The sequence below is a fragment of the Pseudomonas sp. R3-56 genome (assembly GCF_051132075.1).
Lineage (GTDB): Bacteria > Pseudomonadota > Gammaproteobacteria > Pseudomonadales > Pseudomonadaceae > Aquipseudomonas.
This window is the reverse complement of record NZ_CP071657.1, coordinates 6,005,001-6,060,422: the sequence shown is the minus strand read 5'-3', so window position 1 is coordinate 6,060,422 and position 55,422 is coordinate 6,005,001. Positions and strand designations below refer to the sequence as shown.

55 protein-coding genes (2 of these 55 running past the window's edge) are annotated in these 55,422 nt (G+C 59.2%); 27 read left to right on the top strand and 28 right to left on the bottom strand.

The annotated features are described in order from the left end of the window. A protein-coding gene (locus J3P96_RS27425) for an alanine/glycine:cation symporter family protein (RefSeq protein ID WP_434654391.1) crosses the window boundary here: on the bottom strand, positions 1-118 show its 5' end (the start). 1,334 nt of this gene lie to the left of the window's left edge; the window shows 118 of its 1,452 coding nt (coding positions 1-118); its start codon is at positions 116-118; its stop codon lies off the left edge, out of view. 486 nt (positions 119-604) lie between these two features. Further along, the gene (aspA, locus tag J3P96_RS27420; protein ID WP_434570586.1) at positions 605-2,029 is read right to left on the bottom strand and encodes an aspartate ammonia-lyase; all 1,425 of its coding nucleotides are present in this window, start codon (positions 2,027-2,029) and stop codon (positions 605-607) included. A gap of 182 nt (positions 2,030-2,211) precedes the next feature. Here aspA and J3P96_RS27415 point away from each other — a divergent pair, with 182 nt between their 5' ends. The 5 genes from J3P96_RS27415 to J3P96_RS27395 all read left to right on the top strand — a co-directional run bounded on the left by J3P96_RS27415 (position 2,212) and on the right by J3P96_RS27395 (position 6,021). After that, on the top strand, positions 2,212-3,129 hold the full coding sequence (locus J3P96_RS27415; RefSeq protein ID WP_305497684.1) for a LysR substrate-binding domain-containing protein: 918 nt from the start codon (positions 2,212-2,214) through the stop codon (positions 3,127-3,129). 332 nt (positions 3,130-3,461) lie between these two features. Beyond that, positions 3,462-3,953 carry a 5-(carboxyamino)imidazole ribonucleotide mutase gene (gene purE, locus J3P96_RS27410; RefSeq protein WP_003196369.1) on the top strand — a complete coding sequence of 164 codons (492 nt, stop codon included), beginning with the start codon at positions 3,462-3,464 and terminating at the stop codon, positions 3,951-3,953. A gap of 12 nt (positions 3,954-3,965) precedes the next feature. Further along, the gene (locus tag J3P96_RS27405) at positions 3,966-5,051 is read left to right on the top strand and encodes a 5-(carboxyamino)imidazole ribonucleotide synthase (protein WP_434654387.1); all 1,086 of its coding nucleotides are present in this window, start codon (positions 3,966-3,968) and stop codon (positions 5,049-5,051) included. Between the two features lie 102 nt (positions 5,052-5,153). After that, complete coding sequence (locus tag J3P96_RS27400) at positions 5,154-5,399, top strand: GlsB/YeaQ/YmgE family stress response membrane protein (protein WP_256229514.1); 246 nt, start codon at positions 5,154-5,156, stop codon at positions 5,397-5,399. 85 nt (positions 5,400-5,484) lie between these two features. After that, positions 5,485-6,021, top strand: a complete 537-nt coding sequence (locus J3P96_RS27395; RefSeq protein WP_434654385.1) for a DUF3299 domain-containing protein — start codon at positions 5,485-5,487, stop codon at positions 6,019-6,021. Between the two features lie 64 nt (positions 6,022-6,085). Here the strand turns inward: J3P96_RS27395 and J3P96_RS27390 are convergent, their stop codons facing one another. Together J3P96_RS27390 and J3P96_RS27385 are read right to left on the bottom strand one after the other, a co-directional pair. Then, on the bottom strand, positions 6,086-6,985 hold the full coding sequence (locus J3P96_RS27390; protein WP_434654382.1) for a D-hexose-6-phosphate mutarotase: 900 nt from the start codon (positions 6,983-6,985) through the stop codon (positions 6,086-6,088). Positions 6,986-7,042: 57 nt separating this feature from the next. After that, a complete protein-coding gene (locus J3P96_RS27385; RefSeq protein ID WP_003177184.1) occupies positions 7,043-7,447 on the bottom strand; it encodes an acyl-CoA thioesterase in 405 nt (134 codons plus the stop codon). Between the two features lie 375 nt (positions 7,448-7,822). Between J3P96_RS27385 and J3P96_RS27380 the strand changes: the two genes are divergently transcribed. The 8 genes from J3P96_RS27380 (at position 7,823) to J3P96_RS27345 (ending at position 18,587) form a co-directional block, all read left to right on the top strand. Continuing rightward, a complete protein-coding gene (locus J3P96_RS27380; protein ID WP_434654379.1) occupies positions 7,823-9,121 on the top strand; it encodes an MFS transporter in 1,299 nt (432 codons plus the stop codon). A gap of 238 nt (positions 9,122-9,359) precedes the next feature. After that, a complete protein-coding gene (locus tag J3P96_RS27375) occupies positions 9,360-10,358 on the top strand; it encodes a phosphate ABC transporter substrate-binding protein PstS (RefSeq protein ID WP_250963871.1) in 999 nt (332 codons plus the stop codon). A 396-nt stretch (positions 10,359-10,754) separates the two neighbouring features. Next, positions 10,755-12,788, top strand: a complete 2,034-nt coding sequence (locus J3P96_RS27370; RefSeq protein WP_434631563.1) for an ABC transporter permease subunit — start codon at positions 10,755-10,757, stop codon at positions 12,786-12,788. 15 nt (positions 12,789-12,803) lie between these two features. Beyond that, the gene (gene pstA, locus J3P96_RS27365) at positions 12,804-14,474 is read left to right on the top strand and encodes a phosphate ABC transporter permease PstA (protein ID WP_434602405.1); all 1,671 of its coding nucleotides are present in this window, start codon (positions 12,804-12,806) and stop codon (positions 14,472-14,474) included. A 142-nt stretch (positions 14,475-14,616) separates the two neighbouring features. Continuing rightward, positions 14,617-15,450, top strand: coding sequence for a phosphate ABC transporter ATP-binding protein PstB (gene pstB / locus J3P96_RS27360; RefSeq protein ID WP_434570575.1), 834 nt, complete (start codon positions 14,617-14,619; stop codon positions 15,448-15,450). A 113-nt stretch (positions 15,451-15,563) separates the two neighbouring features. Then, on the top strand, positions 15,564-16,325 hold the full coding sequence (phoU, locus tag J3P96_RS27355; RefSeq protein WP_072397242.1) for a phosphate signaling complex protein PhoU: 762 nt from the start codon (positions 15,564-15,566) through the stop codon (positions 16,323-16,325). Between the two features lie 165 nt (positions 16,326-16,490). Continuing rightward, on the top strand, positions 16,491-17,444 hold the full coding sequence (locus J3P96_RS27350; protein ID WP_305497677.1) for a response regulator: 954 nt from the start codon (positions 16,491-16,493) through the stop codon (positions 17,442-17,444). 246 nt (positions 17,445-17,690) lie between these two features. Beyond that, a complete protein-coding gene (locus tag J3P96_RS27345; RefSeq protein WP_434626772.1) occupies positions 17,691-18,587 on the top strand; it encodes a peptidoglycan DD-metalloendopeptidase family protein in 897 nt (298 codons plus the stop codon). 153 nt (positions 18,588-18,740) lie between these two features. On the opposite strand, the gene J3P96_RS27340 is transcribed toward J3P96_RS27345, so the two are convergent. From J3P96_RS27340 to phoB, 3 genes are all read right to left on the bottom strand, one after another. Further along, on the bottom strand, positions 18,741-20,081 hold the full coding sequence (locus tag J3P96_RS27340; RefSeq protein WP_186611377.1) for a hemolysin family protein: 1,341 nt from the start codon (positions 20,079-20,081) through the stop codon (positions 18,741-18,743). A gap of 122 nt (positions 20,082-20,203) precedes the next feature. After that, positions 20,204-21,490 carry a phosphate regulon sensor histidine kinase PhoR gene (gene phoR, locus J3P96_RS27335; protein WP_434658352.1) on the bottom strand — a complete coding sequence of 429 codons (1,287 nt, stop codon included), beginning with the start codon at positions 21,488-21,490 and terminating at the stop codon, positions 20,204-20,206. A gap of 81 nt (positions 21,491-21,571) precedes the next feature. Next, complete coding sequence (phoB, locus tag J3P96_RS27330) at positions 21,572-22,261, bottom strand: phosphate regulon transcriptional regulator PhoB (RefSeq protein WP_003177195.1); 690 nt, start codon at positions 22,259-22,261, stop codon at positions 21,572-21,574. Positions 22,262-22,413: 152 nt separating this feature from the next. On the opposite strand from phoB, the gene J3P96_RS27325 reads away from it, so the two are divergent. After that, positions 22,414-22,797 (top strand): COG4315 family predicted lipoprotein, encoded by a 384-nt coding sequence (locus J3P96_RS27325; protein WP_434654374.1) that lies wholly within the window; start codon positions 22,414-22,416, stop codon positions 22,795-22,797. Positions 22,798-22,907: 110 nt separating this feature from the next. Here J3P96_RS27325 and ubiA read toward each other — a convergent pair whose 3' ends face one another. Further along, positions 22,908-23,798 carry a 4-hydroxybenzoate octaprenyltransferase gene (gene ubiA, locus J3P96_RS27320; protein ID WP_434654371.1) on the bottom strand — a complete coding sequence of 297 codons (891 nt, stop codon included), beginning with the start codon at positions 23,796-23,798 and terminating at the stop codon, positions 22,908-22,910. Then, the gene (locus J3P96_RS27315) at positions 23,798-24,403 is read right to left on the bottom strand and encodes a chorismate lyase (protein WP_434654369.1); all 606 of its coding nucleotides are present in this window, start codon (positions 24,401-24,403) and stop codon (positions 23,798-23,800) included. The genes ubiA and J3P96_RS27315 overlap by 1 nt, the downstream gene beginning before the upstream one ends. A gap of 134 nt (positions 24,404-24,537) precedes the next feature. On the opposite strand from J3P96_RS27315, the gene J3P96_RS27310 reads away from it, so the two are divergent. The 3 genes from J3P96_RS27310 to J3P96_RS27300 all read left to right on the top strand — a co-directional run bounded on the left by J3P96_RS27310 (position 24,538) and on the right by J3P96_RS27300 (position 26,345). After that, positions 24,538-24,705: a rubredoxin gene (locus J3P96_RS27310; protein ID WP_003177199.1), complete on the top strand. Its 168-nt coding sequence runs from the start codon at positions 24,538-24,540 to the stop codon at positions 24,703-24,705. A gap of 24 nt (positions 24,706-24,729) precedes the next feature. Then, a complete protein-coding gene (locus tag J3P96_RS27305; RefSeq protein WP_434654367.1) occupies positions 24,730-25,878 on the top strand; it encodes an NAD(P)/FAD-dependent oxidoreductase in 1,149 nt (382 codons plus the stop codon). Between the two features lie 191 nt (positions 25,879-26,069). After that, positions 26,070-26,345: an HU family DNA-binding protein gene (locus J3P96_RS27300; RefSeq protein ID WP_065758133.1), complete on the top strand. Its 276-nt coding sequence runs from the start codon at positions 26,070-26,072 to the stop codon at positions 26,343-26,345. Between the two features lie 112 nt (positions 26,346-26,457). Here the strand turns inward: J3P96_RS27300 and J3P96_RS27295 are convergent, their stop codons facing one another. The 3 genes from J3P96_RS27295 to J3P96_RS27285 form a co-directional block, all read right to left on the bottom strand. Then, positions 26,458-27,075 (bottom strand): hypothetical protein, encoded by a 618-nt coding sequence (locus tag J3P96_RS27295; RefSeq protein WP_434654365.1) that lies wholly within the window; start codon positions 27,073-27,075, stop codon positions 26,458-26,460. 5 nt (positions 27,076-27,080) lie between these two features. After that, on the bottom strand, positions 27,081-31,487 hold the full coding sequence (locus tag J3P96_RS27290; protein WP_434654363.1) for an RHS repeat-associated core domain-containing protein: 4,407 nt from the start codon (positions 31,485-31,487) through the stop codon (positions 27,081-27,083). 206 nt (positions 31,488-31,693) lie between these two features. Further along, positions 31,694-31,909, bottom strand: a complete 216-nt coding sequence (locus tag J3P96_RS27285; protein WP_434654361.1) for a hypothetical protein — start codon at positions 31,907-31,909, stop codon at positions 31,694-31,696. Positions 31,910-32,368: 459 nt separating this feature from the next. Here J3P96_RS27285 and J3P96_RS27280 point away from each other — a divergent pair, with 459 nt between their 5' ends. From J3P96_RS27280 to J3P96_RS27270, 3 genes are read left to right on the top strand one after another with little or no spacing between them, the layout of a single operon-like run. After that, positions 32,369-33,943, top strand: a complete 1,575-nt coding sequence (locus J3P96_RS27280; protein WP_434654359.1) for an asparagine synthase-related protein — start codon at positions 32,369-32,371, stop codon at positions 33,941-33,943. Continuing rightward, positions 33,933-34,649, top strand: a complete 717-nt coding sequence (locus J3P96_RS27275; RefSeq protein WP_434654357.1) for a lasso peptide biosynthesis B2 protein — start codon at positions 33,933-33,935, stop codon at positions 34,647-34,649. The genes J3P96_RS27280 and J3P96_RS27275 overlap by 11 nt, the downstream gene beginning before the upstream one ends. Positions 34,650-34,651: 2 nt before the next feature. Beyond that, positions 34,652-36,385 (top strand): ABC transporter ATP-binding protein, encoded by a 1,734-nt coding sequence (locus J3P96_RS27270; RefSeq protein ID WP_434654355.1) that lies wholly within the window; start codon positions 34,652-34,654, stop codon positions 36,383-36,385. 149 nt (positions 36,386-36,534) lie between these two features. Here the strand turns inward: J3P96_RS27270 and J3P96_RS27265 are convergent, their stop codons facing one another. Next, entirely contained in the window at positions 36,535-37,629 is a 1,095-nt protein-coding gene (locus J3P96_RS27265; protein ID WP_434658349.1) for an aminopeptidase, read from the bottom strand. 58 nt (positions 37,630-37,687) lie between these two features. On the opposite strand from J3P96_RS27265, the gene J3P96_RS27260 reads away from it, so the two are divergent. Next, positions 37,688-38,101 carry a hypothetical protein gene (locus J3P96_RS27260; RefSeq protein WP_434654352.1) on the top strand — a complete coding sequence of 138 codons (414 nt, stop codon included), beginning with the start codon at positions 37,688-37,690 and terminating at the stop codon, positions 38,099-38,101. A 39-nt stretch (positions 38,102-38,140) separates the two neighbouring features. Continuing rightward, the gene (locus tag J3P96_RS27255; RefSeq protein WP_434654350.1) at positions 38,141-38,569 is read left to right on the top strand and encodes a hypothetical protein; all 429 of its coding nucleotides are present in this window, start codon (positions 38,141-38,143) and stop codon (positions 38,567-38,569) included. Positions 38,570-38,575: 6 nt separating this feature from the next. Here the strand turns inward: J3P96_RS27255 and J3P96_RS27250 are convergent, their stop codons facing one another. Then, positions 38,576-38,809, bottom strand: coding sequence for a DUF1161 domain-containing protein (locus J3P96_RS27250; RefSeq protein WP_434626720.1), 234 nt, complete (start codon positions 38,807-38,809; stop codon positions 38,576-38,578). A gap of 139 nt (positions 38,810-38,948) precedes the next feature. Continuing rightward, on the bottom strand, positions 38,949-39,380 hold the full coding sequence (locus tag J3P96_RS27245) for an OsmC family protein (RefSeq protein WP_434570548.1): 432 nt from the start codon (positions 39,378-39,380) through the stop codon (positions 38,949-38,951). 235 nt (positions 39,381-39,615) lie between these two features. Between J3P96_RS27245 and J3P96_RS27240 the strand changes: the two genes are divergently transcribed. Next, positions 39,616-40,617, top strand: coding sequence for an LLM class flavin-dependent oxidoreductase (locus tag J3P96_RS27240; RefSeq protein ID WP_434654347.1), 1,002 nt, complete (start codon positions 39,616-39,618; stop codon positions 40,615-40,617). A gap of 54 nt (positions 40,618-40,671) precedes the next feature. Here J3P96_RS27240 and J3P96_RS27235 read toward each other — a convergent pair whose 3' ends face one another. Both J3P96_RS27235 and J3P96_RS27230 read right to left on the bottom strand, forming a co-directional pair. Continuing rightward, complete coding sequence (locus J3P96_RS27235) at positions 40,672-40,896, bottom strand: DUF1161 domain-containing protein (protein WP_434654344.1); 225 nt, start codon at positions 40,894-40,896, stop codon at positions 40,672-40,674. A gap of 114 nt (positions 40,897-41,010) precedes the next feature. Beyond that, positions 41,011-41,226: a dodecin gene (locus J3P96_RS27230; protein ID WP_003177209.1), complete on the bottom strand. Its 216-nt coding sequence runs from the start codon at positions 41,224-41,226 to the stop codon at positions 41,011-41,013. 156 nt (positions 41,227-41,382) lie between these two features. On the opposite strand from J3P96_RS27230, the gene J3P96_RS27225 reads away from it, so the two are divergent. Further along, on the top strand, positions 41,383-41,709 hold the full coding sequence (locus J3P96_RS27225) for a DUF883 family protein (protein WP_186611411.1): 327 nt from the start codon (positions 41,383-41,385) through the stop codon (positions 41,707-41,709). On the opposite strand, the gene J3P96_RS27220 is transcribed toward J3P96_RS27225, so the two are convergent. Then, positions 41,682-42,599, bottom strand: coding sequence for a LysR family transcriptional regulator (locus tag J3P96_RS27220; protein WP_434654341.1), 918 nt, complete (start codon positions 42,597-42,599; stop codon positions 41,682-41,684). The genes J3P96_RS27225 and J3P96_RS27220 overlap by 28 nt on opposite strands. 112 nt (positions 42,600-42,711) lie before the next feature. Here J3P96_RS27220 and trpB point away from each other — a divergent pair, with 112 nt between their 5' ends. Together trpB and trpA are read left to right on the top strand one after the other, a co-directional pair. Then, positions 42,712-43,944 carry a tryptophan synthase subunit beta gene (trpB, locus tag J3P96_RS27215; RefSeq protein WP_434654339.1) on the top strand — a complete coding sequence of 411 codons (1,233 nt, stop codon included), beginning with the start codon at positions 42,712-42,714 and terminating at the stop codon, positions 43,942-43,944. Continuing rightward, complete coding sequence (gene trpA / locus J3P96_RS27210; protein WP_434626712.1) at positions 43,944-44,756, top strand: tryptophan synthase subunit alpha; 813 nt, start codon at positions 43,944-43,946, stop codon at positions 44,754-44,756. The genes trpB and trpA overlap by 1 nt, the downstream gene beginning before the upstream one ends. Positions 44,757-44,838: 82 nt before the next feature. Here trpA and J3P96_RS27205 read toward each other — a convergent pair whose 3' ends face one another. From J3P96_RS27205 to J3P96_RS27160, 10 genes are all read right to left on the bottom strand, one after another. Then, positions 44,839-46,800 carry a DUF4105 domain-containing protein gene (locus J3P96_RS27205; protein WP_434654336.1) on the bottom strand — a complete coding sequence of 654 codons (1,962 nt, stop codon included), beginning with the start codon at positions 46,798-46,800 and terminating at the stop codon, positions 44,839-44,841. Then, the gene (locus tag J3P96_RS27200) at positions 46,797-47,117 is read right to left on the bottom strand and encodes a DUF2388 domain-containing protein (RefSeq protein ID WP_039593376.1); all 321 of its coding nucleotides are present in this window, start codon (positions 47,115-47,117) and stop codon (positions 46,797-46,799) included. The genes J3P96_RS27205 and J3P96_RS27200 overlap by 4 nt, the downstream gene beginning before the upstream one ends. Before the next feature lie 30 nt (positions 47,118-47,147). Next, positions 47,148-47,453, bottom strand: coding sequence for a DUF2388 domain-containing protein (locus J3P96_RS27195; RefSeq protein WP_434654333.1), 306 nt, complete (start codon positions 47,451-47,453; stop codon positions 47,148-47,150). A gap of 106 nt (positions 47,454-47,559) precedes the next feature. Next, entirely contained in the window at positions 47,560-47,877 is a 318-nt protein-coding gene (locus J3P96_RS27190; RefSeq protein ID WP_305497647.1) for a DUF2388 domain-containing protein, read from the bottom strand. 312 nt (positions 47,878-48,189) lie between these two features. Then, positions 48,190-48,405 carry a DUF1127 domain-containing protein gene (locus tag J3P96_RS27185; protein ID WP_003187014.1) on the bottom strand — a complete coding sequence of 72 codons (216 nt, stop codon included), beginning with the start codon at positions 48,403-48,405 and terminating at the stop codon, positions 48,190-48,192. Positions 48,406-48,724: 319 nt separating this feature from the next. Next, positions 48,725-50,218, bottom strand: a complete 1,494-nt coding sequence (locus tag J3P96_RS27180) for an acetyl-CoA hydrolase/transferase family protein (RefSeq protein ID WP_434654330.1) — start codon at positions 50,216-50,218, stop codon at positions 48,725-48,727. 197 nt (positions 50,219-50,415) lie between these two features. Further along, positions 50,416-51,852, bottom strand: coding sequence for an NAD(P)(+) transhydrogenase (Re/Si-specific) subunit beta (locus J3P96_RS27175; RefSeq protein WP_434654327.1), 1,437 nt, complete (start codon positions 51,850-51,852; stop codon positions 50,416-50,418). Beyond that, positions 51,852-52,175, bottom strand: coding sequence for an NAD(P) transhydrogenase subunit alpha (locus tag J3P96_RS27170; protein ID WP_003187010.1), 324 nt, complete (start codon positions 52,173-52,175; stop codon positions 51,852-51,854). The genes J3P96_RS27175 and J3P96_RS27170 overlap by 1 nt, the downstream gene beginning before the upstream one ends. A gap of 15 nt (positions 52,176-52,190) precedes the next feature. Next, positions 52,191-53,312, bottom strand: coding sequence for a Re/Si-specific NAD(P)(+) transhydrogenase subunit alpha (locus tag J3P96_RS27165; protein ID WP_434626696.1), 1,122 nt, complete (start codon positions 53,310-53,312; stop codon positions 52,191-52,193). A 430-nt stretch (positions 53,313-53,742) separates the two neighbouring features. Then, positions 53,743-54,642 carry a LysR family transcriptional regulator gene (locus J3P96_RS27160; protein WP_434654324.1) on the bottom strand — a complete coding sequence of 300 codons (900 nt, stop codon included), beginning with the start codon at positions 54,640-54,642 and terminating at the stop codon, positions 53,743-53,745. A gap of 157 nt (positions 54,643-54,799) precedes the next feature. On the opposite strand from J3P96_RS27160, the gene J3P96_RS27155 reads away from it, so the two are divergent. Continuing rightward, on the top strand, positions 54,800-55,422 hold the 5' portion of the coding sequence (locus J3P96_RS27155; protein ID WP_434654321.1) for an acyl-CoA dehydrogenase. Its footprint extends 559 nt past the window's final position; only the first 623 of its 1,182 coding nucleotides appear in the window; its start codon is at positions 54,800-54,802; the stop codon falls past the right edge of the window.

Sequence of the window (55,422 nt, the reverse complement as noted above, 5' to 3'; positions counted from 1 at the left end):
TATGAAAGAAGTGACGGAACTGGACGAAACGCGAGCGGATCGTGAAGTAGCCACCGAGCCCGACTATGAGCACGATCAGCACTTTCCCTGAGAGGAAGTCGTTGATGACTTCAAGCATGAGTATTCCTCGCTGTTTTTTGTTTAAGCAAATGCTGGCCATTTGGAAACATCGTGTTACATCGGCCGGCGCGCGGCACGACAGTTGAGGCGATGTTCGTCCCGGTCCACTTCGCGGGTTTGTTATTAGTTCGGTTTTCGCATGTTGTGAGGTCTCGCTACCGACGACCACTCATGCGAAGAGGGGCGGCACTATACCTATCAGTGCGGCGCCCGTCTGCACAGTTGTGGTGCGTACGACGAAACGGACCCTTGTATCTCCTGGCCTATCGGTCAGGTTCTTGTGGAAGTGAGCCGGCTCTGGATAGCTGGCGACGCGGGGTACAACGGCAGCGCGTCGCTGTTTATCGCGAGTAGGCTTGCTCCTACAAATTTGCTCCCGCTTTCAGTTGTCGGTTAAAAAAAAGGGCCTGGGGAACGAGTCCCCAAGCCCTCAAAAGGTGAGAGGTGTCTAGTCCCTCGACCTGGTGAGCAATGGTCGCGTCGATCAAGCCTTCAGTGGGACCAGACGCGGGGCAATCATGTTTTCCGGGCGCAGGATGTCGTCGAGCATGGCGTCGTCGAGCAAGCCTTCCTCGCGCACCAGTTCCAGCACGCCGCGGCCGCTTTCCAGGGCAACGCGGGCGATGCGGGTGGCGTTTTCATAGCCGATGTACGGGTTCAGGGCGGTGACCAGGCCGATCGAGTGCTCGACCAGTTCGCGGCAGCGCGCTTCGTTGGCGGTGATGCCGACGATGCAGTGCTCGCGCAGCATGTCCATGGCCCGTTGCAGCAGGCGGATCGAGTCGAAGATCTTGAAGGCGATCAGCGGCTCCATCACGTTCAGTTGCAGTTGGCCGCCTTCGGCCGCCATGGTCAGCGCCAGGTCGTTGCCGATGATCTGGAACGCGACCTGGTTCACCGCTTCAGGGATCACCGGGTTGACCTTGCCAGGCATGATCGAACTGCCTGGCTGGCGGGCCGGCAGGTTGATTTCGTTGATGCCGGTGCGTGGGCCGCTGGACAGCAGGCGCAAGTCGTTGCAGATCTTCGACAGCTTGACCGCGGTGCGCTTGAGCATGCCGGAGAACAGCACGAAGGCGCCCATGTCGGAGGTCGCTTCGATCAGGTCGGCGGCCGGAACCAGCGGTTGGCCGCTGATGGTCGCCAGGCGTTGTACGGCCAGGGCCTGGTAACGCGGATCGGCGTTGATGCCGGTACCGATGGCGGTGCCGCCCAGGTTCACTTCGGTGAGCAATTCAGGCGCCAGGGTTTTCAGGCGCGCCAGGTCTTCGCTCAAGGTGGTGGCGAAAGCGCGGAATTCCTGGCCCAGCGTCATCGGCACGGCGTCTTGCAGTTGGGTACGGCCCATTTTCAGTACGTGGCTGAATTCCTCGCCCTTGGCGGCGAACGCCTGGATCAGGCTGTCGAGGCTGGCCAGCAACGCGTCGTGGCCCAGCAGCAGACCCAGGCGGATCGCAGTCGGGTAGGCGTCGTTGGTCGACTGCGCCATGTTCACGTCGTTGTTCGGATGCAGATACTGGTATTCGCCCTTCTGGTGACCCATGGCCTCCAGCGCGATGTTGGCGATGACTTCGTTGGCATTCATGTTGGTCGACGTGCCGGCGCCGCCCTGGATCATGTCCACCACGAATTCGTCGTGGAAATCGCCGCGGATCAATCGTGCACAGGCTTCGCTGATGGCGGCGTGCTTGGCTTCGCTGAGCTGGCCCAACTCACGGTTGGCGTCAGCGGCGGCTTGCTTGACCATTGCCAGACCGACTACCAGTTTCGGGTAATGCGAGATCGGGACGCCGGAGAGACGAAAGTTGTTGATCGCTCGCAGGGTCTGGATGCCGTAATACGCTTGCGCCGGTACTTCGAGTACGCCAAGCAGGTCTTTTTCTGTGCGGAATGATGCAGCGGAGGACATGATGTCAATCATCTCAATAAGGACCCGGTCTGAGCCGGAACGCTGTGAATCCTAGGCTTTCAGAAAATTTAGGGCCAATGCTGTTAAGCACTGGCCTATGCACATTCGGCATAATGCGCGTGTGACGCCGATGATGCGGCGAACGTGTGACCTGTTTTGGTGCGTCCTACGGGAGGACGGAGATGAATCTTGAAAGCAAATGGCTAGAGGACTTCAGTGCCTTGGCCGCGACGCGCAGTTTTTCCCAGGCGGCCGAGCGCCGCTTTGTGACGCAACCAGCGTTCAGCCGGCGGATCCGCAGCCTGGAGGCGGCGCTGGGGCTGACCCTGGTCAACCGCTCCCGCACGCCGATCGAACTGACTGCGGCGGGACAGTTGTTCTTGGTAACGGCGCGTACGGTGGTCGAGCAGTTGGGCGAAGTGCTGCGGCACTTGCACCACCTGGAGGGCGGGCAGGGCGAAGTTATCCAGGTAGCGGCGGCACATTCCCTGGCGCTGGGTTTCTTTCCGCGCTGGATCGCCCAGTTGCGCAACGAAGGCATGAACATCGCCACGCGGCTGGTGGCGACCAATGTCGGTGATGCGGTGCATGCCCTGCGTGAAGGGGGCTGCGACTTGATGCTGGCCTTCTACGACCCGGATTCGGCGATGCAGATGGACCCGGAGATATTCCCATCGTTGCACCTGGGCCAGACCGAAATGCTCCCCGTCTGCGCGGCCGATGCCGACCGCAAGCCGTTGTTCGACCTGGAGGGCGAGACCAGCGTGCCCCTGCTGGCCTACAGTGCCGGCGCTTTTCTGGGCCGTTCGGTGAACCAGTTGTTGCGCCAGCGCGCCCTGCGTTTCACCACGGTCTACGAGACGGCCATGGCTGACAGCCTGAAAAGCATGGCCCTGGAAGGCCTGGGCATCGCCTGGGTGCCGCACTTGAGTGTGCGCAACGAACTGGCCCGGGGCGAGTTGGTGATCTGCGGGGGCGCGCAATGGCACGTGCCGCTGGAAATCCGCCTGTACCGCTGCGCCCTGGTGCGCAAGGCCAATGTGCGGTTGTTGTGGCGCAAGCTGGAGGGTGGCGCGGCGCAGGGTGCCATCGGATCTTGAAAACAACGCATCTCCCCTGTGGGAGCGAGCTTGCTCGCGATGAGGCCCTGGCATTCACAGCTGCGGTGACTGACCTGACGCTATCGCGAGCAAGCTCGCTCCCACAGGGATCTGTGTTGTTATTCAGCTGACCTTCGAGTCAATAAAACCGCCGCTTTAGCGCAAACGACAGATGGTCGGCGAAAGTGCGTTTAATCCGCCATTTTCGGTATACTGCCCGGCCTTCGGTCGGTCCACCCGGCCATAATTCGTACAACAAGCCACGCCGGTTTCCTGCGTGGCTTGTTGTTTTTTGACGCGCCCCAGGGCGCCCAGAGAGAAGAGGCACGACGATGAGTGCACTGGTTGGCGTGATCATGGGCTCCAAGTCCGATTGGTCCACCCTTAGCCACACCGCCGATATGCTGGAAAAGCTCGGCATCCCCTACGAGGTGAAAGTGGTGTCCGCCCACCGCACCCCGGACCTGCTGTTCCAGTACGCCGAAGAAGCCGAGGCGCGTGGCATCGAAGTGATCATCGCCGGCGCTGGCGGCGCGGCTCACCTGCCAGGCATGTGCGCGGCCAAGACGCACTTGCCGGTACTGGGCGTGCCGGTACAGTCATCGATGCTCTCGGGCGTCGATTCGTTGCTGTCGATCGTGCAGATGCCCGCCGGCATCCCGGTTGCCACCCTGGCCATCGGCAAGGCCGGCGCGATCAACGCAGCCCTGTTGTCGGCGAGTATCCTGGGCGCCAAGCATCCGCAGTTTCATACCGTGCTGAAAAAATTCCGCGCTGAGCAGACAGACAGCGTCCTGGACAATCCAGACCCACGCATTGCCTGAGGTTGTTGACGAATGAAGATCGGTGTAATCGGTGGCGGCCAGTTGGGTCGCATGTTGGCCCTGGCGGGTACGCCGTTGGGGATGAACTTCGCTTTCCTGGATCCGGCGCCGGACGCCTGTGCCGCGGCACTGGGTGAACACCTGCGTGCCGATTACGGCGATCAGGACCATCTGCGCCAGCTGGCCGATGAAGTCGACCTGGTGACCTTCGAGTTCGAAAGCGTCCCGGCCGAGACCGTTGCCTTCCTGTCCCAGTTCGTCCCGGTCTTTCCGAGCGCCGAAGCCTTGCGCATCGCCCGCGATCGTTGGTTCGAAAAGAACATGTTCAAGGACCTGGGCATTCCGACCCCGGCCTTCGCCGACATTCAGTCCCAGGCCGACCTGGAAGCCGCCGTTGCGTCCATCGGCCTGCCGGCCGTGCTCAAGACCCGCACCCTGGGTTACGACGGCAAGGGCCAGAAGGTCCTGCGCAACCCGGAAGACGTCGCCGGCACATTCGCCGAGCTGGGCAGCGTCGGTTGCCTGCTGGAAGGCTTCGTGCCTTTCACCGGCGAAGTCTCGCTGATCGCCGTGCGTGCCCGTGACGGTGAAATCCGTTTCTACCCGCTGGTGCACAACACCCATAAGAACGGCATCCTCAAGCTGTCCGTCGCCAGCACCGACCACCCGCTGCAAGCCCTGGCTGAAGACTACTCCAGCCGGGTACTCAAGCAGCTCGATTATGTCGGCGTCATGGCGTTCGAGTTCTTTGAAGTGGACGGCGGCCTCAAGGCCAATGAAATCGCCCCGCGCGTGCACAACTCCGGGCACTGGACCACCGAAGGCGCCGAGTGCAGCCAGTTCGAAAACCACCTGCGGGCGGTCGCCGGGCTGCCGCTGGGGTCGACGGCCAAGGTCGGCGAAAGCGCGATGCTGAACTTCATCGGCAAGGTGCCGGACACCGAGAAGGTCCTGGCGATCGCCGACTGCCACCTGCATCACTACGGCAAGGCGTTCAAGGTCGGGCGCAAGGTTGGTCACGCCAACCTGCGTTGCGCCGACCGGGCCACGCTGGCCCAGCAGATCATCAAGGTCGAGACGCTGATCGCCGAGCAATAATCTGAAACATCGGTGGAACCATTCGTCGGCCGTCTTCTCTCATGGCAAGGTGCCAAAGTCTGACTAGGCTTTGGCATAGCTACTCAATCAGAGGGGAATACCATGGGAATCATCGGAACCATTTTTATCGGCCTGATCGTTGGCCTGCTCGCGCGTTTCCTGAAGCCTGGCGATGACAGCATGGGCTGGATCATGACTATCCTGCTGGGTATCGGCGGTTCGCTGGCAGCCACTTACGGCGGCCAGGCCCTGGGTATCTATCAGGCAGGCGAAGGCGCTGGTTTCCTCGGTGCCCTGGTGGGCGCGGTGGTGCTGCTGGTGATCTACGGCCTGATCAAAAGGAACTGATCAAAGCGCGAAAGTCCTCTGCGCGTGGCGCGCGCGGAGGGCTAGAATGCCCGGCGTCGTATTTTCCCTTATGCCGAGCCCTTTCATGCGCCGTCTACTGCTGACCTTCCTTCTGCTGGGCACTGGCCTGGCCCACGCCGCCGAGCTGCCCGAAACCGACTGGCTCGAACTGATGCCCAAGTCGGACCAGAAGGCCCTCGAGGCTATGCCCGAGATCGATCACAACTCCCCCGAAGCCAACGGCACCTTCACCGAAAAGGGTGGCCTGAAGCAGAGCAAAGGCTTGCCGGCGGTGATGTATTCGACCAAGACCGTGGCATCAATGAACGACAAGCACATCCGCATCGGCGGATACCCGGTGCCGCTGGAAACCGACGCCAAGGGCCGCAGCACGCTGTTTTTCCTGGTGCCTTACCCGGGGGCCTGCATCCACGTCCCGCCACCGCCACCCAATCAATTGGTGCTGGTGCGTTATCCCAAGGGCCTGAAGCTGGATGATATCTACACGCCGCTGTGGGTCACCGGCACGCTGAAGATCGAAAAGGTCGACAATGACCTGGCGAGCGCGGCGTATGCGATGGAGGCGCAGAAGGTGCGGGCGGTGCAGGAGGCGGATTTGTAGGTTTGGCATCAACCCATTGTGGGAGCGAGCCTGCTCGCTCCCACAGGGGAATTGTCAGTGTGGTTTAGAGCGGTTTGCTGCGAATGCTCACGCCCAGCGTATGGCTGGCATCCGGCAACAGCGTCACCACATCATCCATCACATTGGCCGTCTCGATGCAGAGCATGCGTTGCCAGCCATCATCGGCCATGTCGCTGAAGGCCTTGGCCCGTTCGGTCCAGGGGTTCCAGATCACCGCCGAGCGTGAACCGGTAGCGGTCAATTCGATGCGTCGCTGCCAATGCGCGTCGACGATGCTCAGCGTCGGCGGCGTATCGAGATAGATCCGGTCGGTTTCGCCGGCAAAATGCAGCTCGCCGGCCTGGGTATGGACGTTCCAGTCATCCAGGGTCTCGACGTAGCGCAAGCCATCCACTCCGTCGACATGCACGTTGCGCACGTCGCTGACCGCGAAATAGCTGTGCAGCGCCTGGCTCAGGCTGACGGTTTCGCTGCCACGGTTATGGCTGGTCAGATGGATATGCAGTTGCTCGTCCATGACGATGGTCAAGGTCAGGTCGACCTGATGGGGCCAGCCGGACAAACCGTTTTCGGGGTAGGGCAGCACGAATTCGATCTTCAGGCTCTCGCCCTCGGCTTCGATGCCCTTGAGTTCCCAATCCATTGCCCGTACCAGGCCGTGGGCGGTGGCCGGTTCGTTGCTGACGCGCATGGCCTGGACGCTGTCGGGGTTGCGCGTCAGGTTGCCGAACCACGGCCAGCACACCGGTACGCCGGCACGGATGCTCTTGCCGGTCTTGAACGTCGCCTGGTCGTTGAGCCAGATCAGCGGCGGCTGGCCGTCCACCTGATAGCTGAGAACGTGCGCGCCTTGCTGGGCCACGAGCAACTCGGCCTGACCGTGGCGGATGCGCCAACCGTTCAGTTCATCCAGTTTGACGGCTTCGACGTTAGGCGTTGGCATGCTGCAAATCTCGTTCAGGAACATGGACTGCAATGGACCGCAAAACGGCCGCCGTGTTTAACGCGCCCGAGGTGGAACCGAGCGGGTACGACCACTGCCATCGATGGCGACGAACACGAACACCGCTTCGGTGACCTTGCGCCATTCGCTGGACAATGGGTCGTCACTCCAGACCTCGACCATCATCTGGATCGAGCTCCGGCCGATTTCCAGGGCCTGGGTGTAGAACGACAATTGCGCACCCACTGCCACCGGCACCAGGAACGCCATGCGATCGATCGCCACGGTGGCCACGCGGCCGCCGGCAACCTTGCTGGCCATCGCGGTGCCGGCCAGGTCCATCTGGGACACCAGCCAACCGCCGAAAATATCCCCGAAGCCGTTGGTCTCTCGGGGAAGCGCGGTGATTTGCAGGGCCAGATCGCCCTGCGGGATTGGATCTTCTTGTTCGAGCTCTATCATGCCGGGGGTGCCTCTGACCCGTAACGCTGTCTTGTACTTCAGGTGAGTAGCCGTCCTTAAAAAAACGATTCAGCCCGAACATGCTGCGTTCGTCACGTTTTTCGTCAAGGCGTGCCAAAGGGAAACTCTGCGAAACCGGCTGATCTCGTACTGCGTCACCAACGACGTTTTCGCACAGCAACCCCTTACAGAGTGTTGCAAGGTTGCGAGTATATCGGGCGATAGTCGTCGAGACGACCACTCGGTTCTGATTTCGACTGTCAATTACGCGCCTCTATGTGCTTTTTCGAACAATTTGCTATCGTGCCGAACCTGCCCGGGCGCCCATTCAGCGTTGTCGGGGCCGCAGAATCGACTATAAGAGAAGCCCTTGCCATGACCACTGCGCCTTCGAGCACGGCGACACCCGCACAACCCGCCCGTCCGCTGACCCGTAACGACTACAAGACCCTGTCGCTTTCTGCCTTGGGCGGTGCGCTGGAGTTCTACGATTTCATCATTTTCGTATTCTTTGCCACCGTGGTCGGCAAATTGTTCTTCCCCGCCGAGATGCCCGAGTGGCTGCGCCTGATGCAGACGTTCGGCATCTTTGCCGCCGGTTATCTGGCCCGGCCGCTGGGCGGGATCATCATGGCCCACTTCGGCGACCTGCTGGGACGCAAGAAGATGTTCACCCTGAGCATCTTCATGATGGCCGTGCCAACCCTGATCATGGGTCTGCTGCCTACTTACGCGCAGATTGGCATGTGGGCGCCGATTCTGTTGCTGTTGATGCGGGTAATCCAGGGCGCCGCGATTGGCGGCGAAGTGCCAGGCGCCTGGGTATTCGTTTCCGAACACGTGCCGGCGCGCCACATCGGCTATGCCTGCGGCACGCTGACCTGCGGCCTGACGGCGGGGATTTTGCTGGGTTCGCTGGTCGCCACGGCCATCAACAGCATCTATACGTCGGTGGAAGTGGCGGATTACGCCTGGCGGATTCCGTTCCTGCTGGGCGGCGTGTTCGGACTGTTTTCGGTGTACCTGCGCCGCTGGCTTCACGAAACCCCGGTATTCGCCGAGCTGCAATTGCGCAAGGCCCTGGCCGAAGAAGTGCCGTTGCGCGCGGTGCTGCGTGATCATCGCGGCGCCATCGCCATTTCGATGCTGCTGACCTGGCTGCTGTCGGCGGGCGTCATCGTGGTGATCCTGATGACACCCACCGTGCTGCAGACCGTGTATCACTTCAGCCCGACCACCGCGTTGCAGGCCAATAGCCTGGCGATCGTATTCCTCAGTTTCGGCTGTATCGGCGCGGGTGTGCTGGCTGACCGCTTCGGCGCCGGCCGGGTGTTCGTCTTTGGTAGTGGCTTGCTGCTGGTCACCTTCTGGACCTTCTACCACAGCCTGTTCGAGCACCCCGAGTGGTTGTTCCCGCTCTACGCCTTGAGCGGATTGCTGGTGGGTACCATCGGCGCGGTGCCCTACGTCATGGTCAATGCCTTCCCGGCCGTGGTGCGCTTCAGCGGACTGTCGTTCTCCTACAACCTGGCCTACGCGATCTTCGGCGGGCTGACCCCGATGATCGTGACCCTGCTGTTGAAAGAGAGCCCGATGGGGCCGGCGTACTACGTGGCGATCATCTGCGGGATCGGGATGGTGATCGGTGGGTACCTCTGGAAGAAGGGCCGCTAGGCCCTGGTCTTTCACTGCCTGTACTGGCCTCATCGCGAGCAAGCTCGCTCCCACAGGGTTCGGTGTTTATCGCATATCCTCTGTGGGAGCGAGCTTGCTCGCGATGGGCGCACCATGAATCATCCTGCAAAAGCTGATGCTGGCCTTTCATCCAATTGTCATATTTCAGCCATAGAGTGTTCATACGGCTTATCGATACTTGGCCGACTTAACACACCCTATCTGCTAGGAGTAAGGCATGAAACTGAAGCGTTTGATGGCGGCAATGACGTTTGTCGCTGCTGGCGTCGCGACTGCCAACGCGGTTGCCGCTGTTGACCCTGCGATCCCGAGCTACACCAAGACCACTGGTGTGTCGGGCAACCTGTCCAGCGTCGGCTCCGATACCCTGGCTAACCTGATGACCTTGTGGGCAGAGAACTACAAGAAGGAATACCCGAACGTCAACATCCAGATCCAGGCCGCCGGTTCTTCCACCGCGCCGCCCGCACTCACCGAAGGCACCGCCAACCTCGGCCCGATGAGCCGCAAGATGAAGGACAACGAGCTGCAGGCCTTCGAAACCAAGTACGGCTACAAGCCAACCGCTATCCCGGTTGCCGTGGATGCCTTGGCGGTATTCGTGCACAAGGACAACCCGATCAAGCACCTGACCATGGCTCAGGTCGATGCGATCTTCTCCTCGACTCGCCTGTGCGGCGCCAAGGCTGACGTCAAGACCTGGGGCGACCTGGGCGTGACCGGCGACCTGGCCAACAAGCCAGTCCAGCTGTTTGGCCGCAACTCGGTGTCCGGCACCTACGGCTACTTCAAGGAAGAAGCCCTGTGCAAAGGCGACTACAAGCCAAACGTCAACGAACAACCAGGTTCGGCTTCGGTTGTGCAGTCGATCAGCAGCTCGCTTAACGGCATCGGCTACTCGGGTATCGGCTACAAGACCGCCAGCGTGAAAACCGTTGCCCTGGCCAAGAAGGAAGGCGGCGAGTTCGTCGAGGACACCGAAGAAAACGCCCTGAACGGCAAGTATCCGCTGTCGCGTTTCCTCTACGTCTACGTCAACAAGGCACCGAACAAGCCTCTGGCCCCGCTGGAAGCCGAGTTCGTCAAGCTGATCCTGTCCAAGCAGGGCCAGGAAGTCGTGGTCAAGGACGGCTACATCCCGGTTCCAGCCAAAGTCGCCGCCAAGGCACTGGCTGACCTGGGTCTGCAGGAAGGCGGCAACGTCGCCAAGCAGTAACGCCTGAGCCCAGGCCCCTGTGGGAGCGAGCTTGCTCGCTGCCACAGACCAAATTTCCATCCGCTGCCGGTTCCCACCGGCGGCGGATTTGTTGCGTCACTTCACTGTCATCTTTCTGTCATACAGGATCGCTAGGGTGTGCGCATGAATGATCTGGCCAACTCCACAATGACTACGACTTCCCCTCCCAAGCGCATTGACTTCAATACGCCTGAGCTGCAACGCAAGCGCCGCATCCGCGCGCTCAAGGATCGCCTCACCCGTTGGTACGTGCTGGTTGGCGGCCTCGCCGTCCTCGCCGCCATTACTTTGATTTTTTTCTTCCTGGCCTACGTGGTACTGCCGCTGTTCCAGGGCGCGGACCTGACCGCCAAGGACTCGATTACCCCTGCCTGGATGCAAGACGCCGGCAAGCCGCTGATGATCGCCATCGAAGAACAGAACCAGGTGGCGATGCGGGTTTCCGACAAGGGCGTGGCGCTGTTCTACAACCTCGACAGCGGTGCCGAACTGCGGCGTGTCGACCTGCCGATCCCGGCCGGCGCCACTGTGACGTCCATCGGTGAAGATCAGCCCGGCAGCCCGCTGGTGGCGATCGGCTTGTCCAATGGCCAGGCCCTGGTGTTCCGCCACACTTATAAAGTCAGCTACCCCGACGGCAAGAAAACCATCTCTCCGGCCATCGAATACCCTTACGGTGAAGCGCCGATCGCGTTGAACGAGCAGGGCGCGGCCCTGGAGCATGTCAGCCTCAACGCTACCGATTCGACGTTGCTGCTGGCTGGCTCCAGCGGCGCGCAGCTCTATGTGTTGTCGCTCACCAGCGAAGAAAACATGATGACCGGTGAAATCACCAGCGAGCAGACGCGTATCGATCTGCCGCAGATGACCGAGCCGGTAAAAAACATTTTCGTCGACCCGCGCCAGCAGTGGCTGTATGTGGTCAACGGGCGCGCCCAGGCCGATGTGTTCAGCCTGCGGGACAAGAGCCTCAACGGTCGCTACAAGCTGCTCGAGAACGCTGACGCCCAGGTCACCGCCGTTGCCCAGTTGGTCGGTGGCATATCGCTGATCATCGGTGATTCCAAGGGCGGCCTGGCCCAGTGGTTCATGGCTCGCGATCCGGACGGCGAGCTGCGTTTCAAACAGATTCGTACCTTCCAGATGGGCAGCGCGCCCATCGTCGAGATCAGTGCCGAAGAGCGTCGCAAGGGTTTCGTTGCGCTCGACGCCGCCGGCAAGCTCGGCGTGTTCCACAGTACTGCCCACCGCACCTTGCTGGTTGATCAGGTAGTCGATGGCCAAGGCCTGTTCGGCATGTCGCCACGGGCCAACCGCCTGATCGTGGAGCAGGGCGGCAAGCTGCAACCGCTGGTCCTGGAGAACCCACACCCGGAAGTCTCGTGGAGCGCCTTGTGGAGCAAGGTCTGGTACGAAAACTACGATGAGCCCAAGTACGTCTGGCAATCGACTGCCGCCAACACCGACTTCGAACCCAAGCTGAGCCTGTCGCCGCTGACCTTCGGCACCCTGAAAGCGGCGTTCTACGCGATGCTTCTGGCCGCGCCGCTGGCGGTTGCCGCAGCGATCTACACCGCCTACTTCATGGCCCCGGGCATGCGCCGCAAGGTCAAGCCGGTGATCGAGCTGATGGAGGCGATGCCGACGGTGATCCTCGGTTTCTTCGCCGGTCTGTTCCTGGCGCCGTACGTCGAAGGGCATCTGCCGGGCATCTTCAGCCTGCTGATGTTGCTGCCGATCGGCATCCTGGTCGCCGGTTTCGCTTTCAGCCGCCTGCCGGAATCCATTCGCCTGCGCGTGCCGGACGGCTGGGAAAGTGCCTTGCTGATCCCGGTGATCCTGTTCGTCGGCTGGCTCTCGCTGTACATGAGCCCGTACATGGAAGCCTGGTTCTTCGGCGGCGACATGCGCATGTGGATCTCCCATGACCTGGGCATCACCTACGACCAGCGCAACGCCCTGGTGGTCGGCCTGGCGATGGGCTTCGCGGTCATCCCGAACATTTACTCGATTGCCGAAGACGCCGTGTTCAGTGTGCCTCGCGGCCTGACCCTGGGCTCGCTGGCCCTGGGCGCTACCCCATGGCAGACCATGACCCGCGTGGTCATCCTCACCGCCAGCCCGGGCATCTTCTCGGCGCTGATGATCGGCATGGGCCGGGCGGTGGGCGAGACGATGATCGTGCTGATGGCCACCGGCAACACCCCAGTCATGGAAATGAACCTGTTCGAAGGCCTGCGCACCCTGGCGGCCAACGTCGCGGTGGAGATGCCCGAGTCGGAAGTCGGCGGCAGCCATTACCGCGTGCTGTTCCTGTCGGCCTTGGTGCTGCTGTTGTTCACCTTCGTCATGAACACCCTCGCCGAGCTGATCCGTCAGCGTCTGCGCAAGAAATATTCGTCGCTTTAAGAAAGGTAGAAGTCTGTGAAACAGAACTCCCTGAAAGGATGGTTCAAGAGCGGCGCCCCGGGCGTCTGGATCAGCGGTGGCGCGGTGTCCATCGCGGTCATCATGACCATTGGCCTGTTGGCGGTGATTGCCGTGCGCGGCCTGGGCCACTTCTGGCCGGCCGACCTGATCCACGCCAGCTACAACGTACCGGGCATGCCGGCGCACCTGGTGGTCGGCGAAGTCGTACAAAAAGAAGAAGTGCCTCGCGAGCGCCTGAAAAGCGCTGGCCTGCCGGTGCCGGACGAAGGCCCGGAGTTCATGACCCGCGAACTGGTCAAGGTCGGTAACCGGGATCTCAACGGCACCGATTTCACCTGGATCGTCGGCGACTGGCTGAGCAACCAGACGACCCCGCCGGAGCTGATGGCTCTGGAGCGACGTGAGTGGGGCAACTTCTACGGCTACCTGGTCAACGTCAAGGAACAAGGCAAGGTCATCGCCGAGGGCGAAGCCGCCTGGCCGCAGTTGCAGGCGCGTATCGAGCGGGTCAACCAGTTGGCCGACGAACTCAAGACCCTGGAAAAAGTCGACATCGGCGCGATCAACGCCGGCCTCGAGCGCATCCGCCTGCACGGTCGCAAGCTGGAGCTGGACGGCAAGCTCGACGCCGCCGCCCAGGCTGACCTGGAAAGCGAACGCGCCGAACTGAACGCCCGCTACAAGGACATCGAAGCCCGCCTGACCGACCTGCATGCGCAGTTCAACCGCGACAGCCTGACGGCCCGCGATGCCAACGGCAAGGAAGTGGAGATCGAGATCGGCAAGGTGGTGCACGCCTACCAGCCAAACGGCATGGGCACGTTCACCAAGATGGGTTTCTACTTCAGCAAGGTCTGGGAGTTCCTCAGCGACGACCCGCGTGAAGCCAACACTGAAGGCGGGATCTTCCCGGCGATTTTCGGCACCGTGATGATGACCTTGATCATGGCGATGATCGTCACGCCGTTCGGCGTGCTGGCAGCGGTCTACCTGCGTGAATACGCACGCCAGGGGCCGATGACCCGCCTGATCCGCATCGCGGTGAACAACCTTGCAGGCGTTCCGGCCATCGTCTACGGCGTGTTCGGGCTGGGTTTTTTCGTCTATGTGCTGGGCGGCTCGGTTGACCGGCTATTCTTCCCCGAGGCTTTGCCGGCACCGACCTTCGGCACGCCGGGCCTGCTCTGGGCTTCCTTGACGCTGGCGCTGCTGGCCGTACCGGTGGTGATCGTGGCCACCGAGGAAGGCCTGGCGCGGATTCCGCGGACCGTGCGTGAAGGTTCCCTGGCACTCGGTGCAACCAAGGCCGAGACGCTGTGGAAAATAGTCCTGCCGATGGCGAGCCCGGCGATGATGACCGGCATGATCCTCGCCGTGGCCCGTGCCGCCGGCGAGGTAGCGCCGCTGATGCTGGTGGGCGTGGTGAAACTGGCGCCATCGCTGCCGCTGGATGGCAACTACCCGTACCTACACCTGGACCAGAAAATCATGCACCTGGGCTTCCACATCTATGACGTCGGCTTCCAGAGCCCGAACGTCGAAGCAGCCCGGCCATTGGTCTACGCCACGGCGTTGCTGCTGGTGCTGGTGATCGCGACCCTGAACCTGTCGGCGGTGTGGATCCGTAACCACCTGCGAGAGAAGTACAAGGCACTGGATAGTTGAGGGTCTGTGGGAGCGAGCCTGCTCGCGAAGCTTTTGGCGGCCTCAAGGCCCCCTTCGCGAGCAGGCTCGCTCCTACATTGGAATTTCATGGGGCCGCCACACAGGCGTTCCGAACCGAATTTGTTAGCACAGGGAGCCTCCCATGCAACACGACGCACCTACACACGGCATCAACATGTCGGCCCTGGGCCGCGACAAGCAGAGCCTGAACCTGGCTCAGGAAACCGTCGCCATCGAAGTGCCCGGCCTGAACCTGTTCTACGGTCAGAAACAGGCGCTGTACGATGTCAGCCTGAACATCCCGAAACAGCGCGTCACCGCGTTCATCGGTCCGTCGGGCTGCGGCAAGTCGACCTTGCTGCGCACCTTCAACCGCATGAACGATCTGGTGGACGGCTGCCGCGTCGAAGGCGAAATCAACCTCTACGGCAACAACATCTACCGCAAGGGCGAAGACGTTGCCGAACTGCGTCGTCGCGTGGGCATGGTGTTCCAGAAGCCCAACCCGTTCCCCAAGACCATCTACGAGAACGTCGTCTACGGCCTGCGGATCCAGGGCATCAACAAGAAGCGCGTACTCGATGAAGCCGTGGAGTGGGCACTCAAGGGCGCGGCGCTGTGGGATGAGGTCAAGGACCGCCTGCACGAATCGGCGCTGGGCCTGTCCGGTGGGCAGCAGCAGCGTCTGGTGATCGCCCGCACCATCGCCGTGGAGCCGGAAGTGCTGCTGCTCGACGAACCTTGCTCGGCACTCGACCCGATCTCGACGCTGAAAGTCGAGGAACTGATCTACGAGCTCAAGTCCAAGTTCACCATCGTCATCGTGACCCACAACATGCAGCAGGCGGCGCGGGTGTCCGACTACACCGCGTTCATGTACATGGGCAAGCTGGTGGAGTTTGGCGACACCGATACCCTGTTTACCAATCCGGCCATGAAGCAGACCGAGGACTACATCACGGGTCGCTACGGCTAGCCGTAAAGCCGCAAGCTTCAAGCTACAAGCGGCAAGTAAAGGCGGTTTGAGTAACGACATATATCAGCTTGCAGCTTGAAGCTTGCAGCTCACAGCTTTTGCGGAGCAAAACCATGATTTCGAAGGAAGGCCTTACTCACCACATTTCCGCGCAGTTCAACGCCGAGCTGGAAGAGGTGCGCAGCCACCTGCTGGCCATGGGCGGGCTGGTGGAAAAGCAGGTCAACGACGCGGTGACCGCGCTGATCGAGGCTGACTCCGGCCTGGCCCAGCAAGTGCGCGAGATTGATGACCAGATCAACCAGATGGAACGCAACATCGACGAAGAATGCCTGCGCATCCTGGCCCGTCGTCAGCCGGCGGCTTCCGACCTGCGCCTGATCATCAGTATCTCCAAGTCGGTGATCGACCTTGAGCGGATCGGCGACGAAGCCACCAAGATCGCTCGTCGTGCCATCCAGTTGTGCGAAGAAGGCGAAGCGCCGCGCGGCTACGTCGAGGTTCGCCACATCGGTGACCAGGTGCGCAACATGGTCCGCGATGCACTGGACGCCTTCGCCCGTTTCGACGCCGACCTGGCGCTGTCGGTGGCCCAGTACGACAAGATCATTGATCGCGAGTACAAGACCGCCCTGCGCGAGCTGGCGACCTACATGATGGAAGACCCGCGTTCGATTTCCCGGGTGTTGAGCATCATCTGGGTGCTGCGTTCGTTGGAGCGTATCGGCGATCATGCACGCAACATCTCGGAACTGGTGATCTACCTCGTACGTGGCACCGATGTCCGGCACATGGGGCTCAAGCGGATGAAGGAAGAAGTTGAGGGCACCCCGTCCGAAACCGCTAATGTTCCCGGTCAAACTGACGATAAGTAAGATTGCCAAGAAAAGCGCCCGGCCTTCTGGTCGGGCTTTTTTTTGCGGTTTTTTTAATCAAAAGCAGCACCCGCGAACGAAAAGTCCCGGCGTGACTGAAGGTTTTTGGCGATGTGCCATCAGTAAGGCGGTATGCTTGCCGGGATTTTTTAGAGGTGTATCTGGATGAGTAAGGTCAGTGTGTTGGTCGTGGACGATGCTTCGTTCATTCGTGACTTGGTGAAGAAGTGCCTGCGCAACTACTTCCCAGGCATCCGCATCGAAGACGCGGTGAACGGCAAGAAAGCCCAGGCCCTGCTGGCCCGTGAAGCGTTCGACCTGGTGCTGTGCGACTGGGAAATGCCAGAAATGTCCGGCCTGGAATTGCTGACCTGGTGCCGCCAGCAGGACAATCTCAAAGGCATGCCTTTTGTGATGGTGACCAGCCGTGGCGACAAGGAGAACGTGGTCCAGGCGATCCAGGCCGGCGTTTCCGGCTACGTCAGCAAACCCTTCACCAACGAACAGTTGCTGACCAAGGTCAAGCAGGCCTTGAACAAGGTCGGCAAGCTCGACACGTTGATGAACAGCGCCCCGACCAAGATGAATTCGGCGTTCGGCAATGATTCGCTCAGTGCCCTGACCGGCGGCAAGGCCGCTCCGGTTGCCGCGGCTGCGCCAGCGGCGAACCCGTTTGCCAAGCCCGCTGCCGCGCCTGCACCCGCTGCGGCTGCCGCTCCGGCGGCACGTGGCTTGCTCAACAGCCCGCCCGTCAAGGCACCTGCCGCGTCCGCACCCACTGCCAATCGCGGCCAAGGCCAGTTGCGCCTGTCCAGCGGCACCCAGCAATGCGTGATCAAGGCCTTGAGCCTCAAGGAAGCGTTGCTGGTGGTCAAGCGCACCGACATCCTGCCGCAAGTGCTGGAGAGCTCGGTGCTGGACATGGAGCAGGGCGACAACGCCGAAACCGCTCGTCTGAACGGCTACCTGCACGCCATCGTCGCCCATGAGCAAACCCCTGACAGCGAATGGCTGCAACTGACTTTCCGCTTCGTCGACAAAGACCCGCAGAAACTCGACTACATCTCCCGCCTGATCGCCCGCGGCACGGCGCAGAAGCACTTCGTACCGGGCGCCTGATCTGGCGGCGCCCCTCAGTCCGCTTTCGCGAGCAGGCTCGCTCCCACAGGTTTTTTGTAGGGCACAGATTTGTGTGGCCTGCACAAATCACTGTGGGAGCGAGCTTGCTCCGGGCGGCGATCCGACGATGAGGCCATCAGCTTCAACCCGACCGCCGATCCAATTTTGAAACATCCGTCGACTACGCTGGTCCATCCCAGCTGCTAGGCTGCTTTGCAGGCCTTCATTTCGACAGAATTCTTGCCCATGCTCGTGCCGTTGCTGTTCGCCTGTGGTCTTGTCCTGGCCGCCACCCCGGCCTTGGCCATGACCATCTACAAATCCACCGACGCCAATGGCGTGGTCTCCTACAGTGACCGCCCCAGCAAAGGCTCCCAGGTGTTCGTATTTCGTGATCGCATGGTCGAGCGCCTGGAGCGCCAGGTGTTTCTCGACATCAGGAAGCAGAAGGGCGCGGACGCGGTGTACGTGCGCAACGACCTCTACGCGCCGGTGGAAATCGAGCTGAGCTTCGCCGGGTTGCGCAACGTGAGCGGAGCGCCGAGCCGGCCGATCCGCCGCGTGCTGCCGGCGCGCAGCAATCTGCGCCTGGCGCTACTGACGGCCACCCGGCCCGGCAGGCCACTGGCTTATACCCCAAGGTTCGAATACTCCCTGGGCGACCCCGCAGGCACGGCGCAAGCTTATCGCTATCCGTTGCCCTGGCGTGGCGGGCCGTTCCGGTTGAGCCAGGGCGCCAACGGCCAATACAGCCATTACGGCCCGAAGAACCGCTACGCCATGGACATCGCGATGCCCGAAGGCACGCCTATCATCGCGGCGCGTGGCGGGGTCGTGGTCAAGACCGAGAACGAGCAGACCGGGCGCGGCACCGATCCTGCCGGCAACTTTGTGCGCGTGTTGCACGATGACGGGACCATGGGAGTCTACCTGCACCTGCAGAAGGGCTCGGTGAGCGTCCAGGAGGGGCAACGGGTCGTGGTGGGCACGCCGCTGGCGCTATCAGGCAACACCGGTAACAGCTCCGGCCCGCACCTGCACTTCGTGGTACAGCGCAACACTGGGCTGGGGTTGGTGTCGATTCCCTATCAGTTCAACCAGCCGGTGGGTGACTTGCCCAACTTTGCGTTGGGCAAGCAATAGCACGGGAGATGACAAGAAGGCTTTTCGTGGCGAGGGAGCTTGCTCCCGCTCGGCTGCGAAGCAGTCGTCGCTTTTGGGGTCGCTTCGCGACCCAGCGGGAGCAAGCTCCCTCGCCACAGTGGTTATGCCTTCAACTTGCGGGCAGATCGACACTCAATCGAGCATCAACACCTTCGCCAGGATGATCTTCGGCCCTTTCATCTTCTTGATGATGATCCGCAGGCCTTCGACTTCCAGCACTTCTTCCTCTTCCGGCACCCGTTTCAGGGTTTCGTAGACCAACCCTGCCAGGGTTTCCGCTTCGATGTGGTCCAGGTCGATGCCCAGCAGGCGTTCCACCTTGAACAGCGGGGTGTCGCCGCGCACCAGTAGCTTGCCCGGCTGATAGGCGAGGATGCCACGCTCGGCCTTGCGGTGTTCGTCCTGGATATCGCCCACCAGCACTTCCAGAACGTCTTCCATGGTCAGGTAGCCGATGATATTGCCGTCGGCTTCCTCGACCACGGCAAAGTGCGACCCGCCCTTGCGGAACTGCTCCAGCAGCTGCGACAACGGCATGTGCCTCGATACTCGCTCCAGCGGGCGGGTCAGTTCCGCCAGGTTGAACGATTCGGGGATGTGGTCCAGGGCCGCCAGTTCCAGCAGCAGGTCCTTGATGTGCAGCAGGCCGACGAATTCCTGGCGCTCGCTGTCGTACACCGGATACCGGCTGAACTTGTGGCGACGGAACATCGCCAGGATTTCCTTGAGCGGGGCATTGAATTCCAGCGTTACCAGGTCTTCCCGGGAGTTGGCCCAGTCCACCACCTCCAGCTCGCCCATTTCCACGGCGGAGGCCAGCACGCGCATGCCTTGGTCGCTCGGGTCCTGGCCACGGCTGGAGTGCAGGATCAGCTTCAACTCCTCGCGGCTGTAATGGTGTTCATGATGCGGGCCGGGCTCACCCTGGCCGGCGATACGCAGGATCGCATTGGCGCTGGCATTGAGCAGGTAGATCGCCGGGTACATGGCCCAGTAGAACAGGTACAGCGGCACGGCCGTCCACAGCGACAGCAGTTCCGGTTTGCGGATCGCCCAGGATTTGGGCGCCAGCTCGCCGACCACGATGTGCAGGTAGGAAATGATGAAGAACGCGGTGAAGAATGACACACCCTTGATCACTTCCGGCGACTGGACGCCGACCGCGCCCAGTAGCGGCTCGAGAATGTGCGCGAACGCCGGCTCGCCGACCCATCCCAGCCCCAGTGAGGCGAGGGTGATACCCAGCTGGCAGGCCGACAGATAAGCGTCGAGCTGGCTGTGGACGGTGCGCAGGATGTGCCCGCGCCAGCCGTTCTGTTCGGCAATGGCCTCGACCCGGGTCGAGCGCAGCTTGACCATGGCAAATTCGGCCGCAACGAAAAAACCGTTGAGCAAGACCAGGATCAGAGCAAAAAGAATCATGCCGAATTCGGCGAAGAGTGTAGCGAGGGACAAGCCAGGGGAAGGGTCCATGATGGAGTTTTGCAGGTTCCGTATGTTCGTATGATGGGAAATCGGCGCCTGAAAAGGCAGGCACAAGTCAGCCAATGTAGCGGCTGACCGGGCGATTGCCTAGTGGGGAACGCCCGCCGGCGTCATTCGTCGTGGCTGGAGTGCCGTCCGCGGACCACCTGCGCCGGGGTGAAATGGCAGGTAAACGTACTGCCATGGCCGGGCACGCTGCTGATTTCCATTCGTCCACGATGGCGCAGCAGCACGTGCTTGACGATTGCCAGACCGAGCCCGGTTCCGCCGGTGTTGGAGTTGCGACTGGAGTCGACCCGGTAGAATCGTTCGGTCAGGCGCGGCAGGTGCTTGCTGTCGATGCCGATGCCGGAATCGCGCACGCTCAGGTGCGCGCCTTGTTCATCGCCCCACCAGCGCACATGGATCCGCCCTTGTTCGGGTGTGTATTTGACCGCGTTGAACACCAGGTTGGAAAACGCGCTGCGCAGTTCCGCCTCGCTGCCCTTGAGTTGGACGGTCGGGTCGGCTTCAAGCGTGATGGACTGCTGCTTGGGGCCGGACAACTCCTGCGCATCTTCGGCAATGACTTGCAACAGGTCCTCGATGGGCACCGGCTGGTTGTCCGAGGGATAGTCGGTGGCTTCCAGCTTCGCCAGCAACAGCAGATCGTTGAGCAGTGTCTGCATGCGTCCGCCCTGCTGCTGCATCTGCTGCAAGGCACGGGTCCAGCGCGGGTTCACCTCTTCGACATTGTCGAGCAGGGTCTCCAGGTAACCGCAGATCACCGTCAATGGCGTACGCAGTTCATGGGATACGTTGGCGATGAAATCCTTGCGCATCTGTTCCAGTTGATGAATACGCGTCACGTCGCGCACCAGCATCAGGTGCTCGTTGTTGCCATAGCGGGTGATGTACAGCTGGATGCGCAGCCGATCATTGGTGGGCGACGGGATTTCCAGCGGTTCGGCGTAATTGTCTTGCTCGAAATATTCCTTGAAGCGCGGATGGCGCACCAGGTTGGTCACTGGCTGGCCGCTGTCCTGTGGCGTCTTGAGGCCCAGCAGGGTTTCTGCTGCGCGGTTCCACCATTCGAGGTTGCCGTCGCTGTCGAGCATGATCACCGCGTCTTTCAGCGCCGCGGTGGATTCCTGGACGCGGTCGATCACCGCCTGCAGGCGGCCGCGAACGCGCTGGTCGCGCCGTTGCAGGTGGTAGATGCTGTCGAACACCTCGCCCCACAAGCCGTAGCCGTCGGGCGGGGCCTCGTCGGGCTGGTGCAGGCGCAGCCACTCGTGCAGGCGCAGCAATTGCTTGAGGGTCCAGGCCAGGTAAAGCGCCAGGCCCGCGGCCAGGCTCCAGCCGTAGTAGCCGGTGATCAGGCCGATCAACAGGCAACCGGTCACCAGCAACAACATGTGGCGGATCAGGGTGCCATGCCAGTTTTGATTCACTTGAGCGCGCGTCCTTGTCAGCTTGTCGGGCGGTAAGGGCTCGGGTCAGGCCTTTGTCGAAAAACGATAACCGGTGCCGCGCACGGTTTGTACCAGATTCTCATAGGCGTCGCCGAGGGCTTTGCGCAAGCGCCGGATGTGCACATCCACGGTGCGCTCCTCGACATACACGTTGCCGCCCCAGACCTGATCCAGCAGTTGCCCACGGGTGTAGGCGCGCTCCTGGTGAGTCATGAAGAACTGCAACAGGCGATATTCGGTCGGGCCCATCTCGGCGGGCTTGCCGTCGATGGTCACGCGGTGGCTGATCGGGTCCAGCAGCAGGCCGCCAACTTCGATCGGCGCTTCGCCATCGGTCGGCCCGGCACGACGCAGCACGGCCTTGAGGCGCGCCACCAGCTCCCGAGGGGAAAACGGCTTGGTGATGTAATCGTCGGCACCGACTTCCAGGCCCTGGATCTTGTTGTCTTCTTCGCCCTTGGCGGTGAGCATGATGATCGGGATGTCACCCGTCAGCTCATCGCGCTTGAGACGCCGGGCCAGCTCGATGCCGGAGGTGCCTGGCAGCATCCAGTCGAGCAGGATCAGGTCGGGCTTGCGATCGACGATGATGGCGTGGGCCTGTTGAGAGTTTTCTGCTTCCATGCAGTCATAGCCGGCCATCTCCAACGCAACGGCGATCATCTCGCGGATGGGCGCCTCGTCGTCGACGATCAGAATGCTCCTGCCAACCATGGGGTAATCCTCTTGTCATTTAACTGTCTTGCGCCGCATTAGATAACGGAATTATTGCAGTCGTGTGACAGTTATTTCCCCGGACGGCAGCGGAGGCGATCTTGGGCTAGGCTTTTGGGTCCGAATCCTGACAACTGCAAAGGAAGGTTTCCATGACGCAAATGACTATTTCTTTTAAAACCCTGCTGCTGTCTGCCGCCCTGACTCTGCCTGGATTTGCGATGGCTGCCGATCCTGCGATGGAGAAGGACGGCATGTTTACTGACCACAAGGGTATGACCCTTTACACCTTTGCCAAAGACTCGGCCGGCAAGTCCGCGTGCAATGACAAATGCGCGGCGAATTGGCCACCGCTGATGGCCGAGGCGGGTGACAAATCCATGGGTGACTGGACCGTGATCAAGCGTGATGACGGCTCGATGCAGTGGGCCTATCAGGGCATGCCGCTGTACACCTTCGTGATGGACAAGCAGACCGGTGATATGACCGGAGACGGCAAAATGGACGGTGCCTGGAAAGTCGCCAAGGCCAAGTAACAGCTGATCCATGTGGGAGCGAGCCTGCTCGCGAAGGCGTCTGTACAGTCGTCAAGTCGCTGACTGGCTCACCGCTTTCGCGAGCAGGCTCGCTCCCACCGGCCCGGATGTCACCGTAGGGCATAGTCCAGCACAATCCCGACAAAAATCGCCAACCCGGCCCAGTGGTTGTGCAGGAACGCCTTGAAACAGCGCATCCGGTCCTTGCCGCGGGTGTACCAGAACTCCCAGGCAAAGCACGCGGCGGCGGCCACGAGGCCCAGGTGGAACCAGCCCCCCAGCTTGAACTGAGCCCCGGCCAGCAGCAGGCAGCCCAAGGCCAGGCCTTGCAGCGTCAGGATGATCACCCGATCAGCATCGCCAAACAGGATCGCCGTGGATTTCACGCCAATCTTCAGGTCGTCGTCCCGGTCGGTCATCGCGTAGTAAGTGTCGTAGCCCACCGTCCACAGCAGGTTGGCAATGTACAGCAGCCATGCGGCGGCCGGCAGATGGCCGGTTTCGGCGGTGAAAGCCATCGGCATGCCCCAGGAAAACGCCGCGCCCAGCACCACTTGCGGGTAATAGGTGTAGCGCTTCATGAACGGGTAACTGAACGCCAGCGCCAGCCCGCCCAAGGACAACAGAATCGTCGGCGCATTGGTGCACAGCACCAGCAGGAAACTCACGCTCATCAAGACCGCGAAGAACACCAGGGCTTCCTTCGAGCTGATCTTGCCGCTCACCAGCGGGCGCTGCTCGGTGCGTTTGACGTGGCCGTCGACCTTGCGGTCGGCCCAGTCGTTGATCACGCAACCGCCGGCACGGGTCAGCACTACGCCCAGCACAAAAATCACGATATTGGCCAGGGACGGCGAGCCTTCGCCGGCAATCCACAGCGCCCACAATGTCGGCCACAGCAACAGGTAGATGCCGATGGGCTTGTCCATGCGGGTCAGTTGCACGAAGTCCCAGGCCCGCGGATTGAGGCGGTTCAAGGATTTGAGCAGTTGCACGTACATCAGCAATTCTCCGAATAGGCGCGAGCGACGGTCCACAGCGGCGGCAGGAAAATCTCCGCCACCAGCACGCTCAACGCACCGCGATCGAAACGCGAGCGACGGCCCCACAACGCGTTGGCGCGAACCTCGGGCGGCAACCATTCGCTCGGGTAGTGGCACACCTCGATCGCCCGGCGCTGGAATGCCTGGTCGCAAAACAGCAGCTCGCCCAGGGAGCGGCTGCCCAGTGCGTCCATCTGCAAACCGTCACCCTGCAACGCGCTGCGCGCCGCCACGCTGCGGGCGAACACCCAAGGCTGGCCATGACCGCGCAGGTAGACCTCGCGCACCCAGCCTTCGCTGCCCTCGGCCAGGTCCAGCGCGGCACACTCGTCGGCGCGCAACGGCTGCCAGCCTTCCAGCAGCGGTGTCACGCTGAAGTGGTCATCCGACAGGCCTGTAAGGCGCCGGGTCAGGGAGCCCTGGTCGAACAACCAGTCGAGCACGCAGGCATCGGGGCGGGGCGACAGCAGGTGCTGGGGAAGCCATCGAAGTGTAGGAAATATCGAATTTGTAGGCGGCACAAGGGTCTTGAATGGCAGCGAATGAGGTCGCGAGCTTACCATGCCGGTCGGCGATTTTGGCCGAGCCAGGACGCCGCTGCGCCGATCCCGCTTGCATCTGTCGCGACCGATTAGTACAAAACGGCCCTGAGCTGGAAAATACCGGCCAAGGCCTGACATCTTGAGGAAGTATCGGAATGAAAAAGTGGCAATGTATCGTCTGTGGCCTGATCTACAACGAAGCTGACGGCTGGCCCGACGATGGCATCGCGCCCGGCACCCGCTGGGAAGATGTGCCGGCAGACTGGCTGTGCCCGGACTGCGGCGTCGGCAAAATGGATTTCGAAATGATCGAAATCAACTGATCGTTTGATCAAACGGAGAGCAACATGAGCGCACCTGTCGTCATCGTCGGTACCGGCCTGGCTGGCTATAACCTGGCCCGGGAATTTCGCAAGCTCGACAGCGAAACCCCGTTGCTGCTGATTACCGCGGACGACGGCCGCTCCTACTCCAAGCCGATGCTCTCCACGGGGTTCGGCAAGAACAAGGACGCCGATGGCTTGAGCATGTCCGAGCCGGGCGCCATGGCCGAGCAGTTGAAGGCCGAAGTGCGCACCCACACGCGCATCAGCGGCATCGACCCGGGCCACAAACGCCTGTGGATCGGCGAAGAAGCGGTAAGTTATCGCGACCTGGTCCTGGCCTGGGGCGCTGAAACCGTGCGCGTGCCGGTGCAGGGCGATGCGGCGGACCTGATCTTCCCGATCAACGATCTCGAAGACTACGCACGTTTTCGGGCCGCCGCCGCTGGCAAGCGCCGGGTGCTGCTGCTCGGTGCCGGCCTGATCGGCTGCGAATTCGCCAACGACCTGGTCCTCGGCGGCTACGAAGTGGAACTGGTGGCCCCCTGCGAGCAAGTCATGCCGACGCTGCTGCATCCGGCCGCTGCCGCAGCGGTCCAGGCCGGGCTGGAAAGCCTTGGCGCACATTTCCACTTGGGGCCGGTGCTCAACCGTCTGCAACGTGTGGCCGACGGATTGGAGGCGCATTTGTCGGATGGCCAGGTGATTCCCTGCGATCTGGTGGTCTCGGCCATCGGCCTGCGCCCGCGCATCGACCTGGCGGCTGCCGCCGGGCTGGTGGTCAATCGCGGCGTGGTGGTTGATCGTCAGCTGAAAACCTCCCACGCCAATATCTATGCCTTGGGCGATTGTGCCGAAGTCGATGGCTTGAACCTGCTCTACGTCATGCCGCTGATGAGCTGCGCCCGCGCCCTGGCCCAGACCCTGGCTGGCAACCCGACCGCCGTCAGCTACGGCGCCATGCCGATCACTGTGAAAACCCCGGTCTGCCCGCTGGTGGTTTCGCCGCCACCACGGGGCAGCGAAGGCGCGTGGAGCGTCGAGGGGCAGGGCGCCGATATCAAGGCCCTGTGCCGCGACGCCCACGGCAATCTGTTGGGCTACGCCCTGACCGGTACGGCGGTGATGGAGAAACTGGCGCTGAACAAGCAGCTTCCGGCACTGCTGGCGTAAATACCGGTCGCTCTGTCGCATATGCCCTGCTTTTCCGGCCACAAACGCCCGCCGGACACTGGCGCCGGTTGCGGCCCCGTGCCATCCTCACTCCGGTCTGCCGCAGAGTAGAGCCTGCGGCGCCTTAGGGGTTGTTCCGAAGAGAACAGCACGGACATAACAACAAAAAAATCGTCAAAGGGGCTTCATTCATGCGTAAACCAGAACTCGCCGCCGCCATTGCGGAAAAAGCGGACCTCACCAAAGAACAAGCCAACCGCGTCCTCAACGCTGTTCTCGAAGAAATCACCAGCGCCCTGCATCGCAAGGACAGCGTTACTCTGGTCGGCTTCGGCACCTTCCTGCAACGCCACCGCGGCGCCCGCACCGGCAAGAACCCACAAACCGGCGAGCCGGTGAAAATCAAGGCCAGCAACACGGTTGCGTTCAAGCCAGGCAAATTCCTGAAGGACAGCGTTAACCCATAATTGCGCCGACTACTCGGTCGAGGAAAGCAAGCGGCAACAAAAAGGCATACCGATGAAGTCGATATGCCTTTTTTACGTCTGAAACAAACCCCATGGTCAGGAAGCTTTAGCCCTAGCCCAGCAGTTTGTTCGCAAGCGCCAAATCGAACTGCTTGTTTCCGAATATTGATTTGGTCGCCAGAGCTTTCTTGAGCACATCTGAATCCAGACCCAGACCGTTTTTTTGCGCTGCAAAGAGAATCGTCAGGAACGGGAATGCGTAGTTGTCAGGCTCGGCCAATACATCATCAATCAATGCAGGCATGCCGAGAATGCAGTGCTCAGCCTTTGACAGGTAAAACTTTTCGAGCCGTTCGCTTATTTTATTGACGGTTGCGCTGAGGGTCTGGGGAGACGGGGTTCTGATGATGCCTCCCAGTTCGTCACCGAATTGTTTCGTCTCTTCCGACAAGGAACTCTTCGACAAAAATGACGCGTTCAACAACCGACTCTGGTAGGGCGGCGATTGCTCTTTGCAGAAGCTGAAAGCCTCGCATGCATGGATCTCCAACCCAGCGTAATAACCATCGGCTTTGGTCAGGTGCTGAATGTAGATTTCCCCAAGCTTTTCCTTGGCTTTGAACAGACCAATTTTATTTTTGCTGGCCTTCAGATCCAGGTGTGGTGACGTTGTATTTTTCAGCGTCGCCAGTAACTCCACTTCCACATTTTTGCGAATTTCTTGGCTCATGGTAATCACTTGTAAATTAAAACATTGAAGGTGGCATTGTGCTGTGCGCCTTTGCCGCCTAGCGGTACGCCAGGCTTGCCTTTGGTATCAACCTTGAACGATCCCTTCGTGCCGGCGGACGGTTTGATCGTGCCCCCACCCAGATGTTGCGTAGTGTTGGCCGGCTTGGTCATGTCAAAGACTTTTGAATCGGTCTGGTTGGGGGTCAGTTTCCCGGTGCCGTGCTTGACTTCAAATACGTGCAGTTTTCCACGTTGGTCTCTGGCGACAAAGTCGGCGCGAATACGTTTACCGTTGACCTTCATGGTGACCTCCTCCGCGACGATCTTGAACTTGTTGCGCTTGAGATCGTTGATCGCCTTGGTTCGGCCTTTATTGCCACTGACTGCGCTTCGGCAAGCCCATCCCCATGGATCGATCCAGGTCAGGGGGTTTGGTGCATATTGGTAGAGGTTCAATCCTCCCAGCCACCCGATCGGATCCGGCGTGGTAAACCGCCCTATATCCGGATCATAAAACCTGAACGTATTGAAATGCAGCCCGGTTTCCCGGTCCAGGTACTGCCCCTGGAACCGCAGGTTCTGCTCCTCGATGTAATACGGTTCGCGAACCTCCTCAAGCGTGTTGCCCCACACCCGATACGTGGCCTGCCAGACGGAGTGCCCATCGGCTTCGGTAAGTTGTTCCGGCAAGCCGTTGAGGTCGTTGTGGTAGTAGCGGATCTTTTGCAGCGGGCCGCTGCCGTCGACGCGGGCCAGCGGCTCGTAGCCGTCGTCTTCGTAAAGATAGAGGCTGGTTTGCTGGTGGCGATGTTCCTGCAGCAGGCGCAGCCCGTCCCAGGTGAAGCGGGTTTCGCCCAGCGGGTAGCCGTGGCTGTCGTGCTCGGCTTTTTCGATGCGCCGGCCCAGCGGGTCGTAAGTCATCCTGACTACGCTGCCGTTGTCGTTGCGCACTTCGATCAAACGGCTTTCGGCATCGTAGGCGAAGCGTTGCAGGCCGCGGGTGGCGCTGCGTTTCTCGATCAGCCGGCCGAAAGCGTCGTAGCGGTAGCGCTTGTCCTGATAGGTCAGCAGCTTGTTGTGCACCACCAGTCCGGCGCCGGGCGCCGGGCCGTCCAGCAGGTTGGCGGCGGCGTCGTAGGCAAAGGTCTCGCGCTGGCCGTGCAGGCTGTCCTGGCTGGCGATGATGCGACCGGTGGCGTCGTAGTGCAGCAACTGGCGCTGCTGAGTGGCGGGTTGCTGGTCGAGCTTGCCGATCAGGTTGTCGGCGGGGTCGTATTCAAAGTGTTTCTGCACCGCCGCCGGCAGCAGCGCGGGCTGACTGCTGTGGCGACGTTGACGGGCGCGCAGGCGGCCGCTGCGGTCGTATTCGCTGCGGGTGCTGATTTGCCCTTGAGTGCGCAGCACCTCGCGATGCAGGCGATCGCGTTCGAAATCGCTGATGACCTGGCCGTCGAGGTTGATCTGGTGCAGGTGACCGCTGCCGTAGTACAGCCGATTGACCCAGCGGCCATCGGGCAGTTGGCTCTGGATCAGGTTGCCCAGTTCATCGTAGTGGTGCCGGAGGCTGCCGGCGGCGCTGTTTTCGGCGAGCAGCTGGCCGAGGGCATCGTAGGCGAAACTCAGGGACTGCGCGGCGCCTTGCAGGTCAGTGAAGGTAACGGCGGTGAGCTGGTCCAGCGGATCATAGGTATATTCGGTGCGGCCATCGTCGGTGACTTTGACGATCAACCGGCCCGCGGCGTCGCGCTCCAGACGATGGACGACGGGCGCCGGTGATGTTTCGGGAGCCTGCGCCAGGCCGCTGCCATCAGCCGCCGGAACAGCCGTCACCTGCGCAACGTTATCCAGCCGGTCATAAGCGTAGCGCTTGGCGCTGCCATCCAGGTCCTGCTGTTCGACCAGCCGATCCCCGGCATCCCAGGCGAACCGATAGCTTTCGCCGTTCTCGTTGATCAGCGCTTGCAGCCGGCCGAAGCTGTCGTAGGCAAACTGCACCTGCCGGCCCTGGGCGTCGATGCGTTGGCGCACCTGGCCGCGGCGGTTGTGCTGGTAATGCGTGGTGTGCCCGGCCGGGTCGGTGTGGCCGGTGAGCTGACCGGCGCTGTCGCGCTGGTAGTGCTCGGTGCGACCATCCGGCAATTGGCTGCCGAGCAGGCGCCCTTGGGCGTCGTAACTGAATCGGGTGCGCTCGCCGAGGGCGTCGGTGAGGGTCTGCAGATAGCCGCGCGGGTCATAACTGAAACGCGTCGGGTAGCCCGAGCAGTCGATGTGTTCCACCAGTTGCCCGAACGGGTTCCAGCGCAGCTTCTTGCTCTTGCCGGTGGCGTCGATGATTTCCACCACCTGGCCGTGGGTGTCGTAACGGTAGCGGGTGACATGGCCCAGCGGGTCGGTTTCGGCGACACAGTTGCCGCGCTGATCGTAGCGGTATTTCCAGCTGTTGCCGGCGGCATCGGTTTCCACCAGTGGCAGCGCCCAATGCTCGAGCCAGAGGGTAGACTCGCTGCGTCCCAGTGGGTCGGTTTCGCCGATCAGGTTGCCGGCCTCGTCGTAACTGAAATGGTACTGGCCGCCTTGCGGGTCGGTGGCGCTGAGCAACTGGCGTTCGTCGTTCCACTCGAACAACCAGGTCTGGCCGAGATTGTCGGCGAACCGGGTGATCTGGTGCTGGCTGTTCCAATGCCGGATGCTGATGCGTTGCAGGCTGTCGGTGATACGCGTTATGCCGGCCGTGAGGTCGTAGTCGAACTGGTAGGCGTCGCCTTCGTCAGTCCAGTGGCGGACCACGCGCCACTCCTGGTTTTCGATCAAGGCCCATTCGTAGAAGCAGCGCAGGCCGGCAGGCAGTTGATGTTCGACCATCCGCTGCCCGGCGTCGTAGCTGAACCGCCGCTGCACCTGGCCGCCAGCGTCGCGCACTGCGGTGAGGTTGCCCGCCGCATCGTAGGCGTAGCTGACCAGCACTTCGCGCTGCTGGTCGGGGTAGAGGCGTTCGATCCGACTGACGCGTTCGTTTTCGCGAGTCAGCTCGACCTGGAGCAAATCAAACGTATCGCGCAGCCGCACCAGGCGGCCAGCTTCGTCATAGTCGAGATGGATGCGATTGTCGTTGCGGTCACCCAACTGGCTCAAGCGCAGCCGCGATGAGCTTCCAGGCGTCGGTTCGAACAAACGGTACAAGCCGTCGTCGCTTTCGATCAGCAGTTGTCCGCTTACATTGCGCCGCACCGCGAGGCCTTCGCCGGGGCTGAACACCGCGCCGCCCAACGGGATCGAGCCCATGTCGATGGGGCGGGCCTGTTCGTCGGTATACAGCAGGGTCTCGCCGCCGTCGGGGTGGGGCAGGATGTCGACCTGAACCTCGTAGGAAACGCTCCAGCCGGCGCCGAACAATCCGTCGCGGCGTTCGTCACGGCTGTTGTAGAAACGCTGCCAGTCAATCGGCAGGATGCCAGGCAACACGAAGTCCAGTTCTGCATCGCCGCCCAGCACCTTGGCCCCCGTGGCAGCATGCACCGGGTTCGACGAGCCCATGGCGGCGTTAGCCGCGGCATTGGCCGCGCTGCTAGCGGCCATGGACACCGCGCCGCCCACCAGCATGCAGGGCAACTTGCTGAAAAACTTGCCCTTGCCGCCCTTGAGCATCAGCAATGCCGTGACCGCCAGCCCCACGCCCGGCGTCTTGCCGCTGCGGATCTCGCGCACCGCCACCGAGCCACCACCAATGGTGACGTTGGGCGAAATCAGCCCGGACGACACGACCTTGGCATCGCAAGTACTACGGTCGCCGCTGCGCACGGCGGGCTGGCCGTTGATGGTGACCTTGTCCGAGCCCTCGGCCATGAACTGCGGTGGCATTGGCGGGTGCTTGGTACACAGCACCAGGTCTTCCGGCTTGGGCACCGCGCCCGGCGCGGGCGTGGCGACCGTGGGGCGCCACATCTGCGAAAAGAATTCCCCCGCCATGTCCAGGTAGCTGGACTCTTCTTCAGGCTCAGGGGCTTCGAGCTCCGTACCGGTGGCGGCAACGTGAGACTCGATTGCCCCGGCCGCACGGGCCGCGCGAATGTTGTTAGTGAAGGTATCGTCGGAGCCGGTGAGGATGTTGGCCTGCACCGTGGGCGGGAAAAGGGCGTTGCCGATGCCCTCGCATATATTGCTCAGGCCCTTGTCGGCTCCGGTCTTGCTCATCGTCAGGCCAACCACGGTGCCCACCACCAGGCCGAGCACGAAGCAACCCAGCCCGCCGGTAACAACGGTAATGCCCGTGGCCGCGACCACCGCGGCGGTCGCCAGGGCGGTGATCGCAATGTTCGCCGCCACCTCCAGTACGCCGCCAAGTATGTCGGCCATCATTGAGGTGTGGTCCAGCGCGTCGCCCAAGCGGGCGGCCCAGAGCGCATCAGACATGCCGCGGGCTCATGCGCGCGGAGCGTTCGACAGCTGTGGTTTCAAGCGATATGAAGCCTTCCATTGCGCCCCTTCCCTGTGGGTGATGGCTCGCTGACCAAGGCTACGCCAAGGCGTCTGATCAGCTTCGATTTCATGAGGCAATCGGCGGGTCGTATGTTAACCACGGCGGGTAGTTCCTGTCGCTTTCGCCAAGGACTTTTTTGTCAAATGATCGCATCAATATCCAGCGTATACGGCTTACCGATGACGTACCCATGAGCGCCATGGATCAGCTCGATATCGGTGCTGGCCGCAGGCGCCGTGGCCAGTTGTTCAGCCACGCGGTTTTCCGGATGTGCCTGCCAGCGGGCCAGGTGTTGCGCCAGTTGCTCAGGGGGTTCCGATACGCTTCCGTAGACGTCTTTTGTGTTGACCGGCAAGGTACTCAGCGCCCTCACGCGTGCCCAGGTGACATGTACCTTGTCGACTTTGAAAATCGGCCCGATATAGCTTATTGAAATTTTATCGTCACCGTAATCCTCCCTACGGCACTGGCTTTTAATCCAACAGTTGTTTGAAAAAAAGCTTACAGCTTATTCTGATTTTTTCAAAAATGAGCTAATTAGCGAAACGTCCTACTTTTTTATTTCTCTGAATTGGGCACTCTTCGTATGAGCCAGCTGCCGCTGGCTCTAATAGACGTCTCATAAGGAGTAACTGAATATGTTCAAAAACCTCATTAAACTCTCCGCGTCCAAAAATATTCAAGGAGCACCAGGTTTCGTGGACTTGGAAATGCCTAATTGGTCGAGATACTCAATGAATAGCTAATACGCTGTAGCAGTCTAGAAGCAGTCGCTGTCGGAGGGCTGCTTCCTCTTCTCAAGGATTAGAGTACTATGAATTTTATTTTAAGAGCTTCAAGTCGAGGCTCTCTTGAATTTCTATCCGTGCCGCCTGATCAAAACGACGAGTTCCAATTAAGCTGTAATGCGCAGCGCGAAGTAAGTTGTACGCTGGGAATTAAAGGTCGCGACGTATTAGTTTCTTGTGCGAGCAAGCTACAAGTCAGCATTTTTTGTGACTATCAAGTATTTGTATGCAAGGAGTTGGACGGCGATTTTCTTGTCTCCTCCAGCATGGATCTTCTTGTTACTGCATTAGGTAAGATAACTCCAAGTATTGATTACTTCGTTGATTATATTTCTTGTGGTGCAACGCCAAGAGTTTCTACCCCATTTGAAGGTATATTTTTCTTGCCTCCAGGGAGTACATTAGAATATTCAAGTATGCATATAGATGTAGGACAAGAGATTGAGGTTGCAGGTCCAGAGTTTCTAGATGCCTTAGAGGAAAAGTTAATAGGCAAAGTGTCTGGTGTTCAAAACGTTATGTTGGAGTACTCGGGCGGACTTGAGTCTAGCATTCTGCTGCACTCGCTGTTGGGCATAACGCGCGCTGAAAATTTAAGTCTAATTCACTTAACCGACTCAGGTAGCGGGCAGGTAGATGACTTGCAACGGGTGAAAAAATTAGCCGCCAAATATAGTTGTCATCTAACTATATTAAATGCAGAAGAGTTGAAGCCTTTTCAAGTCACTACTTGCTCAAATATAAGACCTAGTTTTCCGCATCCTGGGCTTGTAAATATTGGTTATATAGACTTTTCATCTGATTTGCTTTCCGGCAAAAACACCGCGCTGTTTAATGGAGCAGGGGGAGATTCTATTTTTTCTGCGTCTCCTCAGAAAGGACTGCCAGTTGAGCTATTGAAAAAAGGTAACTTGTTAGGAGCATTTCGAAATGCGCACAGTATTTCGAGTTATTTGCGAGCTCCGATGATATCTATATTTGCGGAGGCCTATAATGAATTTAAAGAGATGAAATTAAAGCTAAGGGATCCCAGTTACTGTTTTGCGAAAATTAATAGCAGCGCCGAAGTCCTAGGCGGTAGTTTTTTTGATCATAAATTTGAGATGAGTATTGCAGGCATGCCTCGATGCAGCGAGGTTAGCGTGAGAGAAAGACATCTGAACGCTGCGATAAATAGGTATGAAATGCAGTCATCGCCGATGGCAGGTTACGCAGGCCACTATGTCTATCCATTTCTAGCACCAGATATCTTAAGTATAGGTTTGGCGACGCCTTCGGTTCAGCTTCTAAAAGGACGGATAGATAGGTATAGCATTCGTAAACGCGCCGCTGATAGATATAATTCTGATGAGTTTTGGTATAGGCGGAAGGGCGGCGTCGCCGGGCTTACGCAACGCTGTTTTTCGCTTTACAAATCAGAAATTAAAAATCTTGTCAGTGAAGGCTATTTAGTTCGCGCTGGCATGGTAAATGTAGATAATGTCAGTCGCTTAATAGATGAAGTGGCTGCTGGAGTCGTGAAGTGTCCGGGTGCACTTATTAATCTATTTACTGCAAATATTTACATCGCTCATTGGAAGGATCATGTTGATGAATTTTGAACTTGAGAAGGGCGGATTTATACAGTGGAGCTCTGGAGTAAAAGCGGTTACTTATAACCAGAAGATTATAGCGCTTAGCGAAGTATTTAATGATTTTGTTTTCTTTGATGATGGGCAAAGCAAGTTTCTCTTGTCAGTGCTTGGCACGCGTTCGTCGAAGCTTTCACAGGAAGACCTAAGGGCGGTTAACGACTTAATTTCACATGGCTTGATTTCTCTTAAAGAAACCTGCCCTAAGCAGATTTTCCAAGATGAAATAAATTCAAAAGGTGCTTTTGAATGTGATTGGGCGTTAGGTGGGAGAAGGGTTGGTTTGTCAAACTTTAACTTAAAATATTTCATAAAAGCCACAAGGCTCTTGTTATTCGCAAAAAAAAACTCTGATAAAGGAAAGCTACACCAAATGCTTGAGGATTTACGAGGGTTTTCTTCTAGCGCTATGGTCGAAAATGAATGCGAACTTATTAAGATTGCGAGTAATGTGAATCTAGCTGTGTTTTTTTTGTGGCGGAAAGTTAAATGCTTGGAGTTTTCCTATGCTGTGGCTCGGATTGCATTTCGTCATAACATTAAATGTAGGTTTGTTGTCGGAGTTCAAACGCACCCTTTTATTTCCCACGCTTGGGTTGAAGGTAGCAACGGTGTCGTTTTTGATAGGAAGGAATTACCTAAAGAATTGGCAAAGATAGTTTTAATTGGAAAGTAAAAATGCTTAATAAGGACTTTTCAAGCGCGGTCAAAATTTGCTGGGATATCCTCCTGCGTTCTAGTTTTAACGTTAAACTGCTATTTTTTTCAGCGTGTATGTTGGACTTGATAACAGTAGCTCTGTCAGTCGCTGCGCCAGCAGTACTGAAGATGCTAATTGATTCATCAAGCACGGAAAAAGCAGTTGCTGACGTCGCTTGGTTAGGTGCTGCTTATGGGATTACTTGGTTGAGCGCTGAATTGCTGCTCCGTCTTAGAGGCGCTCTAGCAACAATTGTAGTAGAGAAGCTCAAATTCGAGGCTACTAAAAGACTTTGTCTCAATTCAGTTTTTAATTTGGACTTGAAAGTTAAAGATACTCCAAGTGGTATTTTTGCGACGAAATTAAGTCAAACCAACGTAGCCCTTCCTATGTTTGTAGATGGTTTAGTGTGGCAGATTATCCCTTTGCTGGTAAGGCTTGTATTCTCAATCTCCTTGCTGTTTCAGTTTGTTTCTGCCATTTATTCAGTGCTATTGGCAGTTACTGTTGTGACATTTATAGTGATTTCTTTTTTTAGTTACAAAGGTGTTGGCGAAAAGCAAAAAATGTCAAATATGTCGGCACAGTCAGCTTATTGGAAGATATTGGATGCTTTAAAAAATAAACCTATAATTATCGCCCATGCAGAAGAGAAGGCAGAGTTTGAGCGCATTGAGGAGGCTCTTTTGGCGTCTACAAGATCAGCGATAGGAGTCGTCAATTTTTCCCAAATTGTAAGTTCGTTGCAAGTTATAGCGCTGGGTATTGGTCTCACAGCAATTACCTTGCTGTCCGCAAGGGATCTATCAGGGGGGGCTATTTCGATAGGGGACTTCGTTCAAATAAACGCATATGTGCTTCAGTTCGTTTTTCCTATTAGCTATGTAGGAATGGTGTTGAGCGCTATTAAAAGGACATCGGTAACTATAGCGGAAAATTCGCAACTTCTACGGCTGCCGTGCTTTTTGCCTGACGTTCCAGAGAAAATTAAGGGATTAGCACCACCAGCGATTACGCTCGACAAGGTTTCTGTAAAATCTTTAGACGGAGAAATGCTTCTAAAAAATATAAGTTTTTATATTAAAAGTGGAAGCAGTCTGGCGGTGGTAGGTAACTCGGGAGCCGGGAAGACAACGTTAGTCAAAGCAATACTGGGTTTGATAGAAGTTAGCGGTGGCCTCATAAAAATTGATGAGCAAGAACTTTGTGGTAACTCAGTAATAAATTTCAGAAAAAATGTCGGTTATGTTCCTCAGGAGCCATTTTTGTTTGATAGACCTGTTAAGGATAACGTATTTGGGAGTGCGTCTTTTGGCCGATTAGAGATAAAGCGCATACTGGAAATAAGCGGAATATATGGTGATCAGGGATTGCTTGAGTTTGGTTTTAGCAATAACCTCTCTGGAGGCGAGAAGCAAAGGATTTCATTCGCTCGTGCCGTCGCCAGATATCCAAGTGTCATAATTTTAGATGAGCCAACCTCTTCGCTTGATCAAGCAACTAAAAAAATACTCTCAACGGCTATTTATAGTGATCTCTGTGCCGCTACACGAATAATAATAACTCACGATTTAGAAGAGGCCAGAAAAGCGGAAAATATCCTCGTTATGGAGAATGGTCAAATAATCGAATTTGGTAGCCATCTCTCGTTATTAAAGGCTGATGGGTGGTACGCCAAGCATTGGAGCATGTTGGCTATGAACCCTACCTGAAGCGTAATTTGGGGGGCGATCTCCTTGATCCTACATGACCGCACAGCCCACCCAAGCGTTGCTGGTCGGTGTTACGTACGATGCTGGCTTTCGATCCCGAACAGCGCAGCCTCAAGGCGGCGCAACTGCGTCAGGTCTGGGCAGGTGGTTCATTGGGATGGTAGGTGGTTGCTTGCACTGAGTGCCTTTAAGGCTGCTTTGCGTTCATCCACCGCCAACTGCCCGAGCTTTTCCACGGCGACATAAAACCTGACCCAATCTTCGCCCTCACGCCTGAACAACGTCGCAAACGCCGGCACCCACTGGTCATACAGGCCGAAGGGCAACAATCGGGCGTTGTTCAGTGGTGCGTAGACCCAGGCGTCGTAGCGCTTGTCGCCGGCCCATTGGGTGTCGCGCATGTGCTCGTAGTCGGCACGCAGGCGTTCGAATTCCGCGGCCTTGCGCTGGCGCATCTGTACGGCCGGCAGGGGGAGGGCGTAAAGGGTTTCGAGCCGCTGGCGGGTGTCGAGGATCAGTTGGATGAACTGCTCGCGTTGGTGCACCTTGTTGCCGTTGTCCGGTGTCAGTCCGCGTTGGGCGCGCCATTGGCGGGTGCCTTCCTGCTCGACGAAGGTGGCAAAGGATTCATTGAATTCGGTGTCGTCCTTCACGTAGAAGCGCTGGTGCGCCAGTTCATGAAAGATCAGCGTCGCCAAGCGCTCGTCGCCCCAATGCAGCATCGAACTGAGGATCGGGTCATTGAACCAGCCCAGTGTCGAATAAGCCTCTACGCCACCAATCGAGACATCCATGCCGCGCAAGCGCTGCATCGCTGCCTCGCCTCGGGCGGCACTGTGGCTGTAGTAGCCGCGATACGCCACACAACCGGCAATGGGGAAGCAGTGGGTTTGCGGGGCCAGGGAAAATTCCGCGGTGGCGAAGACATTCCAGACAACGAATGGGCGGCCAATGTCCGCGTACAGGCGATAGCTTTGGTTGTCGGGCAGGTGCAGGTGGGCGCTGGCGAACGTCCGGGCTTCGCGCGCCTGGGCCAGATGCGCGCGCAATTTTGGATCACGGGCGGGGTCGGCGATGACCCGCTCGATCGGCTCTCGAGCTTGCAGCAGTCGTATCTGCCCACTGGCGAGCTGGCTGTAGTAACCGAGGCTGGAACAACCGTTGAGTAACAAAAGCACGAGGGCTGGAAACAAAATCCTGAAAACACGGTCGAGTAACCGATGGCGTGAACGCTGCCTGATCAATTTGGAATCACCCTGGGAAGTCTGCCTCAAGACTATCTCGCCTGCCCGGAGCTTCGCTATGCGCGTGTTGATGCTGACTTGTGGCCTGTCGCTGCTGACCGGTTGTGCCGGTTTGCCTGATCCCGATCCCTCTCAAGCGTGGATCGACCTGGGAAATCATCGGGACACGGCTTTGCAAGCGCTGGAAGTCGATGACAAAGCCTCCATCGACCGTCGTTATTTCGAAGTGCAGCCCGGCAGCCATGAGCTGACGGTGCGTTATCAATTTGCCGTGGAACCGGGCAACATCGGCCCGGATGCCGAACCGTTGTGGCGTGATTGCCGGTTGAACGTAAAATTCAAGGATTTCAATGCGGGCCGGCGCTACCAGCTGCAGGCCGGCAGTATCGGCTTCCGTCCGTGGGCCAAGCTTTATGACGAGCAACGAAAGGTGGTGGGCCAAGGCACGCCGGCGGGCTGCCAGCAAAGCTGATCGGCGCTATGCTCGGCGCCTGACTTGAGGAAACCGATCATGCGCCTACCTACGCTGTTGTTGGCTCTCGCCACGTTGAGCGGATGTGCAACGAGCCCATTGCCTGAAATGGACCCGAACATGGCCTGGGTCGATTTCGCCACGCCAATGCCGGGCGGCAAGTTGCTGATGGCTGAAAGCCTGGACGGCCAGCGACTGCGGGACGGGCGATTTTTCCAGGTCTCGCCGGGTAGCCATGAATTGAAGGTGCGCTTCGACTTCGAGGTGTTCGGCGCTGGCGGTGGGCTGGGCATGATGAGCGAGCCGAAAGAACGGCTGTGCTACCTCATCGTACGCTACGACCATTTCGAGGCTGGCCAGCGTTATCGCCTGGAGGCTCGCAACCTGGCTTACTCCCCAAGCGCCAGGCTCTATAACGCCAAGCGTGAAATCGTCGCCGAGGATCGGCAGGCCAATTGCCTGATGTAGCGCTGCCTAGCGGTCGTTCTTCTGGTAGATGATTTTTTTGGTGCCGTTCTCGCAGGAGCCCACCACCATGTTCTGGTCATGGGCTTCTTCATTGGTGACGATTTCAAGCGTGTAGGAGGCCACGCCTTGGGCCTGGATCTTGGCTTCGATCTCGTTCTTGAGTTCTTCGCAGGGCTTGGGCGCCGCGAGGGCCGATGTGGCCAATGCGCAACCGATGACTGCCAGGGCGAATCGTTTCATGCTGGAATCCCTCAATACAGCGCGCACTGCCTGTGCGCTGAAACTGCAGACCTGCATTCGATCACAATTGCCTTCGGGCAAATAGATCACCCATCAAAAAGACCGCAGCCTGTGGAGAGGCTGCGATCTTTTCAGTTCATCAATTTACCAGCGAGGCCTCCAGGGTGATCTTGGCATTGAGCACCTTGGAAACCGGGCAACCCTCCTTGGCTTTGTTGCTCAATTCCTCGAATTGCGCTTGGGTGGCGCCCGGAATCTTGGCCTTGAGGATCAGTTTCACCGCGGTAATCGCAAAGCCGCCATCAACCTGGTCCAGCGTCACTTCGGCGTTGGTGTCGATGCTGTCGGCCTTGAGCCCGGCATCGCCGAGAATCATCGAAAACGCCATGGAAAAACAGCCCGCATGGGCCGCGCCGATCAATTCTTCGGGGTTGGTGCCTTTGCCGCCTTCAAAACGGGCCTTGAAACCATAGGGCGCCTCGCGCAACACGCCGGTTTCCGTGGAGATGGAGCCGATTCCGGTCTTCAGGTCACCTTCCCAGTGAGCCGATGCTTTCTTGACGATAGCCATGTGTGCCTCCTCATGATCCGGCGCGAGGGTTCGCGCCTGGTTATTTCTCAGTGCCAGGGTTGTGAGGATAGACCGGCTGATAAAGTTCACCTGGTCGATTAGTCGACTAATTTAGTAGGAAATTTCTCCGCTACTATTGAATCTCGGGTATATGCCCACATTCATAGGACACACCTACAGAAACGGCAGGCTTTCGCCCACAGGAAAGCTGGTACGCCGTTGGAGATGCCAGCCCATGAAACAGCTGTCCGAAGTCAAATTTTCAACCCTCGACCTTGTTCCCGTGCGTGCCGATGGCAACGCCGCCCAGTCCTTGCGCAACTCCCTGGACCTGGCGCAACACGTGGAAAAATGCGGCTATACCCGCTTCTGGGTGGCTGAGCACCACAATATGGACGGCATCGCCAGCTCCGCGACGGCGGTGTTGCTGGGCTATCTGGCGGGCGGCACATCGACCATTCGTGTCGGCTCCGGCGGGGTGATGCTGCCGAATCATGCGCCTCTGGTCATCGCCGAGCAGTTCGGCACGTTGGAGAGCCTGTTTCCGGGCCGGATCGATCTCGGGCTGGGCCGCGCACCCGGCTCCGACCAGATGACCGCCCGGGCCCTGCGCCGTGAACGCTCCGGCAGTGCCGATGATTTCCCTGACGATGTGGCTGAACTGATGCGTTACCTCGGCCCGCGAACCCCGGACCAGCGCATCATTGCCATGCCGGGCACGGGGACCAACGTGCCGGTGTGGCTGCTGGGTTCGAGCCTGTTCAGTGCGCAGCTGGCCGGAGAGCGCGGCTTGCCCTACGCCTTCGCCTCGCATTTCGCACCGCGTTTCATGCATGAAGCGATTCGCGTCTATCGCAATCATTTCAAACCGTCTGCGGTGCTGGACAAACCTTACGTCATGCTCGGCGTACCGCTGGTGGCAGCGGATACCGATGAGCAGGCGGATTACTTGGCGACTTCGGTATACCAGCGCATCCTCGCGTTGATGCGCGGCCAAAGTCTGGTACAGCGCCCGCCAGTGGAAACCATGAATGGCCTGTGGCTGCCCCATGAGAAAGAAGCGGTCGGTGACTTCCTTGGCTTGGCGATGATCGGTGGGCCGCAGAAAATCCGTGCCAGGCTGGAGGTGCTGATCGAGCAAACCCAGGCCGACGAGCTGATTTTTACCAGCGATTTGTACGAGCACACCGACCGGCTGCACTCCTATGAGCTGCTGGCGCAAGTCATGAAAGGCTGAATCACAGCCACAAAAAAGCCGACGCACCGCGTCGGCTTTGATTTGAACGCGCAATCAACCGCGTGTGTAGACGATTTCCTTTGAACCGCCTTCGCAGGTGCCGACGACTTTTGCGTCAGCCGCTGCGCCTTTATCGACAACTTCCAGCGAATAACCCGATACACCTTTGGCATCAAGCTTCGCCGCGATTTCGCTTTTCAGCTCTTCGCAGGGCTTGCCGGCCGCAAACGCGCTACCCGCAAGGCTCAGCAGACCCAGGGCCACCATCAACTTCTTCATCGCTCGCACTCCTTGGACGGATCAAATAGGGAGGTATCAGAGAGGCCTGATGCGCCAACCATAGCGCATGGCCATTCCCTGTGGCACTCCGCCAGCGTGCAAGTTCAAATCAGCTCAGCTATTGGCGATCCGGAACCCGACCTTGATGGTCACCTGGAAGTGCGCGGCACGGCCGTTTTCGATGTGACCGCGGGTTTCGGTGACCTCGAACCATTCCAGGTGCTTGAGGCTTTTGCTGGCCTCCGCCAGGGCATTGTTGATGGCGTCTTCAATGCTGGTGGGAGACGAGCCGACCAGTTCGACCTTTTTGTACGTGTGATGATCACTCATGACGTTCTCCTTGGTTGTCTTTAACAGCCTAGCAGCGATTTTTCGCCTTACGTGTGTCGCCGTTTTCGCTGCGAAAGTTCAGATTTACTGCACTTTCGCAAGCGGTCGCAGTCCCAATCCACACACGCTACTCAACCACTGCAGGAGAGAGCCACCATGGCCAGCACTTCGTTACGTAAAGCCTCGTTGCAAAGCATGGAAGCGGAGATCGAGAGTCTGCTCAAGTCCTTGGAAAGCCTGAAGGACGACGCTTCGGACGAGTCGCGCAAAACCCTCAAGTCGCTCAAGGCCAATGCCGAAAGCGCACTGAAACACTCTCGGCATCTGCTCAGCGATGCGTATGAAGAGGTCAAGGTGAAAACCCGTGAAACCGGGATCGCCACCCGTGATTATGCTCAAGAACATCCCTGGACCACGGCCGGTGTCGCGGTTGGGGCGCTTGGTTTGCTGGCCGCTTACTTGTTGTGCAAGCGCGGTGACTGAATGGGTGGGCTCAGCTCATGCCTGAGCCACTGTGCCAATTGCCGGGCGCGCCCATCCGCGGCGCGCTTGGGCAGCCACAACGCCAGCCGCGCCGGAGTTTCACTGAAGCCCCACGGCGCGACCAGGCGTCCGGCACGAACGTCCTCGGCTACTAGCGGTTCCGGTGCGATTGCCACGCCAAGCCCGGCTACCGCGGCCTCGAGTAAATAATACAGATGCTCAAAACCTTGCCCGAATCTCAGTGACTGGGGTTCCAAGGCATTTTGCCGTGCCCAGGTTGGCCAGGCCTGTGGGCGGGAGGTGGTATGCAATAGCGGCTCGCCCAACAGTCTGCTGGCCGGTGCGTCCCGCAGTTGGGCGAATCCGGCGTAGCGCGGGCTGATCACCGGGCCGATTCGCTCGCTGGCCAGTTCATACACTTGCATGTCGGCTGGCCAGGGCGGTTCGGCGAATACCAGCAGGGCGTCCAGTCCAGGTCGCCTCGGGTCCAGGTCGCCTTCGCCGGCAGACAGATGCAGGCGCAAGTCGGGCAGATCAGCGTTGAGCCTGCCCAGGCGGGGTATGAACCAGCGCGCCAGCAGGCTGCCCGAGCAGCCCAGCACGAACGGCGCGTCCGCAGTGCTTTGCGTCAGCTCCGCGCAAACCGTGCGCAGGCGTTCGAATGCGTCGGCACTGGCGTCACGCAGACGCAAACCTGCATCTGTGAGTTTCAGGCCACGGCCATCCTTGATGAACAGGCTGACACCCAAGTGCTCTTCGAGCACTTTCAATTGCCGGCTGACGGCACCGTGGGTGACGTGCAGCTGCTCCGCCGCCTGGCTTACGCTGTTCAGGCGGGCGGTGGCCTCGAAGGCACGCAAGGCGTTTAGCGGCGGGAGGTCGTGGCTCATGGTATCTGTGAGTTTTCCTGACAGGTTGCAGCGATCTTATCGGTTTTCAGGACGCGATGGCAGGGGTAGAGTGGCCCTCACTGTTTTTCTACGCATTCGCCTGGAGCGCCCAATGACCCAGCCAACGACCCCTTTCAACCTGCGCAGCGGCCCCGATGCCAATGGCCTGTTTGGCGCGTTCGGCGGCCGCTACGTGGCCGAAACGCTGATGCCGTTGATCCTTGATCTGGCCCGTGAATACGAAGTGGCGAAGGAAGATCCTGCGTTCATTGAGGAACTGGCCTACTTCCAACGGGATTATGTCGGTCGTCCGAGCCCGCTGTATTTCGCCGAGCGCCTGACCGAGTACTGCGGCGGTGCGAAGATCTACCTCAAGCGTGAAGAGCTGAACCACACGGGCGCTCACAAGATCAACAACTGCATCGGCCAGATCCTGCTGGCGCGGCGCATGGGCAAGAAACGCATCATCGCCGAGACCGGCGCTGGCATGCACGGCGTGGCCACTGCCACCGTGGCTGCGCGTTTTGGCCTTGAGTGTGTGATCTATATGGGCACCACCGACATCGAGCGCCAGCAGGCCAACGTGTTCCGGATGAAACTGCTCGGCGCCGAAGTGATCCCGGTGGTTGCTGGCACCGGCACCCTCAAGGATGCGATGAACGAGGCACTGCGCGACTGGGTGACCAACGTCGACAGCACCTTCTATCTGATCGGCACCGTGGCCGGGCCGCACCCTTACCCAGCGATGGTCCGCGATTTCCAGGCGGTGATCGGCAAGGAAACCCGCGATCAGTTGCAAGCCCAGGAAGGCCGGCTGCCGGATAGCCTGGTGGCATGCATCGGTGGCGGCTCCAACGCCATGGGCCTGTTCCATCCGTTCCTGGATGACAAGAGCGTCGATATCATCGGCGTTGAAGCGGCTGGTTATGGCATCGAGACCGGCAAGCACGCCGCGAGCCTGAACGGTGGCGTCCCGGGTGTGCTGCACGGCAACCGTACGTTCCTGCTGCAGGACGACGACGGTCAGATCATCGACGCCCATTCCATATCCGCAGGTCTCGATTATCCGGGGATCGGTCCGGAACACGCCTGGTTGCATGACATCGGTCGGGTCCAGTACACCTCGGTCACCGACGCCGAAGCTTTGGAAGCTTTCCATAAATGCTGCCGTCTTGAAGGGATCATTCCTGCGCTGGAAAGCGCCCACGCCTTGGCTGAAGTGTTCAAGCGCGCACCGAACCTGCCCAAGGATCACCTGATGGTGGTCAACCTGTCCGGCCGCGGCGACAAAGACATGCAAACCGTAATGCACCATATGGAACAGTCCCAGCAGGAGAAACATTGATGAGCCGCCTGCAAACCCGTTTTGCCGAACTCAAGGAACAGAACCGCGCCGCGCTGGTGACCTTTGTCACCGCCGGTGATCCGGACTACGACACTTCGCTGGCGATCCTCAAGGGCCTGCCTGGCGCCGGCGCGGACGTGATCGAGCTGGGCATGCCGTTCACCGATCCGATGGCTGACGGCCCGGCAATCCAGCTGGCGAATATCCGCGCCCTGGGCGCCCAGCAGAACCTGGCGAAAACCCTGCAGATGGTGCGTGAGTTCCGCAAGGACAACACCGAGACACCGCTGGTATTGATGGGGTATTTCAACCCGATCCATCGTTATGGTGTGCAGCGTTTCATCGGCGAGGCGCTGGACTCCGGCGTCGATGGCCTGATCGTGGTGGACATGCCGCCTGAGCACAACAGCGAACTGTGCGAACCGGCCCAGGCTGTCGGCCTGGACTTTATCCGCCTGACTACGCCAACCACTGACGACGTGCGCTTACCCACTGTGCTCAACGGCAGTTCCGGCTTTGTCTACTACGTGTCAGTTGCCGGTGTGACCGGTGCCGGCGCCGCAACGCTGGAACATGTGGAAGAGGCCGTGGCGCGTTTGCGTCGCCATACCGATTTGCCGATCAGCATCGGTTTCGGTATCCGCACGCCTGAACAGGCGGCAGCTATCGCGCGGCTGGCCGATGGGGTAGTGGTTGGCTCGGCGCTGATCGACCATATCGCCCGTGCCGACACGTCGGAGCAGGCGATCGATGGCGTGTTGAGCTTGTGTGCTGCCTTGGCTGACGGCGTGCGCAAGGCGCGTCTGGGCTGATTCCAGGTTCGGTTTGCAGCTACAAAAAAGGGGATTCAGAACTGAGTTCTGAACCCCCTTTTTTAAGTTTCATCCAAACGGGTCAGGGCAACTCCAACCCGCCCCCTGCCTTGTGCAGCTTGCGCAGATGTTCGCCGATCACCTTCACGTTGGCCTCGCTTGCAGCAATTTCAGCTGCGCGGCTCGGCTCCAGCAACGCGCGAACCTCCTTATCCAGGTCGCCTGTGAGCGTTTGCAGTTGCTTCTGGCGCAGGCTGCTTTCCGATTCCAGTCGTTGCCACTCGCTGGGTTGCGGCAGACCATAGCCGCCGCTGCCCAGCAATTCGGCCGGGCGGCTCAGGAAACCGCTGTTGGCGAGAATCTGTTGCAGCGTCGCGTTTGCCCGTTCCATACCGCCGTTCTGCAATTCGCGGGCATTGAGGTAGCGCTGCTTGACCTCATCCTGAGCCAGCAGCAATTGCCGGCGGAAACTCGCCTGCTCCAATAGAAGCAGCGCCGCACTGGTGCGCAGGTCTGCCTGCTCGAACCAGGCGCGGCGTTCAGTGGCGTCCAGGGCCAGCCAGTCTTCTACGGTTTGCTGTTTGATGGGCAGATGCTTTTTCAGGACTTCGAACATCGCCTGGTAGCGGTCGCGGAACGAGTCAAAACGGTAACCGAGGCGCAGTGCCTCCTTGGGATCATCCAGTACGCTGGTATCCGCCAGGCCTCGACCCTTGAGGATTTCCAGCAAGCCGTTGGGCATGATGCTGTCCAGGCCTTTGAGCTGCTCGTTGTTACTGCCGCTGCGCAGCAGCTTCAGGCTTTCAACTGCGCAGTTATTGGAGAGGAAATAGTAGTTTCCGTCGTAGCTCCAATGCATTTCGGCGGCACGTTCGACGGTCTCCTCGATCTCGGCACGAGACAAGTTCAGCGGAACTGATGCCAGGCTGCGCAGTTCAGTCTTGGTGTATTCATCGATTACCTGGGCCAGCGGCAGCACAAACAGGCGCGATGGGTATTTGCCCACCAGTCCGTCCCAACTCGACAGCTGTACATCACCTACAAACGCACGGTAAGACAACACCAGATGCTGATCCAGGTCCAACCGGCAATCCGGCCCACGTGGTCGGCCTGGTGCGCAGATCACCAGCCGGAGCATGCTGTGGCCCCAGCGACTGACCCAGTTCTGGTTGGCTTCGGCCAGCAGGTAATCGATGGCGTAGACGCGCTCCGGATCGACCTTGCCCAGCGGCGTCTTGGCAAAATCGTTGCCGGCGTTGAGAAAAGCGAAGGACTGGGCGCAGGTGTCCTTGGCGGCAGGCGCCCAGCCGAAGTGTTCCTGATAATAGCGATACAGGGCGGGGCGCCGGCACGCATAGCTCGGGTCCAGGAGGAAATACTCCATGTTCACCGCGACGAACTCCTTGGGACTGCTCGTCTCGTAGAGGTCCGGGCTGCGGGCGACCTGGCGGTTATGCTGTTCCCGTTCGCCGCGGCGGCCGACGTATTGCGGCCAACCGGCCAGGTCGAGCAAGCGTGGATCATCGCTGAGGGTGAAGCGTCGGTCGTTCTCGCCCCGGCACTCATCCGGAAGCCCGATCAATCCTGCACTGCTGTTGCGCCGCGTACAGCGCTGGATCAGCGCACGTTCGGCATCCGGCCATAGACGCGAGCGATCATAGATATGAGTCAGTTCGTGGAGGACCGTGGCGAGCATTTCTCGCCGCACCGTGCCGTGCGGCCGCTGGGTCTTTTGCCTGGCGGCGCTGCCGTCGGTGAGGCTGTCGAGCAGGTTACGGTTGAGATCCAGCTGTGACACCAGCGAAGCCTGACCGTAGGCGTTTTCCGGCATCTGGTCAGTCCAGCCGACATCGATGCGCCGGTCCAATCGCTCGATGAAGCGCGGAGGTAATGCTTGCATGGCTTCATCGAGCAATGCCTGACTGGCCTGCTGTTGCGCCGGGCTCAAGCCGTCGCTATTGAGGTGTAGCTGCAGGCCGGCCTGGGCAGTGCTGCCAATGAGCAGCACGACCCCGGCCGTCAGCCAGGCGGCGAGTCGCCTCACAATGCGAGGATGGCTTCGGCGAGAACCTGATCACTGGCATCGCGAGCTTCCGGTACGCGGGTACGCAAGGTTTCGAAAGCGGCCTCGAGATGAGCGCCACGAATTTCGCCGTTGCTGGCGACGAAGCTGGCCGCGTCATCGTGGGCTTCACGGACGATTTTCGAATCACGGATGGAGGTAGTGGTGTCAGAAGTGAAATCGATCGAGCGCTGGGAAGCGCGAACGATGATGTTACTGGTGGCTACCAAGGTATGTGCCTGGGCCACATCGGCCAACACCAGCAGGCCAAGGGCGGCAGCAATCAGCGGGCTACGCATGGAACGACTCCGAAAAGAAAAAACAGATAGCTATTGGACGAGAATTGCCTGTGCCAGTTCAAGGTCGCTGGCGTGAAGTTTTGGCTGGCTCCGGCGCAGGTAAGCCAAGGCCGATTCCAACTGTGCGCCTCGCAACTGTCCATCGCTGGCAATGAATGTTGCGGCGTCATCGCGAGCGGCGACGACCAGTTTATTGTCGAAGGGCGCCGAGGTCACGAGGCTTGTGGCATAAGCGCTGGCCACCAGCTGTTGGGTGGATACGTCAAAGGCTTGAGCCGGAACAGACCAGCAGAAAGCTGCGAAGAAAAAGACTCGGTACAGATTTGAAAAACGCATGAGACTCGACAGTTGTTGGCGAGCCTGAAGGCTAGCGCAAACCAGCGGGCCAGAGCCAGCGTTGAAACATCGGAACACCTCTGGGTGTCCGATGTTTCATGTTGCATCAAATAACCAGGATGGCCTGTGCCAACTGCGCATCGGTGGCGTTGAGCTGTGGAGCCTGCTGGCGAATGAAATCCAGCGCGCTTTCCAGCTTCACGCCACGGATGGCCCCTTCGCTAGCCACGAAACTGGCGGCATCATCACGGGCAGCTTGAACAATCTTGTTGTCCCGCAGTGAAGAGGTGGCGTCGGAGGTTACGTCGGAAGTGGCTTTTAGTGCGCCGACGATGGAGTCAGTCGTGACGATAAAGCTGCTGGCGTTGGAATGGGCGGCTACGGCCAGCAGGACAGCTGTGCTGAGCAGGCGAAGACGGATCATGATGTAACTCCTTGATGATGAAGGATGCCGGTGCGTGTAGCTGGAAGGAAGAGACGCAGATTCGACTCGCTTCGCCACGTCAGGATCGATATTAGGACAGAACGCGGCGGCTGACAGCTACAGAACAATAATAAGGCGAGCAGTTTGAACTGTACTTGTCATAGTTGAAAATTTTAAAACTGTTCAGTTTCAGTAAAAATTCAACCCCGGGCCCATAAACGACGAGACCCGTCGTGGTTTCCCACGACGGGTCTCGTTTATTCAATTCGATGCTGGCGATGGACCCGGTGGGTCAGGGCCAGCGACGCTGAGTTAGCGCCAGAACGGCTTGCTCAGCTCTTCGTAGCGTTGTGCTTCGCTGATACCGGCGTCAGCCAGCAGACGCGAATCCAGACGAGCCAGTTGATGGCGGCTGGCAATGCGGCGCTGCCACAACATCAGGTTGGCGATAACGCGAAGAGGCAGGGAAGCCTGGTTTTTTTCAGCTTTGTCTTCGAAAAACAGCTCGGAACTGAGTGTACGTTCCATGGTTGACATCCTTCCGCTTGTGGCGGGATCAGGTAGTGGTTTGACTGGTGCCCATGATCCTCTCGTTTGGCCAGTCTCTCTAGATACAGTTCACCTGTATTGTGAGAGACCAGTTAACTGTTAAAGAGCGGTGTACTGGTCGATATTGAGGCAACTGTACCTGTCCGCACAATTTAGGTGCATTTTAGGCTGTTCTTCCCGGTTTTGTAGGAATGGGGTGTAAGAAATAACCGGTACAGTAGTACAGTTTTATACGGTGACCGCCCCTGCCGTAAGCATTCACCGAAACTGTTATTGCCGTATCGCTAGGCCAGCTGTATCAAATCGCCACCATGCGTCCGGTTTCCTCGAGGTTGAGGTGCCAACTGAGCGCATCCTTCAGGATGTGCGGCGTATGTCCGCCCAGCTTACAAGCGGCTTCAAAATAGTCGCTGAGCGCCTGGCGATAGATAGGGTGTACGCAGTTGTCGATGATGACCCTCGCTCGCTCCCGTGGTGCGAGCCCCCGCAGGTCGGCCAGGCCAATCTCTGTTACCAGGATGTCGACATCGTGCTCGGTATGGTCCACATGGCTGACCATCGGCACGACGCTGGAAATGGCACCGCCCTTGGCGATGGATTTGGTAACGAACACCGCCAGGTGCGCATTCCGGGCGAAGTCGCCCGATCCGCCAATGCCGTTCATCATCCGCGTGCCGCACACATGGGTTGAGTTGACGTTGCCGTACAGATCGAACTCCAACGCTGTGTTGATGCCGATGATGCCCAGGCGGCGCACAACTTCTGGATGGTTGGAGATTTCCTGCGGGCGCAGGACCAACTTGTCCTTGTACCTTTCCAGGTTGCCGAAGACATCGGCATTGCGTCGAGCCGACAAGGTAATGGAACTGCCAGAAGCAAAACTCAGCTTGCCTGCATCGATCAGGTCGAAGGTCGAGTCTTGCAGCACCTCGGAATACATGGTCAGTTCTTCGAACGGGGAGTCGATCAAGCCGCACATCACGGCGTTGGCGATATTACCGATTCCGGCCTGCAACGGGCCGAGCTTGTTGGTCATCCGTCCGGCTGCCACCTCTTGCTTGAAAAAATCGACCAAGTGATCGGCAATAGCCTGTGTATCGCTGTCAGGTGGCAGGACGGTGGAGGGTGAGTCCGCTTGATGGGTGATGACAATGGCGGCAATTTTTTCCGCGGGGATTGGAATGGCAGGGCTACCGATGCGGTCCTCGACCTTCACCAGGGGAATGGGTGTGCGGGTTGGGCGGTAGCTCGGGATATAGATGTCGTGGAGCCCTTCCAGATTCGGGTTGTGGGCCATATTGATCTCGACGATCACTTGTCTGGCGAAAATCGCAAAACTGGCCGAATTGCCCACTGATGTGGTGGGCACGATATGACCTTGTTCGGTAATAGCCACGGCTTCGATCACGGCGATATCGGGCAGCTTGAGCTGCGCGTTGCGCATCTGTTCAACGGTCTCCGATAGATGCTGGTCGATGAACATGACCTCGCCAGCGTTGATGGCCTTGCGCAGGGTGCTGTCCACCTGGAAGGGCATGCGTCGCGCGAGCACGCCTGCCTCCGTGAGCTCCTTATCGAGATCGTTGCCCAGGCTCGCTCCGGTCATCAGGCTGATTTTCAACGGCATGAGCTTGGCCCGTTCGGCCAGTGCATGAGGTACCGCCTTGGCTTCTCCGGCGCGGGTGAAGCCACTCATGCCAACGGTCATCCCGTCCTCGATCAGCAAGGCTGCCTCGGCAGCGCTCATCACTTTGTCCAACAACGAAGGCAGGCGGATGCGGTCACGGTACATGGATGGTTGTCTCGGGCAGGAAGCAGGATGCGCAGTGTAGAGAATTCGCGCCGTGCCCGACCCGCTACAAAAGTCGCATTTGAGGCGTCTATTACGGGCGTTTCAGGCAAAACATCATTACCGTATCGGTAACTTTCTGCCTTGATACAAATCAAAACGCCCCGACAAGTCGGGGCGTTTTGATAACACAGCGGAGCTTATTCCACGGCCTTGACCATGTCCTCAATGACCTTCTTGGCGTCGCCGAACACCATCATGGTCTTGTCGAGGTAGAACAGCTCGTTGTCCAGGCCGGCATAGCCGCTGGCCATCGAGCGCTTGTTGACGATGATGGTCTTGGCCTTGAACGCTTCGAGGATCGGCATGCCGGCGATCGGCGACTTGGGATCGTTCTTCGCCGCCGGGTTGACCACATCGTTGGCGCCCAGCACCAGCACCACGTCGGCCTGGCCGAACTCGGAGTTGATGTCCTCCATCTCGAACACCTGGTCGTAAGGTACTTCGGCCTCGGCCAGCAGGACGTTCATGTGCCCGGGCATGCGACCGGCCACCGGGTGGATCGCATATTTGACGGTCACGCCATGGTGGGTCAGCTTCTCGGTCAGCTCTTTCAACGCATGCTGCGCCCGTGCCACCGCCAGGCCGTAGCCCGGCACGATGATCACTGTGTCGGCGTTGGTCAGCAGGAAGGTCGCGTCATCTGCCGAACCGGATTTCACCGGGCGGGCTTCTTTCGAGCCTGCCGGGCCAGCCGCATCTGTGGCGTTGCCGAAACCACCGAGCAGCACGTTGAAGAACGAACGGTTCATCGCCTTGCACATGATGTAAGACAGGATCGCACCGCTCGAACCTACCAGGGAGCCGGCAATGATCAGCATCGAGTTGTTCAGCGAGAAGCCGATACCGGCGGCCGCCCAGCCCGAATAACTGTTGAGCATCGAGACCACCACCGGCATGTCCGCGCCGCCGATCGGGATGATGATCAGCACACCCAGCACGAAGGCCAAGGCCAACATCAAGGCGAACGCGCCGAGGTTGCCGGTGAACATGAAGGTCAGGCCCAGGCCCAGCGTTGCCAGGCCCAGGATCAGGTTGAGCTTGTGCTGGCCACCAAACTGTACCGGTGCGCCCTGGAACAGGCGGAACTTGTACTTGCCCGACAACTTGCCGAAAGCGATCACCGAACCGGAGAAGGTGATTGCACCGATAGCCGCGCCGAGGAACAGCTCCAGACGGTTACCGGCCGGGATCGAATCGCCCAGTTGCTTGACGATACCCAGCGATTGCGGCTCGACTACCGCCGCGATGGCAATGAACACCGCCGCCAGGCCGATCATGCTGTGCATGAACGCTACCAGCTCCGGCATCTTGGTCATCTCGACGCGCTTGGCCATGATCGAGCCGGCGGTACCGCCAACCAGCAGGCCGACGATGACGTAGCCAATGCCGGCAGTGGCCAGCTCTGCCCCCAGCTTATAGATGAGACCCACGGTAGTGAGCACCGCCAGCGCCATGCCGAGCATGCCGAACAGGTTGCCTCGGCGGGAGGTGGTGGGATGCGAAAGGCCTTTGAGGGCCTGGATGAAACAGATCGACGCAATCAGGTAGAGCGTCGTTACCAGGTTCATGCTCATTACTTGGGCGCCTCTTCTTTTACGGCTTTCGGGGCTTTTTTCTTGAACATCTCAAGCATGCGGCGCGTCACCAGGAAGCCGCCGAACACGTTGACCGCGGCCAGGGCCACGGCGAGAGTGCCCATGGTCTTGCCTAGCGGCGTTACGGTCAGGGCGGCGGCGAGCATGGCGCCGACAATCACGATTGCCGAGATGGCGTTGGTCACCGCCATCAACGGCGTGTGCAGCGCGGGTGTAACGTTCCAGACCACGTGGTAACCGACATAAATCGCCAGCACGAAGATGATCAGGTTGTAGATACCGGGGGAGATAAGCTCTTCCATTGTCTGAATCCCTGCTTAGGCGTTTTTGCGGATGACTTGGCCGTCGCGGCACATCAGGCACGCGGCGACGATGTCGTCTTCCAGGTTGACGTCGAACTGACCTTCCTTGGTGAAGACCAGCTTCAGGAAGTCCAGCAGGTTACGGGCGTACAACGCCGAAGCATCGGCCGCAACTTCACCGGCCAGGTTGGTCGGGCCGCAGATGGTCACGCCGTTTTCGACCACCACCTGATCGGCCACGGTCAGCGGGCAGTTACCGCCCTGGGCTGCTGCGAGGTCGATGACCACTGAGCCCGGTTTCATCTGCGCGACGGTTTCGGCGCTCAGCAAAGTCGGTGCCTTGCGGCCCGGAATCAATGCGGTGGTGATGACGATGTCCGCCTGCTTGGCGCGCTCGTGCACGGCTTGGGCCTGGCGCTGCATCCAGCTGGCGGGCATGGGCCGGGCGTAACCACCGACGCCGACGGCGCATTCACGCTCTTCGTCGGTCTCGTAAGGCACGTCGACGAATTTGGCGCCCAAGGATTCGATTTGCTCTTTCACTGCGGGACGCACGTCCGATGCCTCGATCACAGCGCCCAGGCGCTTGGCCGTGGCAATCGCCTGGAGTCCGGCCACGCCCGCGCCGAGAATCAGCACGCGCGCCGCTTTCACGGTGCCTGCGGCGGTCATCAGCATCGGCATGAAGCGCGGATAGTGATGGGCGGCCAGCAACACGGCTTTATAGCCGGCGATATTCGCTTGAGACGACAGCACGTCCAGGCTTTGAGCGCGGGAGGTACGCGGCGCGGCCTCAAGGGCGAATGCGGTGATGCCGCGTTCGGCCAGCTTGGCGATGGTTTCGTTGTTGAACGGGTTGAGCATGCCCACCAGAACGGTGCCGCTCTTGATCAGCGTCAGCTCGCTGTCGCTGGGGGCGACCACCTTGAGGATCAGTTCGGCCCCGAATGCATCACTGGCGCTGCCAATGGTTGCGCCCGCTGCCTCATAGGCACTGTCGATAACGCTGGCCTTGATGCCGGCGCCGCTTTCAACAGTGACTTTATGGCCTTGGCCGACCAGCTTCTTGATGGTTTCCGGGGTAGCAGCAACCCGTGTTTCACCCGTCTGGGTTTCGAGAGGAACACCAATGTGCACGTCAAATCTCCTGCGTGATCTTATTGAGTAAACCCAGGCACTTCGGATGGTGCGACTGGGGCGGCCGATCAGCACGATCCCGCCTGACCAGGCGGGGCGCGGCATTTTGCAGGCGAATATTCAGCCCTTCAAGGGATTATGACGCGTGACGTAAATATAACTACAAGTCACCCTGTGACCGAATGTCGCAACTGGCGAGGTAAAGGTCGCTAAACCCAGACAAATCAAGGGATAACGGTAACTATGATTCTTTTTGCATCGGTCAGATGAATGGAGCGATATGACTCGCTCGATATGGCTTAAAGCCACGTGTTTCAACGGTTCTAGGACGTTTGTACCGATATGATCACAGTTTGGTTAAATGCGACAAATAGTTATATCTGTAGTGCTTTATATAGTATTACTACTTATTTGCGTGACCAGTTTTACCTTAATTTTCAACGTCATAGTCTCTAGCTTCGGTGACCAGCCAATCGCGAAATGCCCGTAGCGAGGCCGATTCCACCTTCCGTTCCGGGATCATCAGGTAATACGCCTTGAGGCTCGACAGGGCATTGGGGTTGGCAATGACCAAGCGCTTCTCCGCCAGTTCGCGCTGGATCAGGAAGGGCGGGATCAAGGCAACACCCATATCGTGCATGGCGGCTTGGGCAAGCATGGAGAATAGTTCATAGCGCGGACCTGTCAGGTCGCGTGCGATATTAAGGTCTTGTGAGTTGAACCACTGGCGCCACGCGTATGGGCGGGTTGTCTGCTGGAGCAGGGGGAGCTCGGCGATTGCCTCCGGCGTCAGAGTTTTGCGGTTGCCTAGTAAGGAGGGGCTGCATACCGGCAACGGCTTTTCCCCCATTAATTTGTGAGATTCGGTGCCGGACCAGTCCGCGTCGCCGAAGTAGATGGCTGCATCGAAATCCGTATCGGCGAACAGGAAAGGGCGCGTGCGGTTGGTGAGATTGACCGTCACCTCAGGATGCTGCCGCTGGAAATCCTTGAGGCGTGGCAGCAGCCATTGAGTGCCGAAGGTGGGCACGACGGCGAGTTCGATAACGTTCGCGCCGGTGTGCCCCATCACTGAAAGGGTATCGCGCTCGACGGCATCCAGTTGCGTGGCGATTCGACGGCTATATGAAAGCCCCGCTTCAGTCAGCTTGACGCCGCGTCTCGAGCGTCGGAAAAGCTCCACGCCAAGGAAGTCCTCCAGGCTCGCAATTTGTCGGCAGATAGCGCCTTGGGTGAGAGAGAGCTCCAGTGCCGCCTTGGTGAAGCTTTCGTGGCGTGCGGCAGCCTCGAAGCTGATCAGGGCGGCGGTGCTTGGGATTTTACGACGCATATACGCAAGCCTCACTCGTTATCTGCACAACAGCGGTCTATGGCGTTTACGGAGTGAGAAATTAGCACAACAACATGCCGAATCCTCGTTTGCTCTCGTGGGAAACCGGGCCTAGGATCAGTCCACGATTTTCCATTTGATTGGCGAGGACTTTTTCATGGCCGGTAAAGCGAGCTTCAGCTGGATCGATCCCTTGTTGCTGGACCAGCAACTCACCGAAGAAGAACGCATGATTCGCGACACTGCCGAGCAGTTCGCTCAGCAGAAGCTGGCGCCGCGCGTACTGGAGGCGTTCCGTCATGAAAAGACTGACCCGGCGATCTTTCGTGAAATGGGCGAAGTGGGCCTCCTGGGCGCCACCATTCCCGAACAATACGGCGGCAGCGGTCTGAATTACGTCAGCTACGGCCTCATCGCCAGGGAAGTGGAGCGTGTGGACTCCGGCTACCGGTCGATGATGAGCGTGCAGTCCTCACTGGTCATGGTGCCGATCAACGAATTCGGCACCGAGGCGCAGAAACAGAAGTATCTACCGAAGCTGGCTTCAGGCGAATGGATAGGCTGCTTCGGCCTGACCGAGCCGAACCATGGTTCCGACCCGGGCGCGATGATCACTCGGGCGCGCAAGGTTGAACGCGGCTACAGCTTGACCGGCAGCAAGATGTGGATCACCAACAGTCCGATCGCGGATGTGTTTGTCGTTTGGGCGAAGGACGACGCCGGCGATATCCGAGGCTTCGTGCTGGAGAAGGGCTGGAAGGGCCTGAGTGCTCCGGCCAT

What these genes read in the sequence shown, in the direction of transcription:
- J3P96_RS27405 (WP_434654387.1), top strand. Translation starts at nt 3,966, where the DNA reads ATGAAGATCGGTGTAATCGGTGGCGGCCAGTTGGGTCGCATGTTGGCC.
- J3P96_RS27235 (WP_434654344.1), bottom strand. Translation starts at nt 40,896, where the DNA reads ATGAAGAAGTTGATGGTGGCCCTGGGTCTGCTGAGCCTTGCGGGTAGC.
- J3P96_RS27305 (WP_434654367.1), top strand. Translation starts at nt 24,730, where the DNA reads ATGAGCGCACCTGTCGTCATCGTCGGTACCGGCCTGGCTGGCTATAAC.
- J3P96_RS27255 (WP_434654350.1), top strand. Translation starts at nt 38,141, where the DNA reads ATGCGCCTACCTACGCTGTTGTTGGCTCTCGCCACGTTGAGCGGATGT.
- J3P96_RS27400 (WP_256229514.1), top strand. Translation starts at nt 5,154, where the DNA reads ATGGGAATCATCGGAACCATTTTTATCGGCCTGATCGTTGGCCTGCTC.
- J3P96_RS27390 (WP_434654382.1), bottom strand. Translation starts at nt 6,985, where the DNA reads ATGCCAACGCCTAACGTCGAAGCCGTCAAACTGGATGAACTGAACGGT.
- purE (WP_003196369.1), top strand. Translation starts at nt 3,462, where the DNA reads ATGAGTGCACTGGTTGGCGTGATCATGGGCTCCAAGTCCGATTGGTCC.
- J3P96_RS27415 (WP_305497684.1), top strand. Translation starts at nt 2,212, where the DNA reads ATGAATCTTGAAAGCAAATGGCTAGAGGACTTCAGTGCCTTGGCCGCG.
- J3P96_RS27295 (WP_434654365.1), bottom strand. Translation starts at nt 27,075, where the DNA reads ATGAGCCAAGAAATTCGCAAAAATGTGGAAGTGGAGTTACTGGCGACG.
- J3P96_RS27395 (WP_434654385.1), top strand. Translation starts at nt 5,485, where the DNA reads ATGCGCCGTCTACTGCTGACCTTCCTTCTGCTGGGCACTGGCCTGGCC.
- trpA (WP_434626712.1), top strand. Translation starts at nt 43,944, where the DNA reads ATGAGCCGCCTGCAAACCCGTTTTGCCGAACTCAAGGAACAGAACCGC.
- J3P96_RS27340 (WP_186611377.1), bottom strand. Translation starts at nt 20,081, where the DNA reads ATGGACCCTTCCCCTGGCTTGTCCCTCGCTACACTCTTCGCCGAATTC.
- J3P96_RS27220 (WP_434654341.1), bottom strand. Translation starts at nt 42,599, where the DNA reads ATGAGCCACGACCTCCCGCCGCTAAACGCCTTGCGTGCCTTCGAGGCC.
- J3P96_RS27195 (WP_434654333.1), bottom strand. Translation starts at nt 47,453, where the DNA reads ATGCGTTTTTCAAATCTGTACCGAGTCTTTTTCTTCGCAGCTTTCTGC.
- J3P96_RS27200 (WP_039593376.1), bottom strand. Translation starts at nt 47,117, where the DNA reads ATGCGTAGCCCGCTGATTGCTGCCGCCCTTGGCCTGCTGGTGTTGGCC.
- J3P96_RS27185 (WP_003187014.1), bottom strand. Translation starts at nt 48,405, where the DNA reads ATGGAACGTACACTCAGTTCCGAGCTGTTTTTCGAAGACAAAGCTGAA.
- J3P96_RS27315 (WP_434654369.1), bottom strand. Translation starts at nt 24,403, where the DNA reads ATGGTAAGCTCGCGACCTCATTCGCTGCCATTCAAGACCCTTGTGCCG.
- J3P96_RS27350 (WP_305497677.1), top strand. Translation starts at nt 16,491, where the DNA reads ATGAGTAAGGTCAGTGTGTTGGTCGTGGACGATGCTTCGTTCATTCGT.
- J3P96_RS27180 (WP_434654330.1), bottom strand. Translation starts at nt 50,218, where the DNA reads ATGTACCGTGACCGCATCCGCCTGCCTTCGTTGTTGGACAAAGTGATG.
- J3P96_RS27240 (WP_434654347.1), top strand. Translation starts at nt 39,616, where the DNA reads ATGAAACAGCTGTCCGAAGTCAAATTTTCAACCCTCGACCTTGTTCCC.
- J3P96_RS27275 (WP_434654357.1), top strand. Translation starts at nt 33,933, where the DNA reads ATGAATTTTGAACTTGAGAAGGGCGGATTTATACAGTGGAGCTCTGGA.
- J3P96_RS27345 (WP_434626772.1), top strand. Translation starts at nt 17,691, where the DNA reads ATGCTCGTGCCGTTGCTGTTCGCCTGTGGTCTTGTCCTGGCCGCCACC.
- pstB (WP_434570575.1), top strand. Translation starts at nt 14,617, where the DNA reads ATGCAACACGACGCACCTACACACGGCATCAACATGTCGGCCCTGGGC.
- J3P96_RS27280 (WP_434654359.1), top strand. Translation starts at nt 32,369, where the DNA reads ATGAATTTTATTTTAAGAGCTTCAAGTCGAGGCTCTCTTGAATTTCTA.
- phoB (WP_003177195.1), bottom strand. Translation starts at nt 22,261, where the DNA reads ATGGTTGGCAGGAGCATTCTGATCGTCGACGACGAGGCGCCCATCCGC.
- J3P96_RS27250 (WP_434626720.1), bottom strand. Translation starts at nt 38,809, where the DNA reads ATGAAACGATTCGCCCTGGCAGTCATCGGTTGCGCATTGGCCACATCG.
- J3P96_RS27230 (WP_003177209.1), bottom strand. Translation starts at nt 41,226, where the DNA reads ATGAGTGATCATCACACGTACAAAAAGGTCGAACTGGTCGGCTCGTCT.
- J3P96_RS27375 (WP_250963871.1), top strand. Translation starts at nt 9,360, where the DNA reads ATGAAACTGAAGCGTTTGATGGCGGCAATGACGTTTGTCGCTGCTGGC.
- J3P96_RS27380 (WP_434654379.1), top strand. Translation starts at nt 7,823, where the DNA reads ATGACCACTGCGCCTTCGAGCACGGCGACACCCGCACAACCCGCCCGT.
- phoU (WP_072397242.1), top strand. Translation starts at nt 15,564, where the DNA reads ATGATTTCGAAGGAAGGCCTTACTCACCACATTTCCGCGCAGTTCAAC.
- J3P96_RS27300 (WP_065758133.1), top strand. Translation starts at nt 26,070, where the DNA reads ATGCGTAAACCAGAACTCGCCGCCGCCATTGCGGAAAAAGCGGACCTC.
- J3P96_RS27225 (WP_186611411.1), top strand. Translation starts at nt 41,383, where the DNA reads ATGGCCAGCACTTCGTTACGTAAAGCCTCGTTGCAAAGCATGGAAGCG.
- aspA (WP_434570586.1), bottom strand. Translation starts at nt 2,029, where the DNA reads ATGTCCTCCGCTGCATCATTCCGCACAGAAAAAGACCTGCTTGGCGTA.
- J3P96_RS27260 (WP_434654352.1), top strand. Translation starts at nt 37,688, where the DNA reads ATGCGCGTGTTGATGCTGACTTGTGGCCTGTCGCTGCTGACCGGTTGT.
- J3P96_RS27190 (WP_305497647.1), bottom strand. Translation starts at nt 47,877, where the DNA reads ATGATCCGTCTTCGCCTGCTCAGCACAGCTGTCCTGCTGGCCGTAGCC.
- J3P96_RS27290 (WP_434654363.1), bottom strand. Translation starts at nt 31,487, where the DNA reads ATGTCTGATGCGCTCTGGGCCGCCCGCTTGGGCGACGCGCTGGACCAC.
- trpB (WP_434654339.1), top strand. Translation starts at nt 42,712, where the DNA reads ATGACCCAGCCAACGACCCCTTTCAACCTGCGCAGCGGCCCCGATGCC.
- J3P96_RS27170 (WP_003187010.1), bottom strand. Translation starts at nt 52,175, where the DNA reads ATGGAAGAGCTTATCTCCCCCGGTATCTACAACCTGATCATCTTCGTG.
- J3P96_RS27310 (WP_003177199.1), top strand. Translation starts at nt 24,538, where the DNA reads ATGAAAAAGTGGCAATGTATCGTCTGTGGCCTGATCTACAACGAAGCT.
- J3P96_RS27370 (WP_434631563.1), top strand. Translation starts at nt 10,755, where the DNA reads ATGCAAGACGCCGGCAAGCCGCTGATGATCGCCATCGAAGAACAGAAC.
- J3P96_RS27270 (WP_434654355.1), top strand. Translation starts at nt 34,652, where the DNA reads ATGCTTAATAAGGACTTTTCAAGCGCGGTCAAAATTTGCTGGGATATC.
- J3P96_RS27325 (WP_434654374.1), top strand. Translation starts at nt 22,414, where the DNA reads ATGACGCAAATGACTATTTCTTTTAAAACCCTGCTGCTGTCTGCCGCC.
- phoR (WP_434658352.1), bottom strand. Translation starts at nt 21,490, where the DNA reads ATGTTGTTGCTGGTGACCGGTTGCCTGTTGATCGGCCTGATCACCGGC.
- ubiA (WP_434654371.1), bottom strand. Translation starts at nt 23,798, where the DNA reads ATGTACGTGCAACTGCTCAAATCCTTGAACCGCCTCAATCCGCGGGCC.
- J3P96_RS27175 (WP_434654327.1), bottom strand. Translation starts at nt 51,852, where the DNA reads ATGAGCATGAACCTGGTAACGACGCTCTACCTGATTGCGTCGATCTGT.
- J3P96_RS27160 (WP_434654324.1), bottom strand. Translation starts at nt 54,642, where the DNA reads ATGCGTCGTAAAATCCCAAGCACCGCCGCCCTGATCAGCTTCGAGGCT.
- J3P96_RS27385 (WP_003177184.1), bottom strand. Translation starts at nt 7,447, where the DNA reads ATGATAGAGCTCGAACAAGAAGATCCAATCCCGCAGGGCGATCTGGCC.
- J3P96_RS27245 (WP_434570548.1), bottom strand. Translation starts at nt 39,380, where the DNA reads ATGGCTATCGTCAAGAAAGCATCGGCTCACTGGGAAGGTGACCTGAAG.